This is a genomic window from Streptomyces sp. NPDC030143 (assembly GCF_055573695.1).
Genome location: NZ_JBVIAY010000006.1, coordinates 57,672 through 113,259 on the forward strand (window position 1 = coordinate 57,672; position 55,588 = coordinate 113,259).

The following is a 55,588-nucleotide window of genomic DNA, read 5'->3' on the forward strand; positions in this document are numbered from 1 at the left end:
ACGTGGCTGCTCCTGTCCGACACGGACCGTCGTCGGTGTGGCACAGCCCGGCGCGACCGGCCAGGCCCGGGCGGGCGCCGCGGCCACCGCCGGCAGGCTCGTCACGAGGGTTCCGGCGGTCGGATCCACCCCAGGGACCGCTCGACGGCGCGCTGCCAGCACTCGTACTCCCACTCCCGCCGGTCGGCTTCCATGTCCGGCAGCCACTGGGCGGCCCGGTGCCAGTTGCGGCGCAGGACCTCCAGATCCGGCCAGTAGCCGACCGCGAGACCGGCGGCGTAGGCCGCGCCCAGCGACACCGTCTCGGCGACCAGGGGCCGTACCACGGGCACGTCGAGCACGTCGGCCAGGATCTGCATGAGCAGGTGGTCGGACGTCATGCCTCCGTCCACCTTGAGTTGCTCGAGGACGAACGGGGAGTCGGCGTTCATGGCGTCGACGACCTCTCGGGTCTGCCAGCCGGTGGCCTCCAGCGCGGCCCGGGCCAGGTGGCCCTTCGTGATGTATGACGTGAGGCCGACGATGACGCCCCGGGCGTCGCTGCGCCAGTGCGGCGCGAACAGGCCGGAGAACGCGGGGACGATGTAGCAGCCGCCGTTGTCCTCGACGGTGCGCGCCAGCGTCTCGATCTCGGGTGCGCTGTTGATCAGGCCCAGACGATCGCGGAACCACTGCACCAGCGAGCCGGTGACGGCGATCGGGCCTTCCAGGGCGTAGACCGGCTGCTGGCCGTCGATCTTGTACGCGACGGTGGTGAGGAGCCCGTGGCGGGAGCGGACGACGTCGGTGCCGGTGTTCATCATGAGGAAGCTGCCGGTCCCGTAGGTGCACTTCGCCTCGCCGGGCGAGAAACAGGTCTGCCCGAACAGGGCCGCCTGCTGGTCGCCGAGAGCGGCCGTGAGGGGGACGCCCGGGAGCACGGAGCGGGCCTCGCCGTACCACGCCGCCGAGGGCCGGATCTCCGGCAGCATCGGGCGCGGCACACCGAAGAAGTCCATCAGCCCTTCGTCCCAGGTCAGCGTCCGGATGTCGATGAGCATGGTGCGGCTGGCGTTGGTGGCGTCGGTGATGTGCAGCCCGCCGTCCGTACCGCCGGTGAGGTTCCAGATCAGCCAGCTCTCCATGGTGCCGAACAGCACCTCGCCGTCCCGGGCGCGCCGCTCCAGTCCGTCGACGTGGTCGAACAGCCAGCGGATGCGGGGCGCGGAGAAGTAGGTCGACGGGGGCAGGCAGCAGCGTTCGAGGAAGAACTCGTCCCCGGGCTGTTTCCTCAGGTCCTCCACGAGCGGGGCGGTGCGGGTGTCCTGCCAGACGATCGCCCTGCCGAGCGGGACGCCCGTGTGCGCGTCCCAGACCACCGTCGTCTCGCGCTGGTTGGCGATCCCGATGGCGGAGATCTGCTGCGGGTCTATCCGGGCGTTCGACAGTGCCTCGGGTACGACGCGCTGGAGGTTGCGCCAGACCTCGACGGCGTCGTGCTCGACCCAGCCGGGACGGGGGAAGTACTGGTGGTGCTCCCGCTGGGCGACCGACCTCAGCCGCCCGGCATGGTCGAACAGGATGCATCGTGTGGAGGTCGTTCCCTGGTCGATGGACATCACATACCGTTCAACCATGATCGGACCTGCCTTCCGATGAGCCGCGGAGGCGCTGGGGCTTACCAGCGGGCCGCGCCCAGGTCTCTGGAGATCGCGCGTGCCGCCTCACGCAGTACGGTGATCAGGGCCGGCTGGAACCGGCCTTTGGTGTCGCAGATCCGCTCGACGGGGCCGGACACTCCGATCGCGCCCACCACAAGACCGCCGTGCCCCCGGATCGGCGCGGCGATCCCGGCTTCGCCCATGCTCATCTCCTGCACTTCGGCGCCCCAGCCGAGCTCCCGTATCTCGACGAGCGCCCGGTTGAGCTGCTGCGGCTCCACCAGGGTGTGACGGGTGTACGCCTCCGGTTCGGCCTCCAGCAGGGGGTCGACGGGCGTGGCGCCGAAGGCCAGCAGGACCTTGCCGAGCGAGGAGGCGTGCAGGGGCAGCAGCGCGCCTACGTCCAGGGTCTGGAAGGTGTCGTCCGGCCGGAAGACGTGGTGGATGACGAGCACCTTGCCTTCCAGGGGGGTACCCAGACGGACGGCCTCCCCGCTGCGGGCGGCCAGGGCGTCGGCCCAGTTGATGGAGCGCGAGCGCAGCTCGTTGACGTCGAGGTAACTGGTGCCGAGGTGCAGCAGAGCTGCGCCGAGCTGGTATTTTCCGGTCGCCGCGTCCTGCTCCACGAAGTCCACGTGCTGCAGGGTGCGCAGGATGCCGTGGGCGGTGCCCTTGGCCAGCCCCAGCGAGGACGCCACCTCCCCCAGCCCCAGCCGACGGGAGCCGCCGGCGAGCAGACGCAATATCGCCGCCGCCCGTTCGATGGACTGGACTGGACTGGCCACCACGAGGCGATAGTAATCCGAAAATTGTCAAATTTGGGCTGGCGTTCGGTAATGCCGACCGTCGTTCGTTGACCGGCTCCTCCTCCCTCCCTAGCGTGCATAACGCCCGGCCTGCATCCGACCGGCTTCCCTCAGGAGGAGGACACATGGCAACTGCGCAGCTCCACGCCGCGCCCTGCGGGGAAGCCGAACGCGTCTTCCCGCTCCCCCACACCCCGGGGGCTGTGCCGACGCTGCGCCGACGAGTGCGCGCGGCCCTCGCCGACTGGAACCTGGGCGCGGACACCGCCGAGGACGTGCTGCTGGTCGCCTCGGAGCTGCTCACCAACGCGATCGTCCACGCCCTGCCTCCGGCGACGCTGACGCTCTCGCGGAGTGAGGCCGGCCGGCGCGGAGCCGTACGCGTCGAAGTCACCGACACGGGGCCGGCGGCCCCACAGGTGCTGTCGGCTTCCGCTGTCGACCCGGACGAGCACGGCCGTGGCCTGGGCATCGTCACCGCCCTGTCCGTTCGGTGCGGCGTGCGAGTGACCGCCGACGGGACCAGCCGGTGGGCCGAGGTGCAGTTCGGACGGGGCTGAGGTCGGTCGTCCTCACTCGGCAGGCGCGGGACCTCGAAGCCATCGGCATCACCCCACCGGGCGTCGGTCGCGGCGACACTGAGGAGTGTGCCTGACACCGCTGACGCCGACGGCCAGACGGTCTGTCTCTGCCGCACGTATGAGGCCGATCCGGTATTCGCCGCCCACTACGACGGCATACGCGCCGGCCTCGCCCCGTGGTCCCGTCGCATCATCGACGCCGACGCGCGGGCCCAAGGCATCGACCCCGACACCGCGACCCGGCAGTAGAGCACGAGCCCGGAAGCCCGCACCACGAGGGCTTCCCACGCCTTCACCCACCCGAAGTTCTCCGGGCCCCCGCACAGCCCGCCCGGCCCCTCGCGGAAGGCGGCCGATCATCGAGCACCACCCGTCTGCGGGGACGCCCCCTTCGGAGCAACATCGGGCCCGGATGGGCGCCTGACCCGGGGCTCCACGTGCCGGCGGGCAGTCGCCCGCCTAGCGTGTGGGCTGAACGGAAGTGACCGCGCAGCCGGGCGTGCCACCGTCCCGGACGGGCTCCGGTCGGGTGGGCGCAGCCCGGGCCTCGGCGGACGGAGCCGCGGCCGCCCGGTGCGCGCCTTCGCCCTCACCCGCACCCTCCGGGAGTTCGGCATGTCCCGTATCACCATCAACGGCGTCACGGTGGACCCGCTGGTCCAGGCCGACGAGATGGCCACCCGCTCGCTGACGTCCGAGGACGCCTCCGAGTCCAACTACCTGCTCGTCCAGACCACGCACCCGCCCACGCCCGAGGAGAAGGAACAGCTCGCGGAAGCCGGCGTGGTGATTCAGGAGTACGTTCCGGACGACACCTACCTGTGCGGCTACCGGGACACGGATCTGGCCGCCGTGCGCGCACTGCCCTTCGTGGCCTGGGCGGATGTCTACCTCAAGGGCTTCAAGATCGCCCAGTCGCTTCGGTCGGCCCGGCTCCGCCCGGGTGTCGCCGTGCTGGCCGACCCCATGGAGACGGCGAGCCCCCGGACCCGTACCGTCGACATCGTCCTCCACGAGGACGTGGACGCGGGTACACACGGGGTGCGGGACCGGATCGCCGCGGCGGCCGGAGTCAGCCCCGGCGACGTCCGGCCCGGCCACGGCAAGCTGCGCATGACGGTCCGTGAGGAGGACCTGGCCGATCTGGCCGCACTCGACGAGGTGCGGACCATCGAGGAGGTCCCCGAGAGGACGCTGTACAACACCGTCGCGGGGACGTTGATGCACGCGGACGTGTCGCTCAACGGCACGAGGTTCCGCGGCGAGGGCCAGATCGTGTGCGTCGCCGACACCGGCTTCGACAAGGGGTCGACCACCAACGTGCACCCCGCCTTCAACGGCCGGGTCAAACGCCTGATCGCCCTGGGCCGCAAGAGTCCCGCGCGGACGGACGACCCTGACGGGCACGGCACCCACGTGGCGGGTTCCGTCCTCGGCGACGGGACGTCGGCGTCGATGGGCGGTGCCGTCACCGGCACGGCCCCCGAGGCGAGACTGGTCCTGCAGTCCCTGATGGACGGGGAGGGCTCCCTCACCGGCATCCCGGACAACCTGCTCGACCTGTTCATGCCACCCTTCCTGGAGGACGGGGCGCGGATCCACACCAACTCGTGGGGCCCGGTCACCCCGGGGCTCCCCTACAACCGGAGCGCGGCCGAAGCCGATCAGATGGTCTGGGACAACAAGGACTTCGTCATCTGCTTCGCCGCAGGAAACGACGGCACGGACCGCGACGGTGACGGCCGCGTCAACCTGAGGTCCGTGAGCGGGGAGACCGGAGCCAAGAACGTCATCACCGTCGGTGCCAGCGAAGGCAACCGCCCCGAGATCTCCCGCACCTACGACGAGCTGCGGCCGCTTTCGTTCCCCTCCCCGCCGATCAACGGCGACCGGATGGCGGACAACCCGGCGGGCCTGGCGGCCTTCAGCAGCCGCGGCCCGACCCAGGAAGGCCGGTTCAAGCCGGATGTCGTCGCCCCGGGCACGGCCATCCTGTCGACCCGCTCGCGCCTGGCTCCCGATCCCGGCCGGTTCGGTGTCTCCACGGATCCCGCGTACATGTTCGAAAGCGGCACCAGCATGGCCACCCCGCTGGTCGCCGGCTGCGTGGCGGTGCTGCGCGAGACACTGATGAAGAACGGCACGCCGAAGCCCAGCGCCGCGCTCATCAAGGCCATGCTGATCAACGGTGCCGACGAACTTCCCGGCCAGTACACCCCCACCGAGGCGGGCGCCTCCCCGAACAACAGCTCAGGTTTCGGCATCGTCAACCTCCAGCGTTCCGTCGTCCTGCCGACCGACGCCGGCCGGGCGGGCTTCACCGACGCCAAGGAACTGGACCAGGGGGAAGAGCGCGCGTTCGCCCTCACGATCCCGGCGGGGGCGCCCCACACCCTGAAGGTCACCCTCGTCTGGACGGACCCCCCTGGCGCGGCCCTGCAGAACGACCTCGACCTGATCGTCCGGGCTGACGGTCGGGAGCGCCACGGCAACATGGGCACCGACCCCGGATTCGACCGTGTCAACAACGTCGAGCAGGTGCTGTGGCGGGACATCCCCGCCGGGGAGGCCGAGGTCGTCGTCAGAGCCCACCGGATCACCCGGTTCACCCAGCCGTACGCCGTCGCCTGGCGCATTCTCTGACACTTGGGCGGCCGTGTCCCGGCCCGGTCGCACGGGCCGGGCCGGGGCCCGTGGTTCGACGCGGTGGCCGGTCGGGTTCGGCCCGCCGGAGCGGCCCGCCCGGCCGGACCCGCGCTGCGCGGCCCGGAGGCTGGGCGGCGTCCCACCGGTCGGCCGGGTGGGCGGTGAAGCAGGGCGGCACCTCCTCGTACACGGCCGTGCCGTGCGCCGCCGAGCCCACCCGTGCCGGCCCCAGTCCGGCACGCACGCCCACAGATCCGAGACCCCACGAGACGGCTCACCCGGGCACATCCACCGGAGCCCGGAAAACTTCGGATGACGATGTCGAGAACCCGTGGCCGGCTCCGTCCCCGGGGTGAACGCGACCACAATGGGGCGCACCAGCACCGAGGAGAAACACGATGGCCAAGTACCTGTTGCTCAAGCACTACCGCGGCGCTCCGGCAGCGGTCAACGACGTGCCCATGGACCAGTGGGCGCCGGAGGAGATCTCGGCGCACGTGCAGTACATGAACGACTTCGCGGCCCGGCTGGAGAACACCGGCGAGTTCGTCGACGGTCAGGCGCTCGCCCCCGAGGGAACCTGGGTCCGCTACGACGGTGAGGGGCGCCCGCCGGTCACCGACGGCCCGTTCGCCGAGACCAAGGACCTCATCGCCGGCTGGATGGTGATCGACGTCGACAGCTACGAGCGCGCCGTCGAGCTGGCCGGGGAACTGTCGGCCGCCCCCGGGGCGGGCGGGAAGCCCATCCACGAGTGGCTCGAGGTGCGCCCGTTCCTGACCGCCCCGCCCACCATCACGGAGTGACCTCATCGATGAACGAGGCCCTGCTCCGAAGCCTCACGCCGAGCGTGCTCGCCCTCCTCGTCCGCCGCGGAGCCGACTTCGCGGCGGCCGAGGACGCCGTGCAGGACGCGCTGGTCGAGGCGGTCCGCGTCTGGCCCGCCGACCAGCCGCGGGACCCGAAGGGCTGGCTGGTGACCGTGGCCTGGCGCAAGTTCCTCGACGCGGCCCGGTCGGACGCTTCCCGCCGTCGGCGTGAGGACCTCGTCGACGGGGAGCCGGCGCCCGGGCCCGCGCCCGCGGTGGACGACACGCTCCAGCTCTACTTCCTGTGCGCCCACCCGTCGCTGACGCCGGCGTCCGCGGTCGCGCTCACGCTGCGCGCCGTCGGCGGGCTCACCACCCGCCAGATCGCCCAGGCCTACCTGGTGCCCGAGGCGACCATGGCACAACGCATCAGCCGGGCCAAGCGCACGGTCTCCGGCGTGCGGTTCGACCAGCCCGGCGACGTCGCCACCGTACTGCGCGTCCTCTACCTGGTCTTCAACGAGGGCTACGCCGGCGACGTCGACCTCGCCGCCGAAGCCATCCGGCTTACCCGGCGGCTCGCGGCCGCCTTCGACCACCCCGAGGCGACGGGGCTGCTCGCCCTCATGCTGCTCCACCACGCCCGGCGTGCCACCCGGACCGCGCCCGACGGCAGCCTGGTGCCGCTCGCCGAGCAGGACCGCGGCCGGTGGGACACCGGGTCGATCGCCGAGGGAGTCGAGATCCTCCAGGCGGCCCTGGCCCGCGACCGGCTGGGCGAGTTCCAGGCCCAGGCCGCCATCGCGGCGCTCCACGCCGACGCGCCCAGCGCCGAGGAGACCGACTGGGTGCAGATCGTCGAGTGGTACGACGAGCTCACCCGCCTGACCGACAGCCCGGTCGTCCGGCTCAACCGCGCGGTCGCCGTCGGCGAGGCCGACGGACCTCGCGCCGGGCTGGCGGCGCTCGCGGCACTGAACGACTCGCTGCCTCGCCACGCCGCGGTGGCCGCGTACCTCCACGAGCGCGACGGCGACCTGACGACGGCGGCACGGCTGTACGCCGAGGCGGCCCACAAGGCACCCAACCTCGCCGAACACCGGCACCTGACGCGCCAGGCCGCCCGGCTCAACGCCCGCCGGCGTCGCTGACGGGATCAGGCTCGGATCTTCCGGCAGCTTTGACGCGGCCCGTGGTTCGGAGCGGTCGCCTCCCCCGCTTGCCACCGGCCGGCCCCTTCGCGGCAGTTCTGACAGGTGTTCAGTCCTGGCGGAGTGTCCGGCGGTGCTGCGGTCACACGCCACGAGGCCCGGAGTCCTCGCCGCTGCGGAACGACCTGGCTGCTCCGAGAACGGCGTCGATGATCGGTTGGGGCCGATCGGTTCTCAGCCACGCGAGCGCCGCGGTGGAGGGCGACAGATCGACGACGTCGACGTAGCGGACGCCGGGACGGGGGAAGAAGTCACGGGCGGCAGCCGGCAGGAAACACATTCCCTTGCCCTGGGCCACGAGATGCAGAAGCCCTTCCACGTCCGATGCGACGGGCCCGTAGCGAACGGGGGTGTTGTCGGGTCGCGGATCGACGGCCCAGAAGTCCCACCAGTTCCTCGGCACTTCCGGCGGCACGTCGATCACCGGGTGGTGGGCCAGCTGGGCCAGGGTGATCCGCTCCCGGTCCGCGAGAGGGTCGTCCGCGGGCAGGCAGGCCACCCGTGGCTCGGTGACGAGGTGCAGGAGGTCGATTCCTTCCGGCACGGGTGGCCGGAGGAAGACGACATCGACCTCCTGCCGGAACAGGGCATCCACGTGGTCGGCGAAGTTCAGGCTGCGCACCTCGACGTGTATCCGTGGGTGCCGCTCGTGCAACAGGCGCAGCACGGCGCGGGTGTGCGGCATCGCGGCCTCGGCGCCGATACTGCCGACGACAAGACGGCCGGAGGCCCGACGCACCTGGGTCTCCGCACTCCGGCGCAGCCGGTCCACGGCCGCGACCGCCTCACGCGCGTCCGCCAGCAGTACCTGACCGGGCGCGGTGAGGCCGACGGCCCGGCTGGTCCGGGTGAACAGCTTCAGGCCGAGGCGTCTCTCCAGGTCCCTGATCTGCTGGCTCAGTGCCGACTGCGTGATGAAGAGGCGCCCCGCGGCCCGCGAGAAGTGGAGTTCCTCGGCCAAGGCGACGAAGAGGCGTAGTTGGTGAAGGCTCGGGGCGCGGGGATCCGGGCCCGCCGGTAACGCGTCGTCGGCAGCTGTTCCGCCAGCAGTCATGGTGAGTTCCTCATCGATCGGCTGTGAAGTCGCATGGTTGCGTGTCGTGACAGGGCGGTTCCGTGATGTAAGGCTCGCAGACGGTGTCCTGGCGACCGCACCCCTTTTCGCGGGCTTTCGACCGGGGCGCACAGGACCGCGATGACCATCGACTTCTACGCATCGGAGCCGGAGCATGTCCGTGAGACAGACCGTGGCGGTGGTCGCCGCCCTCTTGGCCGTGGTGTTGAGCGGGGGTGCCGCCCAGGCATCGTCGCCACCGGGCGGCGGCACGTACGCCGTGACAGAGCAACGCACGGGCGCCGTCGGTCCTCTGAGCGCCCAGGCGTCGTGCACCCACCGCAACGTCAGTCACTACGACGCCTACACGGGACGCACCTGGACCAGCGACTGGGTGTGCGGCAACCGTTCCGGGGCTCCTCTGTACGGCTGCGCCAGCTTCATCTCCGCCTGTGGGGTGATCGGCTGGATCGACAGCTCGACCAGTTGGTTCGTGTGCTGGGGCAGGGGCGCGGCGCACGCCGGAGGCAACAACATCTGGTACTACACCCTGGGCGACCGTATCGCCCCTGGTGAGGAGAGGCAGCACGGCTGGGGGTTCATTCCGGCGGTGAACGTGTGGACCTCGACCGATCCCTGGCCAGGCATGACGGAATGCAACATTCCGTGAGCCGAGGGGAGTTGTTCCGCCGCAGCAGGCCCGGCGGAGCCCTCGCGCTCCCTGCATCAGCCATCCGGAGGACGAGTTGCCGGATGTTCCGCCGTGCTCGAGGCGGAGTGAGACGAAAGGACGTACGTGTGATGAGCACGAGAACAGTGACGGTACCTACCAGGCGTTCCCTCCTCGGCGTGATCGGCGTGCTCATGTCGGTGCTGCTCTCCGCCTTGGCCGCAGGGCCGGCCCAGGCGGCCACCGACTCGCCCCGCGCGAAGGACAGCCGCACGATGATCATGCCGCCGGCGCCGGAGGGCGCGGGCTCGCCCTCGGCCCGAGTGGCCGCGGCCTCTCCGACGGTCTCCCCGGCTGCCAACTACGTGCACACGGGTTCCGGCAGTCCCGTCGACTGCAACGAGGGCTATCTGTGCCCCGCCGTCTGGGACCCCTCGGTGGGGAAGTACAAGGTCTTCTTCCTCTACTACTGCAACCGGTACTCCCTGTCGAACTGGAACGGCTGGGGCGAGGTGGTCAACAACCAGATCGGCGAAGCCGCGTACTTCTACGACCAGAACGGCCGGGTGCTGACTGCCGTCCTGCCGGACAAGATCGCCTACGACTACGACTGGACGCCTGTGTGGTACATCCGGAACTGCTGAACCGGTGGTCACAGGGCGCCCCACCGCGCAGGGGCCCGGGAGTCCACACGGACCTTCCGGGCCCCTGCGCTGTCGCGTGACGGACAGCTGGTGGTCGTCGTTCTGATCGGGTTCGGTGCCCGACGCGATGACGGATCAGGGCCCGCCTGACGCCCGCACGAAACCGGCCACGAGGCAGCGCGTCAGAAGCTCGACCGACCGGATCCTTCGACAGCCTCGTCGCTGCTCGCCGGCGTCACGACCGCCCGGGGTCGTCAGTGCGTCCAGCGCCAGTCCGGCATGGAGGGCATGGGGGGCACATGCGGCATGGAGGGCATGTGCGGTGCCCTGCTCATGGCCCGCTGCCACATCCCGCGGGCTTGCTCCTCGGGGCGTTGCTGTTCTCCGTGCAGCGCGTTCAGGATGAGCAGGCCTCCGGTGAGGGCCGGGACGGCCCACTGCAGGAAGGCGAGTTGCCGCTGCGCCTTCTCCCTGTCGACGGGGTGCTCGCGGGCCTTTTCGGCGTCTTCCGGGTCGGTGGAGGAAGCCAGCTCGATCTTCTTGCCCAGCACCCGGCTGTAGGCGGTGGTCGCCAGGGCGGCTCCGGTCAGGATCGTCTTGGCCACGGTGGAGGCGGCCACTCCCTGCTGGGTGGCAACCCGTGCCGCGTTCGCGGCGAGCAGACCACTGCTGCCGACCAGGTGGGTGCCGATGGCGGTGGCGTTCACGGGCGCCCACTTCGCCCAACCCGAACTGATGACCCGTTCGGTGTTCGCCTGCGTGGCGCTTTCGGTACGCCCCGCGCCGTTGAGGCCTACCGCGCCCATCAAGGAGCCGCCGAACCATGCGGCCAGTCCCAGGTCGTGCAGGCTGCGCAGGACGGTGTTCCGTTGCGACATCTCGTCTTCCTTCCGTTGGGCAGCGGGGCCGGCAGCGCGTCGGCACTGCGACCCACTGTTCCCCACCCCTGGAGAGGACGCATCTCGGGCCGTTCTGAACGGACCACAAGGGGGAGCAGCCGTCATGAGGGGCGGCAGTGCGTCACAGAGGGGCGAGCGGCGAGGCCCGGCCGTCCCGCACCGCCGACAGCGGTGGCGAGGGGTCATCCGGGCCGCAACGGGCGGCAGACCGCGGCGAAACAGCTGCCCGCACAGCGTGCCTGCCGATCGGACGGAGCCAGCCCACCGCTCCTGACGGCCGGGTCGGTGCGGTGGGCTGCCGGGTGTCAGCTGCCGGCGGGGGTCACGCCGAACATGAGGGTGTGGCGCGGGACGTCGTACTGGACGGTCGTATTGTGCTCGAGGAGGTCCTTCAGGACGTCAGCGTCGTCGGCGTCCACGGTGAGGACCTCCTCCCCGGCGCCTTCGTCCAGGACCAGCTGAAGAGTGAAAGTGCCGCTCTGGCCCGGTTCTCCGGCCACCCAACTGAACTGGTAGTGGTTGACTTGGCGGACTTTGATGCCGGCTTCTGTGAGCGGCTGCTCGACCTGCGTCATGACGGCTGGTTCCTTTCTCTCGCGCGTGTGCCCGCCCGTCCCGGGCCGCCCGACCGTCGGCAGCTGTCCGAGGGCAGCGACTCGAGCAACGGTCCGGGGCGGCATGGCGCGGGCAAGCAAGGGCGGTTCACCTGTCGCGCCGGTCCTCCTCGACGGCATCGGTGTCGATCTGCTCCTTGCGGACGTGGCCGCGCACCGTTTCCTCGTCGGTGCGCTCCTCGACCGACATGCGCACCCGCTCCACCGGCACCGTCTCGGTCTCTGTCACGGGGCGTTCCTCGTGCAGGACGACCTCGTGCTCGGCCTCGGTGATGTCGGGCCCGGCCATGGCCGCATCCCGGTTCTCGTCCGTGATCGGCTCCCGTTCGACACGGGCCTCCTCGTGGCGCACCGGTACGGTCTGCCGCACGTCCTCGGTGACGACGTACTTGCGCAGCCGCGCCCGGCCGGCCTCGCGGCGCTCGGTGCCGACCTGCATGCGCTCCTCCGAACGCGTCATGGCGTCGTCGGACCCGGGCGTGGTGTCTGCGGTGCCGGTCCTGGTGTCTGCGGTGCCGGGCACGGCGGTGGTCTCACGGGTGCCGATGTCACGGGAGGTGCCGGTCGTGTCGCCGGCGTCCGTGGGGGCCCGGCCGGCCTCGCCGGGGCGGTCGGCCTGCTGCCAGGCGGCGTCCCAGTCGATGCCGTAGTGCTCGTACAGGCGGTGTTCCTCCTCCTCGGACAGGTGCCCGCCTGCATCGACGTCGACGTTGGGCGCGTCCTTCACCGTGTCCTTGGGGTAGGGGACCTCCAAGTGGTCTTCCACGACGGAGGCGTCCTGGATGGGCACGAAGGACTCATGGGTGCCGAACAGGCCGGTGTTGACGCTGACCCACTCGGGCTGACCGCTGACGTCGTCGAGGAAGACGTGTCTGGCATCGCCGATCCTGTTGCCGTCGGCGTCGTAGACGGGGTGGTCGAGCACGGTCGGAATCTGCTCGCGGGTGATCACCTGTCTCACCCTTCTCTCTCTTGTCGCGTTCACTCGCCCTGTCCGACTCACCACCCCATACGCTGCGAAACCGGAAACGGGCAGTGTTGCAGAACCGGATGAAACCATCTAAAAGGTCCTTGCGCTGTAAGCGCCTGATCAGGCCGCGTGGTCCGCGGTGATCCAGCGTCTTTCCGCTACGGGTACGGAAAGGGTCGGGCCCTCTCGGCCGCAGCTGTCCGAGTTCTCCTCCCACTCCCGGAAACGGTCACGAGCCCGCCGGCTCAGAGAACGGCGCGAGGGACGGGGCAGACGGGGGAGGGCGTTGGCTGACGCGGCACCGCAGAGCGGAGCGCCGCTCGTTTCCGTCACCGCCGTGACGTCTCCCTGTGATCGCAGCCCGGGCCCCTTCGCGTCGCCACTACCGCTCGACCCCTCCGTGCGCCCCGCGCAGTGGGGCTGCCGGCGTCGCCCTGGCGGAGCTGGAGGAAGACGCCCTGGTCGCAGCCTCCATCGGGTCCCTGCGGCCCGGTACCGCCAGGCCTGCTTCGTAGGCCGTGATCACCGCCTGGATGCGGTCACGGAGGCCGAGCTTGGCGAGAACGCTGCTCACGTGGGTCTTCACGGTGTGCTCGCTGATGACCATGGTCGCGGCGATCTCCGGATTGGTGAGGCCCCGGGCGAGCAGACGCAGGGTCTCGGTCTCGCGCGAGGTGAGGGAGTCGAGGCGCGGATCGGGGAGCAACGGCACGGAGGCGGGCGCGCCGGTGCAGTGGGCGATGAGCTTGCTGGTGACGGATGGCGAGAGGAGGGACTCGCCGCCCGCGACGACGCGGACCGCGTGAGCGAGATCGTCGCGCCGGACGTCCTTGAGGAGGAAGCCGCTCGCGCCCGCGCGCAGCGCCTCGAAGACGTACGCGTCGAGGTCGAAGGTGGTCAGGATGATCACGCGGGTGGAGGTGGTGGCGCAGATCTCGGCGGTGGCAGTGAGGCCGTCCGTGCCCGGCATACGGATGTCGAGCAGTGCGACGGTCGGGGCGTGATCCCGTACCGCCGCGATCGCCTCGGCTCCGTCGGCGGCTTCCGCGACGACCTCGATGTCGGGCTGGGCGTCCAGGATCATCGCGAAGCCGGCCCGGACCAGTTCCTGGTCGTCGGCGACGACGACGCGCAGCGGCCCGGCCGCCGTACCGCCGCTCATGACGGAGGGAGGAGCGGGAGGCGGGCGCGGACCCGGAAGCCGGGGCCGTCGGTACGGGGTCCGCAGTCGGCGGTCCCGCCGCACGAACGGGCACGTTCCCGGATGTTGATCAGGCCGTGGCCGCCGGAGGGGAGGGACCGGGCGGGCCGCTGTCCGCTGGCCGCGCCGTCGTCGGTGATGTCGAGCTGCACGATGCCTCGGTCTTCCTGCCACTGGAGGTGAAGCCGGGCACGGTCGGTGCCCGCATGCCTGACGATATTGGTCAACGCCTCCTGGACGATGCGGAACGCAGCGGTCTCCACGTGCGGGGCGAGCGGACGGTGGCAGGCTCCGTCGGCCCGCGGGAACCCGACGGTGGCTCCCGAGCCGTCGGTCTGCGTGCACTCGACCGTGAGGCCCGATCCTGCGGTCAGGACGGCCAGGTCGGCGAGGGTGGGCTGCGGGGTGCGCTCGGGCTGGGGCGTCCGGTCCGGGTCGAGCACTTCGAGGATCCCTCTGAGCTGCACCATCGCATCGCGCCCCGCACCGGCGATGGCATCGAAGGCACGCTCCGCGCGAGCCGGGTCCGTGGCCAGGACCACGGGTCCGGCCTCGGCCTGGACGACCATCAGGCTCACCGCGTGGGACAGGATGTCGTGCATGTCCCGCGCGATCCTGGCGCGTTCGGCGAGTGCGGCCTTCTCGGCTTCCGCCTGACGCTCGCGCTCCAGCCGTGCGGCGTGGGCGCGGCCGACGGCGGCCGCCCTGCCGAGCGCGTAGGCCGCGACGCACAGCACGCTCATCCGCAGTCCCGACTCGGAGGAGGCGAGGGCGAAGCAGCCGCATACGGTCGCGGCGACCACCGTGGTGCGGGCCCACCGCCCCGACCGCTCGGCGACCGAGTGGATCGCCACCAGGGCGGCGTACCAGACGGGTTGGGACGGCACCTCGCCGACGTAGTCGTAGCTGCTGGTCGCCGCGAGGCTCACCATCAGTACGGGTACCGGGTTGTTCCGCCGCCAGTACAGTGGCGCCGCCGAGCCCAGGACGACCAGGACGCCCCACCCGCTCCACGGTCCGCCGCCCCCGTCGGTCCTCGCGGCGAAGGGCCAGAGCTGGGCGGCGGCCACGAGAGCCGCGAGCCCGGCGTCGACGGCGCGCGGGGGCAAGGAGCGCAGCCGCCGCCGTATCCGGTCGGTCCGCGCGCCCACGTCCGGCCGGCTCACAGCTCCCCCGGTCACAACTCCCCCTCACGCGTCACCGCGCATCGGCCGCCGCCGGGCGCCCCGCGCCACGGCCGTCCGCCGTACCGGAGGCGGCCTGCCGCGACTCCATCACCCGCGCGATCTGCGCGAAGGAGACGGACAGTAGCAGCGCCCCGACCGGGATCAGGTCCTTGTCGGCCAGCGGCATCACCAGGTCGGCGAGGACGAGGAGCGCCGTCCACGGCTTGACCACCCGGACCACGGCCAGCCGCACGATGAGGGCGAGCATGCCCACGTAGAAGAGGTACGGGCCGACGTCGTAGACGACCGGTGCCACGCCGGGCACTTCGGAGACCCGCTCCGTGAACCGCGACATCTCCAGATGGTCCGCGGACACCGCCCCCGCCACCAGGTCGATCCCGAACTGCACCAGGAGTACGGCGGCTCCGGCCGTCGCCGTCCAGTGCGCCACCGCCGCGACGCGGTCGCCCGACGGGGCGAGCCCTCTCAGCCAGCGGAACACCACCACGAACAGCACCAGTGCCACGCAGAACACCAGATGGCCCAGGGTCCAGGCGGGCCCGGGCCCCCGCTCGCCGTCCACTCCGTCCGCGATCCGGAACAGGCCGTAGGCGAGGGTGAGCGCGGGCACCGCGAGCATGACCGTACGACGGTTCATCAGGAACTCCCCAACTCCAGGACGATCGCCGGTACTTCGTGCGCCCCGTACTGCGGTGCGCCCGGCGGGAACGTCACTCATCCTGGAACGTCCGGCCTCCTGGCGGATCACCGGAGCGAGGGGTCTTCGCCCTCCCCCGCGCGACGGATCCGCCCTCTCTCCGGCGACCACGACACCCACACGAGCAGCCCGCCGCGTGCTCGGTGCCGTCGCTCAGCGTCACCCGCACGGTGTCCGCGTCCCTGTTCGACTGTCTGCACCGTCGTGCCGAAGCGGATCGGATCTCCGCGTGGCCGCGCGCCGAGCAGCTACCGGTCGACGGCTCGCATCCCTGCCTCGTCATACCGCTCCCCCGCCGCCTCGGGCAGCTCTGCGTCGATGCGGGCCAGGTCGTCCTCGGTCAGCGCGATGTCGACCGCGGCGACGTTCTGCTCCAGGTAGGTGCGGCGCTTGGTGCCCGGGATCGGCACCAGGTCCTCGCCCTGGGCCAGTACCCAGGCGATGGCCAGTTGGGCCGGGGTCACGTCCTTCTCGGCGGCGATCTCCTTCACCTTTGCCGCCAGGCGCAGGTTCGCCTCCAGGTTGGCGTCCTGGAAGCGCGGGTTCTCGCGGCGCCAGTCGTTCGCGTCCAGCTCGTCCGGCGAGCTGAACCGTCCGGCGAGGAAGCCGCGCCCGAGCGGCGAGTACGGCACGAAGCCGACGCCCAGCTCCCGGCAGGCGGGCAGCACCTCGGCCTCCACGTCCCGTGACCACAGCGAGTACTCGCTCTGCACCGCGGTGATCGGGTGCACGGCGTGGGCGCGCCGGATGGTCTGCGCGCTCGCCTCGCTCAGGCCGATGTACCGCACCTTGCCCTCGGCGACCAGCTCACCCAGCGCGCCGACCGTCTCCTCGATGGGCACGTTCGGGTCGACCCGGTGCTGGTAGTACAGATCGATGTGGTCGGTCCCCAGACGCTTCAGGGAGCCGTGGACCGAGCTGCGGACGTGCTCGGCCGAGCCGTCCTGCGGGCCGACCGTGCTGATGTCGCCGGGTACGGCGTCGTCCATCCGGTAGTTGAACTTCGTCGCGATGACGTACTCGTCGCGGTGCCCCCGGATCGCCTCGCCGACGAGGGACTCGTTGGTGAGCGGCCCGTACATCTGCGCGGTGTCGAGGAAGTTCGTCCCGAGCTCGAGGGCGCGCCGGATGGTCGCGATCCCTTCCTCCTGGTCGGTGGATCCGTAGAAGGCGGACATGCCCATGCACCCCAGGCCGATGGCCGATACCTGGAGGTTCCTCAGACTGCGCTTCTGCATCGCGTGTCCCAGCCTTTCCGCACGCTCGTTCGTCGTTGGAGGCGCGAAGCCCTTCATCCGTCCGGCGACGCATTCCACCGCCGGCATCCCCTGAGGGGCACCGGGCGGGACGGGTTTCGCGCACCGCGATGTCTGTGACGCTACGGCCTGGAGTGCACTCCAGCGCAAGTCGACCGGTCCGGCGGAGCGGCAGCCCGAACGGACCGTTCGGCTGAGGCCCGGCCGGATCCGGCCCGCCGGGTCTCGTCGCAGCACTACCGCGCCGACCTACCTCCCAGGGCGGGTCGACCGCAAGGGGGCGAATACCGGCCATCGTTTGGCATGCCCCTTTCACAATGGTGGACGGAAGGGCACTCTGCTCCACGGTTCGCTCCACTCCGACTCGCACCGTCTGTCTGTCCGGGGGGCCGACTCGCCGCCCGGTCCCCCACCGCAGAAGGAGTACGTGTGAGAGGCATACCCCGCGTCACCCGCACCCCCGGCTCCCTCCTCGGCGCCGTGGTCGGCGTCACCGCGCTCCTCACGACCGGTGTCCTGGTCACACCGGCGGGCGCGGCCCCGACCGGGTCCGACACCGGCGTAAGCCCGGTCTCAGTCGACGCGCAGCGGCAGACCCGTGAGTTCTGGACGCCCGAACGGATGCGCGCGGCGACGCCGCTCGACCTGGTGAACGTCGACGACCGCGCCGACGGCCGCTCGGCTCCCGCCAAGGGCCCGAAGTCCACCGTCGCCCCCACCACCTCGGCCCAGGCACCCGCCGGTACGAGGGTCAAGGCCTTCCCGAACGGCGGCGGGGCGTGGACCGGCGGCGGTGCGGTCCTCTCCACGGCGGGGCGGGTGTTCTTCACCTACCAGGGCCGTACGGCGTCCTGTTCCGGCAACGCCGTCACCAGCGCCAACAAGAGCACGGTGATCACGGCGGGCCACTGCGTGAAGCTGGAGGGAGCCTGGCACACCAACTGGGTCTTCGTCCCCGGCTACCACGACGGCCAGGCGCCCCACGGTAAGTGGACCGCCTCGAAGACCCTGTCCACACCCCAGTGGACGGCGAGCGAGGACATCAACTACGACATCGGCGCGGCCGTCGTCGCCCCCCTGGACGGAAAGCGGCTGACGGACGTCGTCGGCGGGCAGGGCCTCGCCTTCAACACCGGCTACAACCTCGCCATGTACTCCTTCGGATTCCCCGCCGCATCGCCGTACGACGGGGAGAAGTTCATCTACTGCAGCGGCACCACCACGCGGGACTTCCTCCTGTCCAAGGACCACGGCATGAACTGCAACATGACCGGCGGCGCGAGCGGCGGGCCGTGGTTCACCCAGTTCAACGAGTCCACGGGCGCGGGTCTTCTGACGTCGGTGAACAGCTTCAAGTACAACTTCCTGCCGAACCGGATGTACGGCCCGTACTTCGGTGCCGACGCCCAGAACCTCTACCAGACGGCGCAGTCGTCCTGACGGCGACCCGGGCGCGCGGCCTCGCCGTCGCGTCCGGGCCCCCGAGACGCCCGCGTCCCGTCCTGCTGAACCAGCTCATGGACGTCTGACCCACGTCCGGCCGGCTTCCATGAACGGCGAGTCCGGGCGATGCCCCGCACCCTGCCGTTCCAGGCGCGCTGACCCGCCTGCCCCCAGGCAGGCCGCCGTTCGACGGGCCTTCGCGGCCCGGGGGCCGTCATCATCCCGCCGTCCTCACGGTCCGAGGGCGCGGCTGCCCGCGTCGACGCCGATGACTGATGACCACCTTGCCGAACGCAGAGCCTGACGCGTGGGAGCGGAACACCTCCGGGGTCTGGTCGAAGGGAGTGGCCCGGTCGATCACCGGACGGATCCGCTTCTGCGACCTCGCCTGCCTGTGCCGTCGGCAGGGCGAACACCCCGTCCCTGCCGCACCGTGGGCATGCCGCCGGCGGGAGTCGTCACGGCACGCTGTCGTTGAAGCACCGTGGCGCAAGGCTCGGGTGCCCCAACAACCGTTATGGCGTGCAGACCAGTCGGGGCCTGCGGAGGGCGGCGGGGCGGCACGTCCGGCACCGCCCCCGCACGCCCCGGGCAACACGGGTGCCCGTCCCATTGGTTCAGCACCTGGGCGCAGACCGCGTCGGGGCGCCGCCCGGTCGGCGGTCGCGATCGCCGTGGCCGTGGAGGACGCGGAGTCCTCCCGAGCCGACCTGGACCGGCGTCGTTTCGGGCAGCCACCGGAAGTGGATACTGGTCCCGAAGTCAGGCAAGGGCGAGGAGCATGACCAGTGAGCAGCGACCATCGCACAGGACCGCCCAACTTCGGCAGCGAACGCGACATGCTGCGGGCATTCCTCGACTACCACCGCGCAACTCTCGCCATGAAGTGCGAAGGCCTCACTGACGAGGAGTTGCGGCAGCAGTCGATGCCGCCATCGACGCTCTCGCTGCTCGGTCTGGTGCGGCACATGGCCGAAGTGGAGCGTGCTTGGTTCCGTCGAGTGTTCGAGGACAACGACGCGCCCATGGTCTGGTCCGACACGATCGATTTTCAGGCCGCGTACGACGCGAGCGCCTCGACCGGAAGGGAAGCGTTCGCGGCCTGGGAGGCCGAGGTGGAGACCTCTCGTCGTATCGAGCGGGAGGCCGTGTCCCTGGACCAGGCCGGCTACCAGCCGAGATGGGACGAAGACGTATCACTGCGCATGGTGATGATGCACGTGCTCCTGGAGTACGGCCGCCACAACGGGCACGCGGACCTTCTGCGGGAGGGTGTCGACGGAACCGTGGGCGCCTGAGGACCCGCCGCCCTCGCCAGCCGACGGACGCGACTGCGCCGCACGACCGGTCCCCGGCCGCTTCGCCGGTGGCACTGTCATCCTGAGGGGCCCGTCGTTGTCCCGGCAATCGGGGAGCGCCGGAGCGCAGGCGGCTCGCAGTCCCCTTGTGCGGGACGGGGCTCGTAGCACAGAGGTCGTCGCGCCTTCACCGCGTGTGGGAGGACGCCGACCGGCGTTCAACGGCCTCTGAAGTGGTTGCGGCCGGCGACCAGTTCGGCAGCGCGAGGACTGCTTGGCCGCCGCCGCGGGCCAGGCGCGCGGAACCGGCGATCACTCGCCGGACAGACGCGTCCGATCTGCCGACCGGCGCTCTGCAGTGCCGCGCTGGTCGGCACCTGCACAGGGCGATGAGCCACGGCAACGGCCTGACGGCCGCATCAGATGTGCAACTCTGAGGGAAAGCCCGTCCAGCGCAGCTCGGCCGGCAGATGCCGCATGTCGTTGGAGAGGAGGACCGAAGCGGGCAGACCGGGCGCGTAGCGGATGACCGTGAGCGCCGCGTTGCAGTGGCTGAGCCCGAGCCAACGCCACTGCGGTGCGTACATGGCATCCCGGACCAGCCAGGCGACCAGGAAGTTGTGGGTGACGACCAGTTCATGCCGGTCCTCGTCGCCGTCCACCGCGCCGGTGAACAGAGTCAGCGCCTGGCGGGCCAGGGCAGGCCCGTGCTTCCTGTCCTCGTCGGAGGCGCCGGCGAGGAAGCGGAGATGGAAGTCTGCGGATTCGGCCGGAAGCTCGTCCCTTTTCGGTAGGTAAGGCACGTAGTCACCGGCCACTTCCGAGGCGTACAGGGGGACACTCTTCAGTTGGTCGCCGATCAGGCGTGCGGTCTGCTCCGCCCGCGGCAGGGGGCCGTGGTGAACGGCCGTGAAGGGGACGTCCCGGAGGCGTTGGCCGAGGAGCGCGGCCTGCCGTCGACCCGCCTCCGTCAGCCCGCTCCCGTCCGGTGTCGCCTCGCCGTGCCGGGCAAGATAGAGGTAACGAGTGGCCGTGCCGGGCATCTCAAGCTCCTCTGCGTTTACGAGCGATCTTGTGCATCACAGGACACCGCCCCCCTGGGCGTCGGTTCCCTCCGTCCGTCAACGAGGCAGGCCCCCGGGTCCGTCGGGGGGTGATCTGCGGCCGAGGGCAGTCGGCTCAGCTCGAGCTCCGCCGCGAGCGTGCGTGCCAGGCGTCGCGGCGTGGGGGGCACGCTTTCAGCAACTCACCGAAGTGTGCACGGGAGTGACCACAGGGCAGGGTTGACGCAGCGCAAGCTCAGGCCGGCTTCACAACCCACTCGGCCGCTAGGCCCCTTCGCACGGGCATCGAACCTCCGTGCGGGCCCGTGCGAGGATCACGACGTGAACGATCTGCACTTCCGTCTCGCCGAGGACACTGACCTCGCCACTCTCGTTCGTTTGCGTGATGAGGCTGCCCGCTGGATGCTCGCCCGGGGCATCACTGGCCAGTGGCAACCCGGTCAGTTGGACCTGGACCACTTCCGCAGCGCCATGGAGCGCGGGGAGGTTTGGCTCGCCGAGGCCGATGGTCGCGTGGCCGGGGCTTGGGAGCTGTGGTGGGAGGACGAGGACGCCTGGGGACGGCAGCCGCCGGTGGCCGGCTATGTGCATCGGCTGATGGTGGACCGCAGCAGCGCCCGACCGGGGACGGGGCGTGCTCTGTTGCGAGCCGCGGAGCACCGCGTTGCCGCGGCGGGGAGGGCGTTCGTGCGCCTGGACTGCCTGGCCGGCAACGCGCGCTTGAACGCCTACTACCTGGACGCCGGTTACCGAGTCGTCGGCCACAGGGCGGGCAAGCCGCAGCCGGGCGGTGCACCCAAGTCGTTCACGCTCCTGGAGAAGCCCTGTCGGCCGGCAGAGGACCGGGCGCGTGCGGGCCAGGGGTACATGCCCGCTGAGGACGACGATGAGAGACGGCGGTGTTGAAGCCGACCCCGGCTTCAGCTTCTGTTCACGCAGCCGCATGCGGTCCTGTCGGCGCGCGGTGGACCAAGACGCCAACGGCTGACTCCGTAGCTCGCTTCCTGTCCGGAACAGCGGTTGGCGTCAGGTGCCGGGCACACATCTGAGCGCTGCGGGGCGAGGGCGGCTCGGTGGGACATCCGGTCGTGGGCCGTGTCGGCGGTCGGGCGGCACACAGCGACCTGCCCGGACCTGGTCGTGGACGTCGGCTGTCGCCCCGCGGCAGCGCCGGCCGGTGTCACCGCCCGTCGCGCGGCGTCGTCTCCGGCTGGATGTCTCCCGCGGCGAGTCCCCCAGTTCGGCCGTTGATCCGCCTGCACCTGGCCGTGGCACAGAGCCGCACACGAACACGAGCCGGCAGCCGCACACGAACACGAGCCGGGTCAGCCCTTGGAGGGTCGTAGGCCTACGCAGGAATGTTCGCGCCGGTTCGGGGTTAAAAGCTTGGCGAGCAAAGGGAGGTTACCGTGGCCGTTGAGTTCGCGTTGGGAGAGATCTTGGCGGCTGCCGAGGACGCCGCGCCGATGGAGTCGGTCGATGTCGTCGCCCGTTACCTCCAGAAGCGCTTCGGTGCGGACTCCGTCTCCCTGCTCTTCCTCGACTTCGTCGGACAGGAGCTGGTGCGGCTCAACGCGGCCGGGGATGCCGAACCCGGTAGAACCAGCGCGGAGCGCCTCCCCCTCAGAGGCAGTGTCTACGACCGCGTGCTCCGCACTCAGCTGCTGCACAACGAGGAGAACCAGGACGGCGGGCAGCGGATCGTCGCTCCCGTCACGAACCGCGGTGACTGCGTCGGTGTCCTGGAGATGACACTCCCCCACACGGACGAGGCGGTGCTGCGGCACGTTGCGGACGCCGCGCACGCACTGGCCTACATCATCGTCACCGACCGGCGTTTCACCGACCTCTACCAGTGGGGCCAGCGCACCACCCGCATGACCCTCGCCGCGGAGATCCAGCACCAACTGCTTCCCTCGGCGTCCTGCTGCGAGTCGCCGCAGTTCACCCTGGCCTGTGCTCTCGTCCCGGCCGATGACATCGGTGGTGACACCTATGACTACTCGCTCGACCACGACACCCTGCATCTTTCCCTGACCGACGCCATGGGCCACGACGTCGACTCCGCTCTCCTGGCCACTCTGCTGCTCGGCGCCCTGCGGGGTGCCCGCCGCGCCGGCTGCAATGTGGCCGAACAGGCCCGTCAGGCGCATCAGGCACTCCTGAAGCACGGGCGCGGTGCCATGGCCACAGGGCAGCTGCTCTGCATCAGGCTCGCGGAACAGCGCCTCCAACTGATCAACGCCGGTCATCCCTGGCCGCTGCGCCTGCGCGACGGCACCGTGGAGGAGGTCCGCCTCTCCGTCAACCTGCCCTTCGGGGTCCCCTCCCCCACCCCTTACCGTGTCCAGGAACTCGACCTGCGCCCCGGGGACCGGCTCATCCTGATCACCGACGGTATGCAAGAGCGTGCGGCAGCCGCCGTCGACCTGCCTGCCCTGCTGCGCGACACCAGTGACCTGCATGCCCGGCAGGCCGTCCAGGAACTCACCAACGCGGTGAAAGACGCCTGCCACGGCCACCCCGAGGACGACGCCACCGTCATGTGCCTGGACTGGCGCGGCCACACCGGCACCCGATAGTGCTCATGCACCGGCACGCCCCGCCCGGGGGGCCGGTACCGGCAGGTCGCTCCCGGGGCGGTCCGGTGCCCGTCCGTGGCACGCCGGCCCGAGCCCGCCGTCGGCGCAACGCCCTGGTCACCCGTCGGCCAACCCCCCGGAACACCCCCGGACGCCCGAACAGTCCCGCCGGTCCGCACCCCGCCGAGGCCGGCCTCCGCAGAGATCGCGTCGAGGATCTGCACGGCGACGCTTCCCTAACGGGGCGTTGCGGTCCACAGTGAAAGCAGCACTACTGCACAACCGGAGGCCGTCATGCTCCTCCTCGGCATCATCCTTCTGATCATCGGCTTCATCACCGGCATAGCGGTCCTGTGGACGATCGGAATCATCCTCGCGGTCATCGGCGCGGTCTTGTGGATCATGGGTTCCATGGGGCACGCGGTCGCCGGCCGCCGACACTACTGGTGACCTTTCCATCACGGAGCACCGGACGGACGGCAGGGCCGGTCGACCGTCTGCGCCCGCTGCTCCAGGGTCCTTGCGCTCTGAACGGCCGCGTGGTCCGGTGCCGTGCATCGCAAGGCGTGCCGGAGAGCCCTGGTAGCGGAGCCACCAGGGCTCTCCGCCAACGCGACGAGGTGCGGTACCGGGCCGCACGGCCCGGGCGGGCACAGTGCCGGAGCAGGCCCTGATCTGCGCGGCGCGGAGGACGGGCGGGCGGTGGGGCCGCGACCGGTCCCCGATCCGGTCGCGATCCCGTCGTTTCGGGTGTCGAGGTCGGTCACGAGCCGCAGCAGCCGCCCGTCGGAGCCTCTTCGGCGGCCACCTCTCCCGCAGCGCCGGCGGCGAACTGCACGAGCCGCGGTTCCGGCGCGGCGCAGCAGCCTGCGGCGGATGCCTGGTCGTCCGCGGGGGCGTCGAACAGACCCGCTCCACCGCAGACTCCCGTCTCGGGCAGGGTGAGTTCGACGCGGTCGGCGGATTCGAGGTCGCCGGCGATCGCGGCGACGACGGAGCGGACCTGCTCGTACCCGGTCATGGCCAGGAACGTCGGGGCACGACCGTAGGACTTCATACCGACCAGGTAGATGCCGTGCTCCGGGTGAGCGAGCTCGCGGTGACCGTGCGGGTAGACGGTGCCACAGGAGTGCTGGTTGGGGTCGATCAGCGGCGCGAGCGCGAGCGGGGCTTGGAGGCGCTCGTCGAGGCCGAGGCGGATCTCCGAGAGGAAGGACAGGTCGGGCCGGAAGCCGGTCAGCACGATGACCTGGTCCACCGGCTCCAGACGGCGACCGTCCTCGCCGACCAGGACCAGGCGCCCGCTGCCGTCACGCTCGATCGCCTCGGTGCGGAAGCCGGTCACCGCGTCCGCGTAGCCCTCGTCGACGGCGGCCTTCGCCGCGAGCCCCAGCGCGCCTCGGGCGGGCAGTTCGTCGGCCTCGCCGCCGCCGAAGGTGGAGCCGCTGAGGCCACGGCGAAGGATCCACACCGCGTGCGTGCCGGTGCCGTCATCGGACTTGGCGGCCAGGTCGGCCAGGGAGGCGAGGGCGGTGAAGGCGGAGGCCCCGGAGCCGATGACGGCGGTGCGCCGACCGGCGTAGCGGGCGCGGACGGCCGGGTCTTTCAGGTCGGGGACACGGTAGGTGACGCGGTCGGCCGCCGCCTTCTCGCCGAGCGCGGCGAGTCCGCCGGCACCGGCCGGGCCGGGGGTGGTCCAGGTGCCCGAGGCGTCGATCACCGCGCGGGCGAACAGCCGCTCCTCGCGCCCGTCGGCGTGGACGACGTGGACGACGAAGGGCTGAGTCTCCCGGTCGGCGTCGACGATCCGGTCACGACCGGCGCGGGTGACACCGGTGACGGTGGCGCCGAAACGCACCACGTCCCCGAGGACGTCGGCCAGCGGCTGGAGGTACCGCTCGACCCAGTCGCCGCCCGCGGGACAGGAGGCGGCGTCGGGCTTGGTCCATCCGGTCGGGGCCAGCAGCTTCTCGGCCGCCGGGTCGGTGACCTCGCCCCACGGGGAGAACAGCCGCACGTGCGACCACTCGCGCACCGCGGTGCCGGCGGACGGTCCGGCCTCCAGGACCAGCGGGGTGATGCCGCGTTCGGTCAGGCGGACGGCGCAGGCCAGACCGATCGGACCGGCTCCGATCACGACGACGGGCAGCTCGGTGGTGGGCGCGTTCACGGCGACTCCTTACGTGTTTCGACATATGTCGATGGCTTGGCGCAGCCAGCATGGCACCCTGATTCGATGAGCGTCAACATAGACATGCATCAAATCAGACGGACGGAATCCGGTGACGCGGCGATGACCGTGGCCCGCTCGGGACTGGAGCGGCCCGGCGCGCGCGTCCGGCACGATCGCGGCCTGAGGCATTGGCGGTGCCTGAGCGGGCAGGATTGCGGCCTGAGGCATTGGCGGTGCCTGAGCGGGCAGAGTCGGTTGCCGCCGATGACACTGGAGGCACCCGAGGCGGGCAGCCGGGCCGTGGGCGCGCTGCCACGACACCGTCGGCAGGAGCGGCGGACACTTCCCGTCGTCCACCTCTGTGCGCGATGACGGCCGGGACGCCACCGCCGGGGGCGCGACGCCCGGCGCCTCACCTCCCCACGGTCACACCACTCCCCCTCGCCTCCGTGGTTCGACGTGTGTCAACATAGATGCATGTCGAACATGAAGGTGCTGCCGCTGATCGAAGCTGCGGGATCAGAGGCCGTGGCAGCGTGCTGCCCGCCTCTCACCGAACGGCCGTTCACCGCGGAGGAGGCCGAGACGGCCGCGCGGATGTTCAAGGCCCTGGGTGATCCGGTCCGGCTGCGGCTGTTCTCCGCGGTCGCCTCGCACGAGGGCGGCGAGGCGTGCGTGTGCGACATCTCCGACGTCGGCGTCTCCCAGCCGACCGTCTCGCACCACCTGAAGAAGCTCAAAGAAGCCGGTCTGCTGACGTCCGAGCGGCGCGGAACGTGGGTGTACTACCGGGTCGAGCCCTCCGTGCTGGCCGCGATGGGCAAGCTGCTGACCATCGTCCCGGCCGCGGCCTGACCGGCGGCGGACACAGCGGGACGTCTTCGGGCCCGGCTCCGCCGCACCTTCGGGCGTGACGATCGCGCCGTCGATCGCTCGGCGCGCTGACTGGAGGCCGGCGATCCACCCGGCAGGCACGACACCACCGGTGTCCGTACCGCTTGCGTCGAGTGCACGCCGTGCCGTGCACTCGGCGCGCGGCCGTCGACCCCGCCGGCCGGGAACCAGGACGGGCGCCGGGTGACCCGGATCAGCGGGAGGTCGCGGGCGACGGGACGCCGGCGGTCCGCCGCGCTGATCACGGCAGGAGCGCGCCGTCGGTAGGCTCCCCCTGAGCAACCGGCCGCAGCGCGACCACCGCGGACATCGAGGCCCAGGCGGCGCGGGGGTTGTCCCGTGGTGAGCCCGGAGTGGCCGCCGCGCCGATCACCACCACCTGGCATGTTCAGGTCATTCAGCGGTGTCCCGGGCGGGCAGGAAGATGAGGGCCACCAGCGCCAGCCCCACCGCCGCGCCGACGAGCTGCATGGCGATGAAACCCACGACCGAGCCGGGCGCGATGCCCGCGAAGGTGTCGGTGAAGGCACGGCCGACGGTCACCGCCGGGTTGGCGAAGGACGTGGACGAAGTGAACCAGTACGCGGCCCCGATGTACGAGGCGACCGCGACCGGCGCGAACCGCAGCCGGTCGGTGCGGGCCAAGCCGAAGATCAGCAGGATCAGACCGGCTGTCGCGACCACCTCGCCGAGCAGCAGGTGCCCGGCCGACCGGTCGTGGGTGGACCATTTCACCAGCGGTTCGCCGAACATGGCGTCGGCCAGAATCGCGCCCGCGACGGCTCCGACGACCTGAGCGGGGACGTACACGGCAGCCTCCCGCAGGGTGACTCCGGCGCCGCCGCGCCGGACGGTGAACCACTCGGCCAGGGTGACGGCCGGGTTGAAGTGCGCGCCGGAGACAGGGCCCAGCAGTGTGATCAGCACACCCAGACCGAAGACGGTGGCCGTGGAGTTCGCCAGCAGTTGGAGGCCGACGTCCCTGGTCAGTTCGGTGGCCTGGATGCCGGAGCCGACCACCACCGCGACGAGCGCCGCAGTGCCGATCAGTTCGGCCGCGGCCCTGGCGATCAGCGGGGGCGTCTGCGGCGGGGTGGCGCCCGGGGCCGGCTGCGGCTCGGTGCCAGGAGCGCCGGCAGCCACGGCAGACCCTCCGGTTCTGTCGTGCTCGGTGGCCTCAGACGCGGACAACAGGACTCCTCGGTGCAGGTGGACGGCGACAGAAGACCATCAGGGGCAGGATCGCTTGACGTTGTTCTCAGCGGTGGCGCGCGCGGTCTGTGCGAGGTCGGCGAACTGACCGGCGAGCGAGGCGATGACGTCGGGCTTGAGCCGGTAGTAGGTGAACCGGCCGCACGGCTCCGTTTCCACGACCCCCGCCTCGCGCAGCACCTTCAGATGGTTGGAGAGGTTGGTCTGCTTGACCCCCGTCTCCTCGATCAGGTGCGTGCTGCAGAGCGTCTCCTTGGCGAGCAGGGTGACGATCCGGAACCGGAGAGGGTCCGCGAGAACCCGCATCAGATCAGCGTCGACTGACATCATCATGGACTGATACTGTCACATCACTTCCAGCTGATACCAGTCCGGTGTGATCCCTGGGGCCCGCGTCTCCCCATCCCGTGGGACCTGCGCCTCGAAGGGGGTTCCATGACCGCAGCGCCGCTCCCCGTCCCGCCCGACGAACGTCCGGCGGCCGGCACCGCCCGCCTCGGGCCGCGCTCCGGCGGACACTTCGGCCCGGAGACCATCCGACATCCGATCACCGACTCCCACGACCGCCTCGACACACGCGCGCCAACCGGCCCGGAGGGGGCCCTGCTCGCCGTCGTCCGCGGCATCCCCGACGAGAACGACGCCCCGATCACCGACTTGCTCGCCTCCCTGACGAGCGCTCGACTCCCCGCCCCCGCTTCCGCTCCACTTGCTTGATCCACTGACGAAGGAAGAACCGATGTCCTCCAGCCCTCTCGCTTCCGTGCTGTTCGTCTGCGTCCACAACGCCGGACGTTCGCAGATGGCCGCCGGATTCCTCAGCCACCTGGCGGGCGACCGGATCGAGGTCCGCTCCGCCGGCTCCGTCCCGGGTGACCAGGTCAATCCGGCCGCGGTCGAGGCCATGAGGGAGGCCGGCATCGACATCTCCGAAGCCAGGCCGAAGATCCTGACGACCGAGGCCGTCCAGGCGTCCGACTACGTCATCACCATGGGCTGCGGCGACGCCTGCCCGATCTTCCCCGGCAAGAAGTACCTCGACTGGGCCCTCGAAGACCCGGCGGGCAAGGGCGTCGAGGCCGTCCGCCCGATCCGTGACGAGATCAAGACCCGCATCGAGGCCCTGATCGCCGAGATCGACGCCGAGCAGAAAGCGTGACCTCCGTGACGGACGTCCCCCTTGCGTGAAGCCGCCGTCATCGGCTCCGGCCTGACCCCAGCGGAGACACCGCTGCGGTGGACACCACCGCCCGGCTGAAGCCGCTGCCGGCAGGTGAAGCCTGGTCAGTGGCCGACAGCGGCCCCCGGGCCACGCACGACAGCTTCTCGGGGTACTGCCCCGGTGCAGAGACCGGTGACGAGAGCGTGGTCGGTCAGCAACGTGACCACCACGTCGATCTCGGGCGGGCGCCCGGCGGCTGGACGGAGGACGACCGTTGGGAACCGCCGCCCAGGCGTCCCACTGCCACTGCCACTGCCACTCCCGCACCCGCACCCGCACCCGCAGACAGCCATGCCACCGTTCGCCGACGACTTGATCGCCCCCGGGGCGGTCTCCGTCGTCGGGTCGCGCGGCTTCCAGCCGTCCGTCGCCCGGGAGAACCCTGTCGGCAACTGCTCCTCCGCACCGTCTCTCCGCCTCCGGGACGGATACCCGCTTTTCATCCTTCATACGGCTGCATATACGGCTGACCGATACCTCAACTACGTGCTTGTCTGGCTATTCCTTCACTCTTTCGCCACGCATCCGCCAGGAGGAGTACGCGTTAGTGAGATCATGACGAAGGCAACCGCGGAACAAACGATCAAGCCCCTCCCGAAGCGCAGTACGTCGACCGGAGGACGATCCACGCGACTGGGTTCCTTTATTTATGTCCCGACGCCCGCCCGCGGCGGCGCGGCGAACGGGGTTCTGATGAAGGGGGGCCTTTCGGTCACGCTCGACGCGACCGAGGAGGCTCTGCAGAAATTCGTGGACGCTCTGCGCATCGTGGAAAGCGATCTTTCGAAACGCTGGTCGGAAATGGAACGATAAGCCCTTCGGCGCGAACAGGACGGGCACATCACGCCATGCACGACGAGCAAACAAGCCGCTATTGGGGTCTGCCCGCCGATTATTTCTACGGCTACGAAGGCGACAGCGGATATCAGGAACCGCTCGGAACCATCCACCCGCCTTTGACGCCTCCGGACTCCGGTTGGGATCCCGTAGAGGAAATGGCCTTCATGCTGCGGGACGCAGTCGAGGAGGCGCAGCCGAGGATTCCGGCCGCACGCAGCGGTGAACCCCTGAACCCCACCTCCCACCGGGAGGCCCTGGTTCAGATCACCGCGGAGCTGCCGCCCGTGAGGGCCGCGGCTCAGGGGCATCGCAAGATGCGACGACGGCGCCTCGACAAGCTCCCCACCGCCAGCTACTGCATCGCCGCGGTGGCCACCGTCATCGCGTCAACGGTCAGCGTGTTCGGTGGGTTGATCGCTTACGACCCGCTGCTGTTCATCGCGGCGGGTCGGACGCAGAGCGGCGTCGTCTCCTGGTGGCCCCTCCTGGTGTTCGGGCCGTGGCTGGTGGCGTCGCTTTCCATCCTGCGCGCCGCGCTGCACCAGCGCCGGGCCTTCCACTCCTGGTGCGTGGTCCTGCTCTTCTCCGTCATCGCGATGGCCATGTGCGTCGCCCAGGCCCCGGACGACATCCTGACCAGGACGGCTGCCGCACTGCCGGGCTTCGCGTCTTTGGCCTGCTTCCAGCAGCTGGTACGGCAGATCACCCTGACCAGGCCGCCCAAGCGCACACCGCCCCGGCACCGGTTGCAGCCCGCAGAGACAGACTTCGGCGAAGCGCCGTCGGACCGGAACGTGAAGCCGTCGGCAGACGGCGATTTTCCCCTGGGCAACCTACGCGATCTGCACAGGTGAGGCTCCCCGAGGTGGAGTGCGTCCTGGCCCGGGCGGGCGCGTATCGTCGAAGGAGATCGTCCCACAGATCCCTTTCGAAGGGGAGTGGACTCAATGATCGAGCGTCGAATTCTGGGCCCTGAGGAAGGCGAGCTCTATCAGCCGGAGCGGGCATGCGGCGACCGCTTCATGATCACCAGCCGGGAATGGGGAGACCGCTTCGCTCTCGTCGAGCACCGGCTACCTCCCAAAGTGCTTGCAGCGCCCGTTCACAAGCCTCGAGGGATCAGTCGGTGCGAGATTCGGGGACGAGGAGGTTGTCGCTCGGCCTGGCGATCTCGTCTTCAAACCGCGCGACGAGTGGCACACGTTCTGGAATGCGGGAGAATCCCCGGCGCGCTTGCTGGAGATCATCTCGCCCGGGGGGCTGGAGGAACTGTTCCGCCTGCTTGATCAACCGGGCGGGGCAGTGAGCCCGCCGGAACTGGAACAGAAGATCGTCTCGTATGGCTGCGAGGCCGACATGGAAGCGACGATGTCACTCATCGCGCAACATGGTCTGATCTTCTGACGGAGTGCCGCTGCGGTGTGTACGGGGCTGCGAACAACTTCCGGCGCCGGCCGCAGGCAGTGGAGCCGCCGCGCCCTCGCCAGTCTCCGACGCCCCTGAGTTCCAGATGGCGACCCCGGTGACCCCCTTGCGTTCCGCCGCTCCGGCCCTGCCGCGTCGCCGGCCGGCCGGGCCGGAGAGTGCGGCGTGGTCCGGCTCCGTCACCGCCGGACCACGCCGATCCTGGAAGGCACCTCAACGGCGGGGAAGGATCACTCGCCGGGCCTGATGCGCCCGCGCCAGGCTCCGGACTCGCCGCCACGGCTTTCGATGTACTCCTTGAAACGCCGCATGTCGCCCTTGACGCGCCGGTCGACCATTCCCAGCATGTCACCGGCCTTGTCGGCGGCCCCGGCCGGCTCGACGTCCATGACGAGCTCGACCCGCGTGTGCGTTTCGTCCAGGGGCTGGAAGTGAACTGTGCCCTTCTGCCTGGTGTCACCCGTCGTGGTACGCCACGTGATCCGCTCGTCGGCGAGCTGGTCGACGATCTCGGTGTCGAACTCGCGCTTCACCCCGCCGATCTTGGTGATCCAGTGGTTGTGGCGGTCGTCGAGCTGCCTGACTTCCTCGACCCCTTCCATGAACCGAGGGAACTCCTCGAACTGCGTCCACTGGTTGTAGGCGGTGTGGACAGGGACCTCGACGTCCACCGATTCCTTGACTGTGCTCACTCCGAGATCCTCTCTCTTCGTTGAATCTGCCGGGGCCGGAGCCGAACGACCTGCCCGCGGCCTCGGGACTCCGAGGCGAGTACCCGGGAATCGCATGTGAACCACTGCTGAGCCACGCGCTGCGTGGATCATGGAAGCGCCGGCGGGGACGGCGCCCCGCCAGGCCGTGTCCACGGCACCGCGCGGTCACGGCCGGCCCGCTCTACGGACGCGGAACGCCGGCTGCCGGGCGAGCTGCATCGCGGGCACCGGCTGCCAGGGGTGTCCCGGACGGACCCGCTGCCGCTGACCGGTCTCGCGCAGCTGTACCCGCGGGACGCCCCCGGCCTGCCGGCGGGACCGGACGGCTGCGAGCCGATCCAGGTGTTCTGATGTCCCTTCACCGCCCACGGCCCGGGCCGGTACGACCTGGAGCTGCACCTGCGGCGGCGACGCTCGTGTGAGGTCGGGGAGTGCTGGCCGAGCCGCCGCAGGCGTCGGTCGTCGGGCCGACGGGTTCGTGCCGGAGCCCTGTGTGTCGAATGCCGAGCAGGTGGTCACCTACCCGTTCGCGGGCCCCCTGCCCGAGGGGCTGCGCGCCCGGATCGACGCCTGGGACGAAGCCCTCGAGGAACTGAGCCGGTCGCGTACCAGTACGACCTCTCCATCCCGCCCGGCTGGCGTGGGCGGCTTCGCCTCCTGGCCCGCGACCGATGTGTACCCCGCGGAATGCTCTGTGAGCGGTGACGGCGGCTGCTGTCCCACAGCGGGGCACGACACCGGTGTGATGGGGTCGTGCACGGACGGGCGTTCGGTGAGGTGCCGGTACAACTCCTCGGGGTGGCGGCGGTTCCGCGAGCGAGCGAGGGGGCGGAACGTCAGGAGATTGCGGAAGCTCGCGCAGCCCCTGAGCCCGTCGCATAACCTCGTGCAGGGAGACGTCAGAAGCCGTGGGTATCCACTTCTGGGAGGCGATGGTGCTCGGAAAGGGCGTGTGGTTGCTCGTGGGCGCCATGGCCGTGGCGTGGATGGTGCTCGTCGGCCCCAGTACACCGAGCGGTGCCCTCTCCGCCACGTCCCTGCCGAACGTGGCCGTCAGGGATGCCGTGCCCAACCGGGTCATGACGTGGAACATCTGCAACCCCTGCGAGACGAGCAACGTCGACCGGGCGGCGGAGATTGCCTCGTTCGCGCCCCAGGTCATCGGTATGCAGGAAGCGTGCGTGGGTGACGTCGAACGGATCCGTGAGTATCTGGAGAGCCGTCACGGGCTCGTCTACCACGTCGAGTACGGGTCGGTTCTCCGGAACTGGGGCCGCTGCGGGGGAACTCCGTGGAGTCCGGGGGCCTACGGCCAGGCGCTCCTGTCTGCGGCGCCGATGACGGACCTCGTGACCGCGGAGTACCCCGACGGCGGGTCCGAGGACCGGGGGTACATGGCCGTCACCACCACGGTGGGCGGCCGGCCCCTCCGGGTCTTCAACACCCATCTCGCCGAACGACGTCAAGAGACCGTCCGAGCGGAGCAGAGCGGCGTACTCGCCGCCGAAGTCGCCCGGCACGACCGCGCGATCGTCATCGGCGACTTCAACGCCGTGCCGGACGCCCCGGAACTGACCGGGATGTGGGAACTGGCCACGGACACGGACCCCGGGTGCCGTCCCTCGCCCACCGGCCCCTGCGCGCCGACCACCGACTGGCAGAGCAAGTTCGACTACGTCTTCCTGCGGGGCGTCGCCCCGCTCGAGCACCATGTGCATCCGACCTCGGCCTCGGACCACCACATGGTGTACGCCGAGGTGGACCCGGCCTGAGGGGGCAACCATCCCGGCCGGTCATGCCGAGAAGCACGGCCTCGGGGGCACAGGCGTGACGTGGATGCTGTCGGAGCCGATGCCGGCCGCCGCCGTGCCCCCGCCGGAGGGAACGCCGTCCGAGGGCAGGATCGGCACCGGACCGGCCGGTGCCCCGGCTGCCGACCCCGGCGGTGCGGCGGACGGCCAGGGCTGAGTCCCGTTGCTCGGCGAGCAGCTACTGCCGTGCGCGGCTCCGGTCTGCGGGCGGTGGGCCCGCGCCCCGGATGCTCGTGTGACAGAAGCGTTGACTGAGCCTCGAGCAGAACTTATCGTCTGGCCGAATCAACGAACCGTGTTCGAAATACCGGCAGTGTGAACAGACGGTATCTCTGCACCTTCAGCGCCATAGGGAGAGGTCCGTGAGACCTGAGCTCACCCGTCGGACGGTTCTCGGCATGATCGCCGGGTCGGCCGCCGCCACCTTCACCGGTGTCTCAACCGGCACCGCCCACGCCGCCGTGCCCGCGTCACCCGGTGTGACCTACACGAACACCATCGCCGAGCAGCGGGCCGACCCGCACATCTTCAAGCACACCGACGGGTTCTACTACTTCACCGCCACCGTTCCGGCGTACGACCGGATCGTGCTGCGCCGGGCCACCACGATCCAGGGGCTCACGTCGGCCCCCGAGACCACCATCTGGACCAGGCCCGCCACCGGCACGATGGGCGGCTACATCTGGGCCCCGGAAATCCACTTCATCGACGGCAAGTGGTACATCTACTTCGCCGCCGGTGACGCCAACAACATCTGGCACATCCGCCCCTACGTCCTGGAGTGCGCGGACGCGAACCCGATCACGGGCACCTGGACGGTGAAGGGCCGTATCGCGCTGCCGCTGGACACCTTCTCCCTGGACGCGACGACCTTCGCCGTGAACGGCACCCGCTACCTGTCCTGGGCGCAGAACGACCCGGCCGTCGGTCGCGGAACCAATCTCTACATCGCCCAGATGTCCAACCCGTGGACCATCACCGGCACACCCGTCATGATCAGCCGGCCGACCGCCTCGTGGGAGACCGCCGGCGGCGAGACGGTCAACGAAGGTCCGGCCGTGATCCAGCGGAACGGCAAGGTCTTCATGACCTTCTCGGCCAGCGCCACCGACGCCAACTACTGCATGGGCCTGCTGACCGCGCCCGCGTCGGCCAACCTGCTCAGCGCCTCGTCGTGGGCCAAGAGCACCGGCCCGGTCTTCGCCAGCAACGCCGCCACCAGCCAGTACGGCCCCGGGCACAACCAGTTCACGGTCTCCGAGGACGGCAAGTCCGACATCCTCGTCTACCACGACCGCAGCTACAGGGACATCAGCGGCGCCCCGCTCAACGACCCCAACCGCCGCACCCGCGTCCAGAAGATCTACTGGAAGGCCGACGGCACCCCCGACTTCGGCATCCCCGTCGCCGACGGCCTCACCCCGATCCGGCTCTCCTCCTACAACTACCCCGACCGGTTCATCCGGCACTGGGAGTACCGCGCCAGGATCGAGGCGAACGTCGCGCCGCTGGCCGACTCGCAGTTCCGCGTCGTCACCGGACTCACCGGCACCGGCACCGTCTCCCTGGAGTCGGCCAACTTCCCCGGCTACTTCCTGCGCCACAAGAACAACGAGGTGTGGGTGGAGAAGAACGACGGGACGGCACAGTTCGCCGGCGACGCCTCCTTCACCGCCCGCGCCGGTCTCGCGGACTCCGCCGGGGTCTCGTACGAGTCGTTCAACCTGCCGGGCCGCTACATCCGCCACTACAACTACCTGCTGTACGTCCAGGCCGTCAGCACGACGACCGCCCGGGCAGACGCGACCTTCTACACGCAGTGACCCCAACCCCGTCCGCCACGTCCTGACCGCTCCGACCCGACGGGCCGGAGCGGTCAGGGCGAACCCGCCACCCATCCGCCGGCCGGGCGGGAGAAGCCGTCCGGCCGCGGTCGAGGCATGCCCTCGCGCGGTCCGCTCGCGGAGGCCGGTCCGCGCATCGAGCGGCTGCGGGCCGAGGCGCGCGGACACATGATCAGGCGCCGTCGACCTCGTCAGCCGTGCCCGGGACCGCGGGGCCGTACGCCTCGGGCAGCACCGCGTTGACGGTCTGCACCGCCCGGCGGGGCGAATCCACCGTGGCGATCGTCTCCATGGTTCCCGGCCGCATCACCGCGTGGCCACCGGACACCAGAGGCCGGACGCACGGGGCGTCCCGGGGGAACGGACAGCCGGTGCTCCGGCTCAGGAGCAGGTCTCCCCGGGGCCTCGCCGGTCGCGCCGGGCTGCCCGCCTGGGCCGCGCGGCCTGATCAGGCGCTCAAAGCGCAAGGCCCCCACAGCCCGCACGGTCCCGGGCGCTCGCCGGGGCCGTAAAGCGGGTGCGCACGGCCGGTGCGGTGGTGTGTGATCGAAGGCATGGCGATCACGAGGGGCAGTGACGCCCAGGCAGCTCGTCCGGAGCGGTCGGTCGTCGGTCCGGGGATGCCGCTGACCGCTTCCGCGCAGCGGTGATCCGACTGCGGGAGCCGTGATGACGGTGCGACGGGGAGCTGCGGGGCCGGTGGTCCGCCCGGGAGCCTGGTGGCCGGTTCGAGCCCGTGCGGCTGCGGCCCGGCGCTGCCCCTCTGGCCGATGTCTGGGGATTCGCCCCCCGGCATGAGGCGGCGGCCCGACACGGGGTGACCTGCCTCCCCGGAGGTTTCGCCCCCGACCGGCTCGGGAACCGCTGAACGTCGTCCCAGTCGAGGAGCGCCGGACGGCCAGTGCCTCCGGCACGCGAGTGGCGGGCGCGCGCTCGGGGCGCGCCAGGAAGCGAGGGCGTGTGACGGACGCCTCTGGCGTTTCCCCGGAGCGGCGACCGCCCCGCCGCGGAGTGCGTGCCCGATGGCAGGACTCCGTCGCCGGACGGTTGTGGCGGCACGGGAACGAGCTGGAACTGCTGCACCGGGCCATGGGCTTCTCGGCGCTGGGGCTGGTCACCCTGGTCCCGCTCCTGATCGTCGTCGCCGCGGCGCTCCCCTTCAGCGAGCGGGGCTTCGCCCTGTGGGTGATCGACGGGATGAGTCTTTCGGGGCGCCCGGCGGAAGCGGTGCGGGAACTGTTCGCCGCGCCGCGCAGGGTGCTGAGCACGACCAGCGCCCTGAGCGTCGTGCTCGTCGCCCTGTTCGGCGTCACCTTCGCGGCGAGTGTGCAGAACGGCTACGAGAGGATCTGGGAGGTGCCCTCGGGACCGTGGCACCACGTCTGGCGCCGCGTGGTGTGGCTCGCCGCGCTGACGGGTTATCTGTACTCCGAGACGCACAGCGGTGCGGCGTTTCGGGGCGGGACGGCGCTCTCGGTCCTGCGCATCGCCCTCACCTCGCTGCTGGGGGTGTTGTTCTTCTGGTGGGGGCAGCACTTCCTGCTCGGCGAGCGGGTGCGCTGGGGTGCGCTGCTGCCCGGTTCGGTCGCCACGATGGCGGGTCTCGGGGGGCTGCGCTGGTTCTCCGACCAGGTGTTCTCCCCGCTGATCGTGACCAATGCGGTCACCTACGGGGACGTCGGCACCATGCTCGTCGTGCAGTCCTGGCTCATCGGCGTCGGGTTCGTGGTCTTCGGCGGGCCACTCCTCGGCCGTCATGTGCACGACGCCTGGCAGCGCCGGGACGCGTGAGCCGTCCGGCGGTCCGTCCGAGTGATGTTCGCCGTCGACGCCATCGCGGCCGTGGTCGGCCCTGCGCACCACGGCACCGGGCCCTGCCCGCGCGCACAGCTCGTCCGGTCCGCTACCCGGACCCGCGGGGCGGGGACTACCGCTGTCCGACCGCCGATCGGCTCGGCGCGGCGGCACGGGGCCGGGCTGCCCTACGACCTGCTCGCCGCGCACCCGGGACCCGCGGGAGCTCGTCGACGCGGGGCTCTGCCCGTACGACCGGGACGGGGTCCGGACCCTGCAATGGGCACGTCACCTGTACGGCGGGCTCGTGCAGTTCTCCGGCGGGGCGGTTCGGAAGGGCCACACCGTGCTGGTCCGGCAGGTCCGACCGGGGCGAAACCGCTGGCGGACGGCGGTCCCTGACGCCCGTGCAGCCGTGCGGAGCCCGCCCGCCGTCGACGCCATATCCCCGCTGCACCCCCGAGGTCGGGTCCGGCCCGGGATGCGGCACGATGGGCGCGTGAACGCACAACGGGGAAGCATGGAAGAACAGTCCCTCGCGGATCTCGCCCGACGGCTCGTCGCGGCGGACACCGGCGACTGGACGCCGGACGGGGTGAGGGCCTTGGCGGCCGAGCTCGGCTGGGCCTGGAGCGGCACGCCGGACCATCCCGTCCTGATCACCGGCCGTTCCTCGGGCGACGCCCGTCTGCGCCCGGTCGGCACGTACGAGGAGCGTTACGTCGACGGCGAGTCGTACGTGGAGCTCGCGGTCCCCGTGGCGACCGTCGCACCGGACGCCGCGGCACAGGCCGCCGCGTTCCGCACCTCCCGGGAGGAACTGACCACGGCGCTGGGCGCGCCGTCCGTCATAGGGTCACACGGCGACATGGGCCCCTTCTACGACAGCGGGCCGCTCTGGGGCGCTCCCTTCGTGCGCTGGCGCGGCAGGCCGGACACCCTGGAGCTGCGCGCCGGAAAGTCGGGGCCGGAGCTGGTCCTGCAGCCCACCGACCCGGCGGAGAACTGGTTCTGGCGCCAGGGGATCGGCGAGGAACACTCGATCAGCGGCTTCTTCGGCAGCAACCGTGACCATGCCAACGCCGGCCTCGGCTTTCCCGGTGGCTGGACAGCCCGCAGCTGGGAGACCGTCACCCGGTCCCTGGGTGACTTCCTGGGGGCGCTGCCCGCCGAGGCCACCGCCCTGGGCATCGGCATCGGCATGCCGTTCTACGGGCGCGCCGACGGCAGCGCACCCATCCTCTTCGACGTGACGTGCGACAACCGGCTGTCGATCGGCTGCTTCGCCCCGGACAGCGTCGATCCGGCCGCGCTCGGCTGGGGCACGGTCGCCCAGCACCCCCACACGGCCTCGGTCTGGAGCGACGACGATCCGGTGTGGCGCGTGGACGCGGGCGGCCCCGGCGAACCGAAGGGCCGCGCACTCGCGGAGATGCTCGTGGCGACGGCCAGGGCGGCCGGGGTGAGCGAGCCGACCGACCTGATCATCGGCGGCGAGGCCGAGTACGTGGACGGGTACCACGTCAGGTACTACGGGCTGGGCCTTCCGACCGGCTGACCCGTTCCCTGGGCCTGCGCCGCCCGCGGCGCGCTCCCCGGCCGGCGTTCGACCGCATCGCGCGCCGGACGGCGTGCCCGCCCGCTTCCGGTACACGTCGGCGTTCCCCGCCGTGCTCCCGGGGCGGGTGGACGGGAGGCCGAGGCGCAGGGCAGGTGGTCCGGTGATCCGGCTGCGGGGCCGAAGCGGCACGGGGGCGCCCCCGTGCGAGGGGCGCCCCCGTGCCGAGGATCAACGGCTCACGGGTTCACGACGACCTTCGCCTTGTTGTTCCGCGGCTTCGGGTCGAAGGGGAACGTGGGGCCGCCCCAGTCGGGGTGCGCGACCACCTCGCTGGTCGCGCCCCGCACCACCCGGTCGACGGTCAGCTGGAACGGAAGGTCGGCCCTGGCGTTCTGCCCGACCCAGAGCGGCAGGTAGCAGTCGTAGCGCGGGGCGCCGAACCGCTCGCCGTACTCGCGCCCCTCCAGCGTGCGCGGCTCGCAGAGGTCCGGGACGCCCGTGGCCCTCGTACCCTCCGGCACGTGGAACGTGACGACGGCGGCCGGGTCGCCCGAGCCGACGTGGCCGACCCAGGCCGGACCCCGGTTGAGGAAGCGGACCGTGGCCGTGACCGTCGTGCCGGCCCGTGCCCGGACCGTGTCGCCGCGCATCGCGAAGTCGGCCGTGTTGACGACCTCGACGGGCCACATCGCGAAGTTGCCGTCGCTCTGGATGTCGGTGGCGCCCCCGCCCGGCTCGACGGAGTGGCTGAAAAGCTCGTACAGGGCGTGGTCGGCGACGGCGAGCCTCAGCGGCGCGGGCAGCTCGAAGGTCGCGCCCGGTGCGAGAACCGTGTCGAAGGCGCACGAGACGTGCGTCATCGGGGCGGCCTCGCCCTCGCCGCCCGTGCGCGTGTACGTGCACTGCGGGTACTGCGTCACGAACTCCAGGCCGTGCGTCGCCGACATGCGCACGCTGAGGCCGTTCGCGGGCTCGTTGCCGGTGTTGGTGACGGCGAACGGCGCGGTGAGCGAGCCGCCGGGCCGCACGCCCTCCAGCCTGTCGGGCTGGACGACGTTCAGATCGGGCCCCGAGGCGACCGTGACGGACGTGTCGAACGAGTCGTGCGGGGCGACGAGTTCGCCGTCGGGTCCTTCGGCCGTCGCCTCGTAGGTGATCTTCCCCTGGGTGCCGGGCGCGACGCCGGGCAGCGCGCGCACCTTGAGCCGGACCTGGGCACGGTAGTCGTCCAGCGCCGGAACCTCGGCAACGGAGCACACCGCGGTGTTCCCACTGGGCGCGCAGTTCTCCGGCCAGGCCACCTCGGCCACATCGGCCAGGCCCGAGACGTCGACGGTGAGGCGGCCGTCGGAGACGGTGACGGCGGCGTTGTCGTGGTGCAGGCCGACCGGGAGGTCGCGGTACTGCGCCGTGCCTCCGGCCGGGGCGACGGTGAGTGTCCGCTCGTACGGCACCTGGATCCACAGCTGGTCGGTGCGCTCGTCCTGGGCCGAGGCGGGCACGGCGGCCGGTCCCACGGCGGTCAGCACCGCGACCGCGGCGCCGGTGGCTCCGAGCCGCAGCGCGCGGCTGACGGAGACGGGTGTCATGACATCCCCCTGGGGTGACGGAAGTTGCGGTCCTGCCGGATGAGCCGGCGCATGTTGGACGGCCGCACCGCTTCGGGGGTTGTACCGAGAGGCGGAGGTGGTGATGTCGTCGGTGGACCGACGGTGTGCGACCTCAGGGGACAGCGACCCGGCCCGCATCCGCCGGAGGTCACAAGCGCGGCGAGCAGCGCCCACCGGGCCCCGCAACCCCTGACCACCCCCGAAAGGGGCCGGGTTCCCGACGCCTGGGTGGCATGCTGCGCGCATGGATGATCGTGCACATCACAAGTCGGTACGCCGCAGCTATGACACCGTCGCCGAAGAGTACGCGGCCCGGTTACACGACGAGCTCGCCGGCAAGCCGCTCGACCGGGCACTCCTCGTCTCCCTTCTTGACATGACGGAGTCGGGCACCCCGATCGCCGACCTCGGCTGTGGCCCCGGGCACGTGGCGGCCTGGCTCGCCGGGAAGGGTGCGCGCACGGTCGGGATCGATCTGTCCGCGGGCATGGTCGAGGCCGGTCGCCGCCGGTTCGCACAGGTGGAGTTCCGACAGGGCGACCTTCTGGAACTCCCCGCGCAGGACGGCGAGTTCGGCTCCGCCGTCGCCTTCTACACGATCATCCACCTCGACCCGGCCGACCTGCGCCGCGCCTTCGAGGAGGCAAGGCGGGTACTCCGCCCTGCGGGGCTCCTCCTCCTCTCCTTCCACATCGGTGAGGAGGTCCGGCACCTGGACGAGTGGTGGGGGCATGCCGTGGACGTCGACTTCCGCTTCCTCCGGCCCGCGCACATCACCGGACTGCTCGAAGAGGCCGGATTCACGGTGGAGATGCACATGGAACGCACCCACTACGCCCACGAGGTCGAGACCCGCAGAGCCTACCTACTGGCCCGCCGCACCTGACACTGCCGCCGCGGCCTCGCCGCGACGGCAGTGCGGTCCGGTGCCAGGTCGCTGTGCCGGGCGCAGGCCCGCCCATCCCGGACCTCTGCCGCCGGCCCGGGACGAGGTCCTTCCTCAGCCCGACGCTGATCCTGCCGGGACGCGGGGCGCAGTGCGCGCCCTCGTGCCCCGCCTGCCTCACGGGGGCGGGACCCGCTGTATGCGGGCGAAGACTCCCGCACCGATCGTGATCGGAGGGTGTCCGGCGTTGTTCAGCACGTTGTCACCCAGGTCGAGAGCCTGCTCCAGTGCGTCTCCAGGTTGACGTTCTCGGTGCCGATCTGGGCCACTCCGTGGTCGCGGATGTTGCCCCTGACGTTGTCGGTGGCGGGCCACCTTCGTTCCGACCGGTGGGCGATCGTGATCCGTTCTCCGCAAGTCAAACAGCCGCACGGAAGCCCACGTGTGCGCTGAGTGCACCGGCATCGAACCAGCGGTGCACGCGGCGCCACCGCGGCCGGTCCCGTCGCTCCGCGTCCCGTTTCACCCCTTGCCGATCAGATCCGCCGGAAAGGCCCCGGCAGCCATCGCGGCCTGGGCGAACGTCGTTCCGAGGGCCGTCAGGCGGGCCACACCCTGCGGGCCGAGGTGCTCGTACGGAGCCCCGTCCAGGCGGTCGGTCTCCTGCTCGATGTCCTCGCGGAGCGTCACGCCCCGCTCGGTGAGGTCGCCGGTGTCGTCCAGCAGCCCGCGGTCCCGCAGACGGGCCTTCGCCGCGTTCCAGTCGTCCCGGGTCCAGCCACGGGTGGCCGCCACCCACTTCGGAGCCATGCCCTTGCCCGTGGCGGTGTGGGTCACCATCGCCTCCAGTCCGTCGAGGCCCAAGGACATCAGCACGGCCAGGTGCCCGTCGCCCCGATGCTCGCGCAGCAGCGTCGCTCCGTGCCAGTACGCGAGGTGCGGCTCGTCGGGGACGGCAAGGTCGGCGTGCGCCGAGTACAGCGGCCGGGCGCTGCGCTGACAGGCCTCTGTGGCGCGCAGGGCGAGTTCTGCGGCCTCCGCCATCTCCGCTGACGCCACGACCTCGTCGCCCAGCAGCCGCCGCAGTGTCGCGTCGACGGCACGCGCGCGTGCCGCGAGCACGTCCGCGGGGGTGGCGACCGACCACACGGCGGGCACATGCCGGACCACGAGATCGTGCTTGTAGTTGTAGAAGGTCGCCGTCACCGCGCCGGCTCCGACCGGCCCCAGAGCCGCCGCCCGTACGGCGAAGTTCACGGCCCGGGGATGGGTGATCCCGAGAGCGGCCAGTTCGCGTCCCAGATCGGGCGAGAAGTAGTGGGTCGCGTGCAGGGAGTTGAGCACGGTGTGACAGCGTCGACCGGCGCGCGGCGCGAGAGCGGCAGTAGTCATGAACCGCATGTTACCGACCGGTCGTTATCTTCGGGATCCCCGCGGCGGCTCCTTCCCTCCGGCTGTCTGTCCCTTCCTCCGCCCGTCCGCCCCTCCCTCCGTTCCGAGCAGCCGCACGGCCTGCGCGGCCCGCGTCCTCACCCCTGGCGCAGGCCCGCGTCCTCACTCCTGGCGCAGGCCCGCGTCCTCACTCCTGGCGCAGGCTCGTGACCAGGTCCCGTGGCAGACCGTGGGTGTCGTGGAGGTGGCGGAAGTCCTCCTCCGTCAGGGGGCCCTGGAACCGGGGCCGGGCGAGCACCTGCCTGCCGCGCTCCAGGAGCCGTCGGAACCTGGCCTCCTCCTCATGCAGCGTCCGCAGCACGTCGCCCAGGCGCACGTCCTGCCGGAAGTGGTCCAGGGTGTGCCGGACCAGTTCGTCCGGCAGGTCCTCCACACTGCGCGAGGGATCGTCCCGCCACAGCACGGTGAGCACCCGTCGCACCAGACGTCGCAGCACGTAGCCCCGTCCGGTGTGGGCCGGGCGGACACCGTCGCCGAGCACCACGACGGCCGCGCGGAGGTGGTCGCAGACCAGGCGCAGCGGCGACTCGTCGAGGTTCCACAGGGGCGGCACGAGGCGGCGCCAGGGGTCGAAGACGTCGCACTCGAACACGGACGGCTTTCCCTGGAGCAGTGAGGCCAGCCGCTCCAGGCCCAGTCCGGTGTCGACGTTGCGCTGGGGAAGGGGCACGAGGGAACCGTCGTCGAGCCGACGGTGGCTCATCGTCACGTGGTTCCACACCTCCACCCAGCGGTCGTCGCGGGTGGGTGTCGACCGGGGCGGGCCGTCACCGCTCCACAGGAAGATCTCCGAGTCGGGGCCGCACGGTCCGGCAGGGCCGTTGGACCACCAGTTGTCCTCCACGGTGAGTTCGACGGGGACGCCGAGGTCCTGCCACACCTCGAGGGACGCGGTGTCCGGCCCGGTCCGGCCGTCGCCGGCGTAAACGGTGGCATGCAGCAGGCCCGGATCGACACCCAGCCCCTCGGTGAGCAGCCCGTATCCCCAGCCGAGGCTGACGGGGCCTTCGTAGTCGCCCAGTGACCAGGTGCCGAGCATCTCGAAGACCGTCAGATGAGTGGCGTCGCCCACCTCTTCGAGGTCCGTGGTGCGCAGGCAGCGTTGCACGTTGACCAGCCGTTTGCCCAGCGGATGGGGACGGCCCTCGAGGTACGGGGTGAGCGGGTGCATGCCGGAGGTGGTGAAGAGCACGGGGTCGTCGGGCGGCGGCAGAAGCGTCGAGCCGACGATGCGGCGGTGGTGACGCTCTTCGAAGTACTCGACGAACGTTGCAACCAACTGCTCCGAGTTCATGGGGGGTGGCTCCTTCGCGTCACAGCGGGGGGAGGCACCGGAGAACGGGACCGTTCGGTCTCCGGCCGGGGCGGGCGCCACGGCATCACCGACGGACCGTTTCCGGTCGCCGGGGAGAGGGGGGCGTCAGGCGGCGGCAACCGGCGAGCTGGTCGCTCGCGCGGTCGCGGTGGTGCTGGGGCCGGTGACGTTCATGCGGGTGACCCTAACGCGGCCGGCCGGCCGGAGCACCCGAATTTCCGTGCCGCACCCCCGCCGCCCTCCCTCCCTCGCGCGGATCCGCGGAGGGGGACCTGTTGGGCACACGGGGGGAGGCAACCGTGGTGAACCCGGCGAGATCCTGTCACCGGGCTGTGAAGAACGCGGGAGAAGCTGGGGCTCGGAGCAGAGCACTGACACACAGCAATCGGGGGAACAGCACCATGAGCACCGTTCGCAGAGCCGCCGCCGTCCTCGCCGCCGTCACCGCCTTCGCACTCACCGCGTGCGGGCCCACCGAGGACGACGCGGCGGGCGGGACGTCGACGACACCGGCCGCTGGCCCCTCCGGGTCGGCGAAGCCGGCCGCACCGTCCACGCCCTCGGCACCGTCGGCGTCCGCGCCTTCCGCTTCGGCGTCCGCGCCGGCCGGGTCCACCGGCGGGAGCTCCACCGGGGGGAGCTCCACCGGTAGCGGCGGCTCCTCGGCCGATTACGACGTCTTCCCGTGCAGCACGTTCGACGTGACCTTCACCGCGAGCCTGGCGGAGCCCACGACCAGCAGTTACCTCCTGAAGATCACCAACAAGGGCACCAAAGCGTGCAGGGCACTGGGCCACCCGGTCGTGACCTTCGGTGATCTGGACGGTTCGGCGACGGAGCGGGGCAAGGCCCCCGGTATCGAGGAAGCGCTGCGGCTCGAACCGGGCGATTCGGCCTACGCGGGGCTCATGGGCGGCGCCGACGACGGCAAGGGGCACACCGTCGACTCGATCGCGATGACCATGAACACGGAATCCGACCTGGAGCAGACACCGCTCACGGTCGGCACCCCCGGCCTGCACGTCTCGCCCGACACCACCTCCGTGACCCCGTGGGTGAACAACGCGGAGGACGCGCTCAGCCTGTAGGCACGACGAACCGGTCAGGAATCGAGAAGCGCACCGGGTCGAGCCGCACCTAGCGTGACGGGCATGTCATTCATCGAAACCGTCACCCTCGACGTCACCGACCCCGCTGCCGCCGACCGCTTCCACACCAGCGCCTTCGGCCTGGGCGGGCAGGTCCGCGTGCGCGCCTCGGAGGCACCCGGCACAGGTTTCCGCGGGTTCACGCTGTCGCTGGTGGTGTCCCAGCCGTCCACCGTCGACAGCCTTGTCGGCACCGCCCTCGACGCCGGCGCCAGGGCTCTGAAGCCCGCCGCCAAGTCGCTCTGGGGCTACGGGGGCGTCGTACAGGCCCCGGACGGGACGATCTGGAAGATCGCGACCTCGGCGAAGAAGGACACCGGTCCCGCCGACCGGCGCATCGACGAGGTCGTGCTGCTGCTCGGCGTCGCCGACGTGTCCGCGAGCAAGCGGTTCTACCTCGACCGGGGCTTCACCGCGGCCAGGAGCTTCGGAGGCATGTACGTCGAGTTCGCCTCGGAGGGGAGCCCCGTCAAGCTGGCTCTGTACCGGCGCCGGGCCCTCGCCAAGGACGCCGGTGTCTCCCCCGACGGCACCGGCTCCCACCGGATCCTGATCGGTGGCGGCGCCGGGCCCTTCACGGACCCGGACGGGTTCGCGTGGGCGTCCGTGACGCCTGCGACCACCTCGCCGTGACCCGCCACCGCGTTTCGAAGGCCGTGCCGCCCGATATGCCTTCCCACGCCCGGACAGCCTGACGGCCGATCACTTTCGGTCTCCTCTCCGCCTTCACCGGTCGACGGCGATCGGTCCCGGTGGCAGGTGTGAGTCCTGCTCTGTCGTCGCGGAACAGTGGCGCCCGTCCGCGCCGCCGCATCCTCCCGCCGGAAGCCTCCCTTCCCTCAGATGCCGCCAGTTCCCGACGCTGACCTGGCCTTTCACAGTGCTGAAGCCGGCGAGAGGCCGTTGGTGAAAGAGAGGGAGCCGCCTTGCGAAAGGTGCCGCAAAGCTTTTCATGCACTCTTCCTCACCTCCTACGCTGAGGGCACTTGTTCACCAAGTGAAGGGAAGCTGTGCGATGGTGCGGTTCATGCGTTCAACTTTCACCATCCTCGCGATGGCTCTGTGCGCAGCGACGACCGGCACGGTCGCGTACGCCGCACCTGGGGCGGCGGCAACCCGGGAGCCTTCGCCGTCGGCGCCGGGAGCGATCGGCGCGCCCGACTGCGTGCGCCTCGCAGTGGACTGGCGCTACACCTTCGCCACCAACGACTGCTCCAGGACCCACACCCTGACGGTCGTGTACCTGGACGGGACCGAGGTCCCGTGCCGGACGGTGGCTCCCGGCGCCCGGATCACCTTCCCGGGGCGCGGAACCCAGGGGAACGAGGTCCTGGGCGCCGTTCTGTGCGACACCGGCGACACCGCCTGACGGCGCCGTCCAAGCCCTCACTCGCCGTCGCCGCCCAGCTCCCCCTGGGCGGCGACGGTACGTGCGACCACCGGCGGCGAACCGGGCAGGAGGCCGGCGGAGCGACTTCTCCGGCACCGTCGCCGGGCCTCCTCCGCAGGTCGCACCCTGTGTGTCGACCGGACTCGGTTCAGGCCTCGTCGCGGTGGGTGAGGTGACCGTCGGTGAGCCGCCAGCAGTGCCGATGGGACGTCAGTTGCCAGGTCTCGTCGGCAGCGATCGCCTGCGTGATCCAGGCGTGGAGTTGCGGGAGGGCGTGCGCGCGCAGGACAGGGCGGATGACAGCACGTTCGGTGGCATCGACCGGGTGGACGTCTATACGGAAGCCGACGATGTCCGGGTGGATGCCGCTGCCGTGGTTGCGGGGGTTCGGAGCGATCCACTCTGCCTGCAGGACGATCGTCCCGCTGTCATGCCCCTTGAGGAACCGCAGGTCCGTGACGCGGCTCATGTGAGGGCCGAGGCACTGGTCGATGTCGATGGTGGTCAGGGGCCAGGACCGGTGGCGGGGCAGTCTTCGATTGCGTGCGGGCATGACAAGCACAATGACAGAACGTCAGTCCTCCGGGCACGGGCCCGGTGCGGCGCCGGGGCCGGTGCGTCCGGTGCGACTCGCTCCGTCGTCCGGCACCGATCACCTGTCCGCGGTGGCCTCTTCGCGCCGTCTCCTGCGGGAGTGGCTCGGCGCAGCAGGGCCCGTCACCGGCCGGCCGCGCCCGGTCGCGTTCCGCACCGCGTGCCGGGCGGGCCCCGGCCGGAGCGACGTCCGTGGTGGTGTCGGCCGTTCCCGAGGTCCAGCAAGGGCTGATTCCCGGGCAGCGGCCCGGAGGGCGTGCGGCACATGCCGGGTGCGGAGGTGCGCGGTGCGCTGCTTCGTGGATCCGGTCAGTGGGTGGGAGCTGGTCTGGCAACGCCCTGACAGGCGGCTACGTCCCGGGGTGATGCAGTACCAGGGATACAGGCTGGCGTTGGAGGAACCACGCAGACGGCTGGAGGTGCCCGACGGGACTGTGACGCTGATGTTGGGCTTTGCGAACCGGCTGTGCATCACAGATGTCGGCGAGGCCGCCGGACCGGGCGGCCCCACCGCCCGCAACGCTCCCGTCGCACACCACAGCCGTCTGCTGTCCGCGCTGCGCAGCGGGGCGACGCTCGGCGAGCACGGCGGTCATCTGTACGGGGTGGAGGTCACCCCCGCTCCCTGGGCGGCGTTCACGTTGTCCGGGGTCGCCATGCACGAGTGGGCGGAGCGCGTCGTCGACCCCGTCGATGTCGTCGGCCGGCGGGTGGAGGACCTCACCGAGGCGCTGGCCTGCCTGCCCGGCTGGGAGGAACGAGGGGGAAGACGAGGGAGGCCACCGCGACCGAGACGACCGGCCCACCGAGCCGGCCGTTACCGAGACGACCGGCCCACCGACCCCGCCCGACCGACCTGTGCGAGCCACCGAGCCGGCCGTCCGCGTGTGCACGCCCCTTTCGCCCGGGGCTCACCCGCACCCGGCGCCCCGCACGCCGGCACGCGAGCTGCCGTGCGGGTGCCGTCGGATCAGCTTCCGCGCTTGAACTGCTGATTGGCGCCGGTTCCGCAGGTCCACTGGATGAGTTTGGCGCCGTTGGCGGTGGAGGCGCCGTCGATGTCGAGACACTTGCCGCTCAGCCGGGAGACGAGGCGGACGTAGCCGTCGCCGGCGTCCTGCAGCTGCCACTGCTGGTTGGTGCCGGTGGAGCACGGCCACTGGATGATCTTGTTGCCGTTGGCGGTGGAGTTGTCGGCCACGTCCATGCACTTGCCGCTGTGCCTGGCCATGAGCTGGACGTATCCGCTGCCCATGTCCTTGAACCAGAACGCCTGGTTCATGCCGCCGTTGCAGGTGTACTGAGCGAACTGGGCACCGTCGTCGAGGGACTTGCCGGGCATGTCGACGCACTTGCCGCTGTGGCGTGCCGTGAGCGTCTCCCACGGGCCGCCGACCCCGTCGACCTTCCCGGCGGCGGTGTCGACGGTGATCTGCGGATACCAGTCCATGGTCATGGTGGTACTGGTGGGGAACTCCAGAGGAAGCCAGACGTACTTCGAGGCGTTGACGTTCTCGCCGAAGGAATTGCCCCAGCGGTCGCCCAGGTACAGGTACTCCGTGCCCGCGGTGCCCTGGACAGGCAGGACGAACGTGGTCTGGGAGCCGTACGCGGTGGAGTCACCCACGTTCTGCAGCGCGCTCCAGGTACCGGTGACGCTGGAGGCGGTGGCGTACATCTGCTGGTTGGGTCGCCAGCCGGTCGCGCCCGAGGTGAGCAGGAAGTACACCCCGTTGCGCTTGAACAGCGCGGGCGCCTCGCGCAACTGGCCCGGCCACAGCAGTTCCACGCGGCTGTCGACGGTGAGGTAGTCGGGGCTCAGGCGGTAGACGTGCAGGTCCCGGTTCTCGTTGGCGGCGGAGACCATGTAGCCGGTGCCGTCGTCGTCGACGTAGGCGGTGATGTCGCGGGACATGTAGCCCAGGGGGCGGAAGCTGCCCTGGTAGTCGTAGTCGCCGTCGACGGTGTCGGAGACGGCGACGGCGGCACGGGCCTGGGTGTAGTCGGTGGCCAGTTCCTTGTGCATCCACATGACGAACTTGCCGGTGGCCGCGTTGTAGATGACCTTGGGGCGCTCGATGTTGGCGGACGCCAGCTCGGGATCGGACGCCTGGGTCAGGACATGGCGTCTGAACTCCCAGGTCTTCAGGTCGGTCGACCGGTACGCGGACACGTAGCGGAAGGAGTTGTCCTCGCTGCGGTTCTCACCGAACCAGTAGTAGGAGGAGCCGACCTTGATCACTCCGCCGCCGTGAGCGTGCACGATGGCGCCGGTGGTGTCGGTGAACTGCGTCCCGTTGGGGATCGTGACGGTCGCCGCCTGGGCGGTACCCGTCAGGAGGGCCTGCGACAGCAGCGCCGCCAGTACGGCGAGAACAAGGAGCCGGGCGCGGCGCATGGGGTGTTACCTCCACTCCGAGCTGCCCGGCCGCACGGAAAAACAAACATGATGAACCATGACCGAGCAATATTTGGCTGAATCCAACACTGTCGCACATGAGACGGCCGATCGCCGGGCTGTGTCAATGGTGCGGACGTGGCTGATTTCCTGCGGTCGTTCCGATGTCGGGCTCCGTCCTGTCGGGCACCGTCCTTCACGCCACCCGCAGCCCGGGGGGGCCCTCCGCCGGTCCGACGGCTCAACCCGCTCGCCTCACCCGAGGACATCGAGGATCTGGACGGCTGGACGCTTCACCGGCTCCGGCACAGTGCCCTGACGCACGACGCCGAGGACGGCACCTCCACCCCGATGCTGTCGGCCCGCTCCCGCCACGCCTCCGTCCGCTCCCTGGAGCCGTAACGCCCGCCCCGGCGCCGACTCGGCCGCCCGGCACGTCGCCGAACGCGACCCCGCCGCCCGCCGGAAACGGCGTCGCAGCAGAGTGCCCCACCTCATGACCGGCCGCTGACTTCTCGACTGGCGCACGGCCCCGAGGGCGTGCTGTCCGCCCACGCCTCATCAGAGTGCCCCAGCGGATAGGGCCTGCGCCCGGACGTGAACCGCAACAGCCAGTAGGAGTTTCCCGAAAGGTGAATGAGAAACACGGAGATTCTGCGTGTGTGCGGCAGTCACGGTGGGGCAAACGGCGGGTCGGAGGTAGATAATCATGGTTCCTTTGCTGCTCGTTCTCCTGCTCGCCCTGCTGCTCTTCGGTGCCGGTTTCGCGCTCAAGGCGCTGTGGTGGATCGCCGTCATCGTGCTGGTGCTCTGGCTGCTCGGCTTCGTTGCCCGCTCCACCGGACCCAGCGGGAAGCGAGGCCGCTGGTACCGCTGGTAGACAGCTCAGCGCAACCGTCACACCCGCAGGGGGCCGCATCGTCTTCGGTGCGGCCCCCTGCGCCTCGGCTCACGGGAGCGCGGGGGACATGGCCCACCACGTCTCCCTGACCGCCTGTCGACGGTTCCCGTCCCGTCAGATGACGGGGCATTTGAGACTGCTGAGCGAGTTGTTCTGTGCGCAGCCGAGCGAGTCGGTCTCTGTGGGGCGACGGTGCGGACGATGCGCCGTCCGGAGCGGGTGCATAGGATCGCCGGCATGGCACTGCGACCCGTTCACGTGAACATGAAGGCCGTCGATCACTCGGCGGTCGGCCGGTTCTGGGCGGAGGCGCTCGGCTGGAGTGCCTACAGCCCCGGCGTGACCACCTACGTGGGACCCGTCGGCGGCCTCGTCTGGCCGGACCCGGTCGTCCTCGGCATCGACGTCGTTCCCGTCCCGGAACCCAAGACGACGACGAAGAACCGTGTGCACCTCGATCTCGCCACCACCTCTGCGGACCATCAGGCGGAGTTGGTGGCGCGCCTGCGGGCTCTCGGTGCGACGCCCGCCGACGTGGGCCAGGGCGAAGTGCCGTGGACGGTCCTCGCCGACCCCGAGGGCAACGAGTTCTGCGTGCTGGAGCCCCGGGAGATGTACCGGGACACCGGGCCGATCGCCGTGGTGGTGGTCGACTGTGCGGATCCGCGGGCCATGGCCCGGTTCTGGGGTGAGGCGACGGACTGGACCCTGCACGAGGTGACCGACGATCACGCGGTGTTGCGCTCCGCCAAGGGGGTCGGCCCGTACCTCGAGTTCCTCCGCACGTCCGATGCGAGGACCGTCCCGGACCGCATCCACCTGGACCTGCTGCCGTACGCCGGTGACGACAAAGCAGCGGAAGTGGCCCGGCTGCGTGCCCTCGGCGCCACCGACCTCGATCTCGGTCAGGGCGACGTCCCGTGGACGTGCCTGGCCGACCCGGAGGGCCACGAGTTCTGCGTCCTCGCCCCGTCCTGACGCGGAGTCCTACCTCGACGGCACGCGATCAGCCATGGGGCCGCGGGCCGTCGCGATCGAGTGCTGCGCGGATCCGGCCGAGCCACTCCGCGCCCAGCCGGCGCCCGTCCGGAAGCCGGTCACCTCGATCCCAGCGCCACGTCGTGATCATCGCCAGCACGAGGATCCGGCAGTCGCGCAGCAAGTCCTGATCGACGCCCGGACAATGCTCGCCGACTTCTTCGGGCGCATGGGCGAGGTCGAACTCGACGGGCCCGCGGCAGCACGTCTCGAGGTCGACGAACAGCAGCCCGTCCCTCGTGGTGAGCACGTTGCCCGGGTGCGGCTCGCCGTGAAGCAGTTGCTCGGGGCCGCCGCGCTCGCCGATCGCTCGTTCCAGGTGTCGCAACGTGTCGGCGAGCAGCTCCCGGTCCACGTCGGCGAGCGCCGGGGTGCGGTCGCGGTTCGCGACGAGCTGTCGGGCCTGTGCGACGCGATCCGTGAAGTGCGGCGTCGGGACGTCGAGCTTGCGCATGCCGGCATGCAGCCGTTCGAGCGCATCGGCGTAGTCGGCCGGCGGGATGTCCCGAGGTGTCACGGGTTCGTAGTAGGTCCACAGCGTGACCGCGAAGCCGTCACGCTCATGGACGCGTGGCTCCACTCGAGGATCGAGAGCAGCCACAGGGCAACCGGATGCGACGAGCCGCTGAGCGAGTTCGACTTCGAAGCGTGCGACCTGTTCCGCCACAGGTGCCACCCGGGCCAGGACGTCACAGGGCAGCAGGCGCAGAGTGAGTTTGTTCGAGTCGTGGAGGACGATCGCGTCGTCGGCTGTCAGGCCGAGTGACGAGGCGATCGACAGGGCCGCGGCCACCGCACGCCGTGCCTCCGACGCCTGCATCGTCGTCCGGCCCCTCTCCTCTGAGCGCTGTCATGACTCTCCGAGCGGTGCAACCTGCGCACCATACCAACAGGGCGTCCGCGGCTGGATCGCCTGTGCCAGGGCTCGTCCCGGACGGCCCGTGCACCACGCCGTTGGACCGCCGACAGCCGTATCGGCTCGCTCGTGCGCGACGGTGGATGCACCCACGACTGTCCGGCCCACCCGCAGGGCTCCGCAGCCGAGAGGGCCCCGTGCAGTGATCGGCCCCGCGGCCCGCCGCGAGCCGTCGGACGGGCGGGTGCTCTGGCGCACCACCGTGGGCACGGCCACCGTGCCCTGCTGCTTCAGGGGTCGTGCGGCCTTGTCGCGGCGGGTGGCGAAGACGTACAGGCGCAGGACGATGAAGCGGCAGACCCCGGCGAGCCCTGAGGCGCCGAGATAGACGACCTGCTCCGTCAGCACGCCGGGGGACGGGTGTGTCAGATGCAGGACGAGCACGGCGACGCTGGTCGCCAGATAAGCGGCGGTGGCCGAACATGCGGACTGCCAGTGCTCTCGCCGGCCGGCGCCGCGTCCCGTGCCGAACGTGTAGCGGGCGTGGAGTTCGGTGCACAGCAGGGTGGAGGCGACGGTGATGACCGCGTTGGAGACCGCCCAGGGTGTGATCACGGCCAGCAGCGGTACCGCGAAGCTGGAGAGGACGCCGGTGCCGCCCCCGAAGAGCACGAATCGGATGAAGGAAGCGAGGGGGCTCGGGGTGGCCGGAGTCGCCCTCTGGGGCTTCTCTGCGAGGGGCGACGTCACGAGTGCTCCTTCTGACAGGCTCCTGTGCGCAACTCTGTTTCTGACATAGGAAAAGCTACGTTGCATTCACACAACAGGCAACCTGTTCATTGCGTCCTACCATCATTGCCGCAGCTCAGTGAGCACATATCGTTGCAATGGTTTGATTTTCAATGCAACACTTACCTAACCGATCGTTGCAATGGACTGGGTGTGAACGACCCGCGAGCAAGGGGACACCAGGCGACACGAAGAGGGCGGCGACGCCGGTGGGTGTGCGCCGGCCGGTGCGGAGCACACCTCGCAGCTCATACGTCGCGGAGCGGCACCGTATCGGGCCGCCTCGACGCCCGACGTCCGCCTCCACACCGGCCCGGCCGACTTCTACGACGGGATGGGCGAGCGCCGCGACGCGAGTCGGGCGGGTCGGTCGATGCCCCCAGGATTCCGCCCGGCGATGGCCATACGAGAGACGACCGGACGCGCCCGGTGTCTCACAGGGCCCATGGCCGTCGTGGCGGTCCGGTCTCGGCTTCAGGGGTAGATCCATTATCGCGGTGCGCGGTGCCCCCTGTCACCGTTCTTCGGAACGATCTTGACACCCGATATGCCCCTTTAGGCTTGCGGGCAAGGAGCACAACACACCTATTCGGAAGAGGAGTTGGAAGTGGCGCACGACGTTGCCGCGCTGGCGGAGGAACTCACGGCCATGGCTGCGGCCGATCACCGGTCCTCAGTCCGCGCGAACAGCGACGACCCCGCCGAGCAGCTGGCATGGCGTCGGCTGACCGCACGGCACGGTGACCGATTGTCCGAGATCATGGACGAGTACGGCTGGCCGACGGCTGACATGGTCGGTGAGGACGCCGCACGCGCGGCATGGCTGATCGCCCAGCACGCCGACCGGCAACTCGACGTCCAGCGACGTGCCCTGCAACTGATGCGGCAGGCGGTTTCGGCCGGCGCGGCCGCACCACGTGACCTGGCCTTTCTGCGCGACCGCACACTGGTCAACGAGGGCCGCAAGCAGATCTACGGCACTCAGATCGCCGGCGTGAAGGACGGGGCGCCGGTTCCGTGGCCCTGTGAGGAGCCCGAGCGCGTGGACGAACTCCGCGCGGACGTCGGCATCGAACCCTTCGACGCGTACGTCGCCAGGTTCGCGACGACCTGACGCTCCGTTCCCGCTCGCGACCGGCGGACCAGCGGTGCCGATCACGCCCCGGGGGCGGCAACCCCGGCGATGAACTCCGTCGAAAAGCGCAGGACCGGCGCGGTGCGGCCCTCCTGTCGCTCCAAGGTCCCCCTCCTTCGGTCGGCAACCGCGGTGATGCCCCGACCGTGGGACTCACGGCGGGATGCGGGGCGTCCTTGACGGCTCTCAGCGCCCTGCGGAGGATGCCGGGCGCTTGGAGGTCGAAGCCGCGGCGGTGGTCGCGGCCGACAGCTCGGTGGTGGGCGACGCTTGCGCGGCAGCGGTGCCTGCGGGACGTCACGTGCGGCGGCTTCAGTGTCGTCCCGGGCCTCGGCCTCGTCGCCGGGTTCGGCCGGCGACCGCGGAACCGCGGACGACACCCCACAACCGCTCGGCCGGTGCGTCCATGGCAGTGACTCAGAGCTCGGAAGAAGGGGAGCCCGACCGGCTCGCGGCGTCCGGTGCGCGCGATCACACGGCGCCGGAAGCTCTCGCAGCGGAGCGATCAGGGGCTTTCGGCAACGCGGCGAGCGCGCGTGCCCGGCGTCGCGCCGGGGTCCTCGGCGCGCCCGCCGACCGGGAACCGCCACGCGCGGGGGCGCGTCGACCGACTTCTCGACCCGTCTTCCTGACGGTCGGAGGGCATCGGCCGGGCACGTCACCTCGATCCGCGCCCCCTTGCGGTCAGTCCGGCTGTCCCCAGTCCAGGCGGTCGGCCAGGCCCGCGGCGGTGAACGCGGCCAGGAGCTCGTCGCGGCCCTCGGTGAAATGGGCCCAGCTGTCGTAGTGGACGGGAACCACGCGACGGGCGCCGAGTATCCGGGCGGCTTCGGCGGCCTGAGCGCTGTCGAGGACGAGGGTCCCTCCGTCGAAGAGGCCCGCGAAGCGGGGCGCACCGGCGAAGAGGACTGCGGTGTCCACCGGCCCGAAGCGTTCGGCCGTCTCCCGTACGGCGTCGAGGGAGGCGTTGTCGCCGCTGACGTACACCGCGGGCAGCCCGTCTCCGGTCAGGACGAATCCGACGACCTCTCCGGTGATCGCCTCCGTCTCCTCGCGCGGGCCGGGGCCGTGGACGGCGGGGACGCCGGTCACCGTGACGGTGCCGCCGCCGGGGCGGTCGAGCTCGACCGACTCCCAGTCGGCCAGCCCCCGGGCCCGGTCGCCGAGGCGCTTGCCGCCGCCGGGTGTGGTGAGCGTGAGCGGCACGTCGGCGAGCAGGGCGCGGCCGGAACGGTCGAGGTTGTCGGCGTGCTCGTCGTGCGACAGCAGGACCACGTCGACGTGTCCGAGGTCGGCGGGTTCGACGGAGGAAGGA

At 70.8% G+C, this 55,588-nt stretch carries 54 protein-coding genes and 2 pseudogenes (2 of these 56 only partly in view); 32 read left to right on the forward strand and 24 right to left on the reverse strand.

The features are described 5' to 3' along the window. A protein-coding gene (locus tag ACZ4YY_RS12835; RefSeq protein WP_468287856.1) for an amidohydrolase family protein crosses the window boundary here: on the forward strand, position 1 shows a 1-nt sliver of it. It extends 815 nt beyond the left edge of the window; just 1 of its 816 coding nucleotides falls inside the window; its start codon lies beyond the left edge, outside the window; only part of the stop codon is in view: it crosses the left edge, with 1 base visible at position 1. Positions 2-101: 100 nt separating this feature from the next. Here ACZ4YY_RS12835 and glpK read toward each other — a convergent pair whose 3' ends face one another. Together glpK and ACZ4YY_RS12845 are read right to left on the reverse strand one after the other, a co-directional pair. Then, a complete protein-coding gene (glpK, locus tag ACZ4YY_RS12840) occupies positions 102-1,616 on the reverse strand; it encodes a glycerol kinase GlpK (protein WP_468287859.1) in 1,515 nt (504 codons plus the stop codon). Positions 1,617-1,657: 41 nt separating this feature from the next. Further along, on the reverse strand, positions 1,658-2,425 hold the full coding sequence (locus ACZ4YY_RS12845) for an IclR family transcriptional regulator (RefSeq protein WP_468288524.1): 768 nt from the start codon (positions 2,423-2,425) through the stop codon (positions 1,658-1,660). A gap of 146 nt (positions 2,426-2,571) precedes the next feature. Between ACZ4YY_RS12845 and ACZ4YY_RS12850 the strand changes: the two genes are divergently transcribed. From ACZ4YY_RS12850 to ACZ4YY_RS12870, 5 genes and pseudogenes are all read left to right on the forward strand, one after another. After that, positions 2,572-3,006: an ATP-binding protein gene (locus tag ACZ4YY_RS12850; protein WP_468287862.1), complete on the forward strand. Its 435-nt coding sequence runs from the start codon at positions 2,572-2,574 to the stop codon at positions 3,004-3,006. Positions 3,007-3,126: 120 nt separating this feature from the next. After that, positions 3,127-3,276: pseudogene (locus tag ACZ4YY_RS12855) on the forward strand (MerR family transcriptional regulator); the annotation flags it as partial. Between the two features lie 366 nt (positions 3,277-3,642). Continuing rightward, complete coding sequence (locus tag ACZ4YY_RS12860) at positions 3,643-5,670, forward strand: S8 family serine peptidase (RefSeq protein ID WP_468287864.1); 2,028 nt, start codon at positions 3,643-3,645, stop codon at positions 5,668-5,670. A 401-nt stretch (positions 5,671-6,071) separates the two neighbouring features. Further along, positions 6,072-6,479, forward strand: a complete 408-nt coding sequence (locus ACZ4YY_RS12865) for a YciI family protein (RefSeq protein WP_468287867.1) — start codon at positions 6,072-6,074, stop codon at positions 6,477-6,479. 8 nt (positions 6,480-6,487) lie between these two features. Next, the gene (locus ACZ4YY_RS12870; RefSeq protein ID WP_468288527.1) at positions 6,488-7,633 is read left to right on the forward strand and encodes an RNA polymerase sigma factor; all 1,146 of its coding nucleotides are present in this window, start codon (positions 6,488-6,490) and stop codon (positions 7,631-7,633) included. Positions 7,634-7,775: 142 nt separating this feature from the next. Here the strand turns inward: ACZ4YY_RS12870 and ACZ4YY_RS12875 are convergent, their stop codons facing one another. After that, positions 7,776-8,747, reverse strand: a complete 972-nt coding sequence (locus ACZ4YY_RS12875; RefSeq protein ID WP_468287870.1) for a LysR family transcriptional regulator — start codon at positions 8,745-8,747, stop codon at positions 7,776-7,778. Between the two features lie 175 nt (positions 8,748-8,922). Between ACZ4YY_RS12875 and ACZ4YY_RS12880 the strand changes: the two genes are divergently transcribed. Both ACZ4YY_RS12880 and ACZ4YY_RS12885 read left to right on the forward strand, forming a co-directional pair. Further along, entirely contained in the window at positions 8,923-9,417 is a 495-nt protein-coding gene (locus tag ACZ4YY_RS12880; RefSeq protein ID WP_468287873.1) for a hypothetical protein, read from the forward strand. A 131-nt stretch (positions 9,418-9,548) separates the two neighbouring features. Beyond that, positions 9,549-10,061, forward strand: coding sequence for a hypothetical protein (locus ACZ4YY_RS12885; protein WP_468287875.1), 513 nt, complete (start codon positions 9,549-9,551; stop codon positions 10,059-10,061). Between the two features lie 254 nt (positions 10,062-10,315). On the opposite strand, the gene ACZ4YY_RS12890 is transcribed toward ACZ4YY_RS12885, so the two are convergent. The 7 genes from ACZ4YY_RS12890 to ACZ4YY_RS12920 form a co-directional block, all read right to left on the reverse strand. After that, positions 10,316-10,939, reverse strand: coding sequence for a hypothetical protein (locus ACZ4YY_RS12890; RefSeq protein ID WP_468287878.1), 624 nt, complete (start codon positions 10,937-10,939; stop codon positions 10,316-10,318). A gap of 326 nt (positions 10,940-11,265) precedes the next feature. Continuing rightward, positions 11,266-11,535 (reverse strand): hypothetical protein, encoded by a 270-nt coding sequence (locus tag ACZ4YY_RS12895; protein ID WP_468287881.1) that lies wholly within the window; start codon positions 11,533-11,535, stop codon positions 11,266-11,268. Between the two features lie 127 nt (positions 11,536-11,662). Further along, positions 11,663-12,526 carry a PRC and DUF2382 domain-containing protein gene (locus ACZ4YY_RS12900; protein ID WP_468288530.1) on the reverse strand — a complete coding sequence of 288 codons (864 nt, stop codon included), beginning with the start codon at positions 12,524-12,526 and terminating at the stop codon, positions 11,663-11,665. A gap of 400 nt (positions 12,527-12,926) precedes the next feature. After that, on the reverse strand, positions 12,927-13,706 hold the full coding sequence (locus tag ACZ4YY_RS12905) for a response regulator (RefSeq protein ID WP_468287883.1): 780 nt from the start codon (positions 13,704-13,706) through the stop codon (positions 12,927-12,929). After that, positions 13,703-14,911 carry a sensor histidine kinase gene (locus ACZ4YY_RS12910; protein ID WP_468287886.1) on the reverse strand — a complete coding sequence of 403 codons (1,209 nt, stop codon included), beginning with the start codon at positions 14,909-14,911 and terminating at the stop codon, positions 13,703-13,705. The genes ACZ4YY_RS12905 and ACZ4YY_RS12910 overlap by 4 nt, the downstream gene beginning before the upstream one ends. 31 nt (positions 14,912-14,942) lie before the next feature. Then, positions 14,943-15,569 carry a hypothetical protein gene (locus tag ACZ4YY_RS12915; protein WP_468287888.1) on the reverse strand — a complete coding sequence of 209 codons (627 nt, stop codon included), beginning with the start codon at positions 15,567-15,569 and terminating at the stop codon, positions 14,943-14,945. 308 nt (positions 15,570-15,877) lie between these two features. Beyond that, the gene (locus ACZ4YY_RS12920; protein WP_468287891.1) at positions 15,878-16,867 is read right to left on the reverse strand and encodes an aldo/keto reductase; all 990 of its coding nucleotides are present in this window, start codon (positions 16,865-16,867) and stop codon (positions 15,878-15,880) included. A 447-nt stretch (positions 16,868-17,314) separates the two neighbouring features. Here ACZ4YY_RS12920 and ACZ4YY_RS12925 point away from each other — a divergent pair, with 447 nt between their 5' ends. Both ACZ4YY_RS12925 and ACZ4YY_RS12930 read left to right on the forward strand, forming a co-directional pair. Further along, positions 17,315-18,325: a trypsin-like serine peptidase gene (locus ACZ4YY_RS12925; protein ID WP_468287894.1), complete on the forward strand. Its 1,011-nt coding sequence runs from the start codon at positions 17,315-17,317 to the stop codon at positions 18,323-18,325. An 842-nt stretch (positions 18,326-19,167) separates the two neighbouring features. Continuing rightward, positions 19,168-19,626 (forward strand): DinB family protein, encoded by a 459-nt coding sequence (locus tag ACZ4YY_RS12930; protein ID WP_468288533.1) that lies wholly within the window; start codon positions 19,168-19,170, stop codon positions 19,624-19,626. Positions 19,627-20,045: 419 nt separating this feature from the next. Here ACZ4YY_RS12930 and ACZ4YY_RS12935 read toward each other — a convergent pair whose 3' ends face one another. Beyond that, a complete protein-coding gene (locus tag ACZ4YY_RS12935) occupies positions 20,046-20,669 on the reverse strand; it encodes a histidine phosphatase family protein (protein WP_468287897.1) in 624 nt (207 codons plus the stop codon). Positions 20,670-21,011: 342 nt separating this feature from the next. Here ACZ4YY_RS12935 and ACZ4YY_RS12940 point away from each other — a divergent pair, with 342 nt between their 5' ends. From ACZ4YY_RS12940 to ACZ4YY_RS12950, 3 genes are all read left to right on the forward strand, one after another. Then, positions 21,012-21,596: a GNAT family N-acetyltransferase gene (locus ACZ4YY_RS12940; RefSeq protein ID WP_468287899.1), complete on the forward strand. Its 585-nt coding sequence runs from the start codon at positions 21,012-21,014 to the stop codon at positions 21,594-21,596. A 560-nt stretch (positions 21,597-22,156) separates the two neighbouring features. Then, positions 22,157-23,272: a PP2C family protein-serine/threonine phosphatase gene (locus ACZ4YY_RS12945; protein WP_468288536.1), complete on the forward strand. Its 1,116-nt coding sequence runs from the start codon at positions 22,157-22,159 to the stop codon at positions 23,270-23,272. Between the two features lie 294 nt (positions 23,273-23,566). Continuing rightward, positions 23,567-23,722 carry a DUF6131 family protein gene (locus ACZ4YY_RS12950; RefSeq protein ID WP_468287902.1) on the forward strand — a complete coding sequence of 52 codons (156 nt, stop codon included), beginning with the start codon at positions 23,567-23,569 and terminating at the stop codon, positions 23,720-23,722. Between the two features lie 313 nt (positions 23,723-24,035). Here the strand turns inward: ACZ4YY_RS12950 and ACZ4YY_RS12955 are convergent, their stop codons facing one another. Next, a complete protein-coding gene (locus tag ACZ4YY_RS12955; protein ID WP_468287905.1) occupies positions 24,036-25,442 on the reverse strand; it encodes an NAD(P)-binding domain-containing protein in 1,407 nt (468 codons plus the stop codon). A 480-nt stretch (positions 25,443-25,922) separates the two neighbouring features. Between ACZ4YY_RS12955 and ACZ4YY_RS12960 the strand changes: the two genes are divergently transcribed. Then, positions 25,923-26,300: an ArsR/SmtB family transcription factor gene (locus ACZ4YY_RS12960; RefSeq protein ID WP_468287908.1), complete on the forward strand. Its 378-nt coding sequence runs from the start codon at positions 25,923-25,925 to the stop codon at positions 26,298-26,300. A gap of 432 nt (positions 26,301-26,732) precedes the next feature. Here ACZ4YY_RS12960 and ACZ4YY_RS12965 read toward each other — a convergent pair whose 3' ends face one another. Both ACZ4YY_RS12965 and ACZ4YY_RS12970 read right to left on the reverse strand, forming a co-directional pair. Continuing rightward, on the reverse strand, positions 26,733-27,530 hold the full coding sequence (locus tag ACZ4YY_RS12965) for an aquaporin (protein WP_468287911.1): 798 nt from the start codon (positions 27,528-27,530) through the stop codon (positions 26,733-26,735). A gap of 39 nt (positions 27,531-27,569) precedes the next feature. Continuing rightward, positions 27,570-27,884 carry an ArsR/SmtB family transcription factor gene (locus ACZ4YY_RS12970; RefSeq protein ID WP_468287914.1) on the reverse strand — a complete coding sequence of 105 codons (315 nt, stop codon included), beginning with the start codon at positions 27,882-27,884 and terminating at the stop codon, positions 27,570-27,572. A 102-nt stretch (positions 27,885-27,986) separates the two neighbouring features. On the opposite strand from ACZ4YY_RS12970, the gene ACZ4YY_RS12975 reads away from it, so the two are divergent. The 6 genes and pseudogenes from ACZ4YY_RS12975 (at position 27,987) to ACZ4YY_RS13000 (ending at position 31,017) form a co-directional block, all read left to right on the forward strand. Then, the gene (locus tag ACZ4YY_RS12975) at positions 27,987-28,268 is read left to right on the forward strand and encodes a hypothetical protein (protein ID WP_468287916.1); all 282 of its coding nucleotides are present in this window, start codon (positions 27,987-27,989) and stop codon (positions 28,266-28,268) included. Between the two features lie 22 nt (positions 28,269-28,290). After that, entirely contained in the window at positions 28,291-28,710 is a 420-nt protein-coding gene (locus tag ACZ4YY_RS12980) for an arsenate reductase ArsC (RefSeq protein ID WP_468287919.1), read from the forward strand. Positions 28,711-29,328: 618 nt separating this feature from the next. Next, positions 29,329-29,586, forward strand: a complete 258-nt coding sequence (locus tag ACZ4YY_RS12985; RefSeq protein WP_468287921.1) for a hypothetical protein — start codon at positions 29,329-29,331, stop codon at positions 29,584-29,586. 35 nt (positions 29,587-29,621) lie between these two features. After that, positions 29,622-30,467 (forward strand): DUF2637 domain-containing protein, encoded by an 846-nt coding sequence (locus ACZ4YY_RS12990; protein WP_468287924.1) that lies wholly within the window; start codon positions 29,622-29,624, stop codon positions 30,465-30,467. 235 nt (positions 30,468-30,702) lie between these two features. Beyond that, positions 30,703-30,798: pseudogene (locus ACZ4YY_RS12995) on the forward strand (hypothetical protein); the annotation flags it as partial. A gap of 48 nt (positions 30,799-30,846) precedes the next feature. Continuing rightward, the gene (locus ACZ4YY_RS13000; RefSeq protein WP_468288587.1) at positions 30,847-31,017 is read left to right on the forward strand and encodes a hypothetical protein; all 171 of its coding nucleotides are present in this window, start codon (positions 30,847-30,849) and stop codon (positions 31,015-31,017) included. Positions 31,018-31,268: 251 nt separating this feature from the next. On the opposite strand, the gene ACZ4YY_RS13005 is transcribed toward ACZ4YY_RS13000, so the two are convergent. Next, complete coding sequence (locus ACZ4YY_RS13005) at positions 31,269-31,730, reverse strand: SRPBCC family protein (protein WP_468287925.1); 462 nt, start codon at positions 31,728-31,730, stop codon at positions 31,269-31,271. A 953-nt stretch (positions 31,731-32,683) separates the two neighbouring features. On the opposite strand from ACZ4YY_RS13005, the gene ACZ4YY_RS13010 reads away from it, so the two are divergent. From ACZ4YY_RS13010 to ACZ4YY_RS13020, 3 genes are all read left to right on the forward strand, one after another. Continuing rightward, on the forward strand, positions 32,684-33,523 hold the full coding sequence (locus tag ACZ4YY_RS13010; RefSeq protein WP_468288539.1) for an endonuclease/exonuclease/phosphatase family protein: 840 nt from the start codon (positions 32,684-32,686) through the stop codon (positions 33,521-33,523). 55 nt (positions 33,524-33,578) lie between these two features. Then, complete coding sequence (locus ACZ4YY_RS13015; protein ID WP_468287928.1) at positions 33,579-33,719, forward strand: hypothetical protein; 141 nt, start codon at positions 33,579-33,581, stop codon at positions 33,717-33,719. Between the two features lie 241 nt (positions 33,720-33,960). Next, positions 33,961-35,385, forward strand: a complete 1,425-nt coding sequence (locus tag ACZ4YY_RS13020) for a family 43 glycosylhydrolase (protein WP_468288542.1) — start codon at positions 33,961-33,963, stop codon at positions 35,383-35,385. 193 nt (positions 35,386-35,578) lie between these two features. On the opposite strand, the gene ACZ4YY_RS13025 is transcribed toward ACZ4YY_RS13020, so the two are convergent. Next, positions 35,579-35,797, reverse strand: coding sequence for a DUF6193 family natural product biosynthesis protein (locus ACZ4YY_RS13025; protein ID WP_468288545.1), 219 nt, complete (start codon positions 35,795-35,797; stop codon positions 35,579-35,581). 569 nt (positions 35,798-36,366) lie between these two features. Here ACZ4YY_RS13025 and ACZ4YY_RS13030 point away from each other — a divergent pair. Both ACZ4YY_RS13030 and ACZ4YY_RS13035 read left to right on the forward strand, forming a co-directional pair. Then, on the forward strand, positions 36,367-37,197 hold the full coding sequence (locus ACZ4YY_RS13030; protein WP_468287930.1) for a ribonuclease BN: 831 nt from the start codon (positions 36,367-36,369) through the stop codon (positions 37,195-37,197). Positions 37,198-37,720: 523 nt separating this feature from the next. Beyond that, the gene (locus ACZ4YY_RS13035) at positions 37,721-38,758 is read left to right on the forward strand and encodes a hypothetical protein (protein WP_468287933.1); all 1,038 of its coding nucleotides are present in this window, start codon (positions 37,721-37,723) and stop codon (positions 38,756-38,758) included. Between the two features lie 239 nt (positions 38,759-38,997). On the opposite strand, the gene ACZ4YY_RS13040 is transcribed toward ACZ4YY_RS13035, so the two are convergent. Further along, on the reverse strand, positions 38,998-40,350 hold the full coding sequence (locus tag ACZ4YY_RS13040; RefSeq protein WP_468287936.1) for a COG1361 family protein: 1,353 nt from the start codon (positions 40,348-40,350) through the stop codon (positions 38,998-39,000). Positions 40,351-40,615: 265 nt separating this feature from the next. On the opposite strand from ACZ4YY_RS13040, the gene ACZ4YY_RS13045 reads away from it, so the two are divergent. After that, positions 40,616-41,257 (forward strand): class I SAM-dependent DNA methyltransferase, encoded by a 642-nt coding sequence (locus tag ACZ4YY_RS13045; RefSeq protein WP_468287938.1) that lies wholly within the window; start codon positions 40,616-40,618, stop codon positions 41,255-41,257. Positions 41,258-41,779: 522 nt separating this feature from the next. Here ACZ4YY_RS13045 and ACZ4YY_RS13050 read toward each other — a convergent pair. Further along, positions 41,780-42,649 carry an SCO6745 family protein gene (locus ACZ4YY_RS13050; RefSeq protein ID WP_468287941.1) on the reverse strand — a complete coding sequence of 290 codons (870 nt, stop codon included), beginning with the start codon at positions 42,647-42,649 and terminating at the stop codon, positions 41,780-41,782. Between the two features lie 187 nt (positions 42,650-42,836). Continuing rightward, positions 42,837-44,003, reverse strand: a complete 1,167-nt coding sequence (locus ACZ4YY_RS13055) for an alanine--tRNA ligase-related protein (RefSeq protein WP_468287944.1) — start codon at positions 44,001-44,003, stop codon at positions 42,837-42,839. A gap of 422 nt (positions 44,004-44,425) precedes the next feature. Here ACZ4YY_RS13055 and ACZ4YY_RS13060 point away from each other — a divergent pair, with 422 nt between their 5' ends. The 3 genes from ACZ4YY_RS13060 to ACZ4YY_RS13070 all read left to right on the forward strand — a co-directional run bounded on the left by ACZ4YY_RS13060 (position 44,426) and on the right by ACZ4YY_RS13070 (position 46,541). Beyond that, entirely contained in the window at positions 44,426-45,112 is a 687-nt protein-coding gene (locus tag ACZ4YY_RS13060) for a DUF4232 domain-containing protein (protein ID WP_468287947.1), read from the forward strand. Between the two features lie 63 nt (positions 45,113-45,175). Continuing rightward, entirely contained in the window at positions 45,176-45,805 is a 630-nt protein-coding gene (locus ACZ4YY_RS13065) for a VOC family protein (protein WP_468287949.1), read from the forward strand. A gap of 421 nt (positions 45,806-46,226) precedes the next feature. Further along, on the forward strand, positions 46,227-46,541 hold the full coding sequence (locus ACZ4YY_RS13070) for an alpha-amylase (protein WP_468287952.1): 315 nt from the start codon (positions 46,227-46,229) through the stop codon (positions 46,539-46,541). A 169-nt stretch (positions 46,542-46,710) separates the two neighbouring features. Here the strand turns inward: ACZ4YY_RS13070 and ACZ4YY_RS13075 are convergent, their stop codons facing one another. Both ACZ4YY_RS13075 and ACZ4YY_RS13080 read right to left on the reverse strand, forming a co-directional pair. After that, on the reverse strand, positions 46,711-47,115 hold the full coding sequence (locus ACZ4YY_RS13075) for a hypothetical protein (protein WP_468287954.1): 405 nt from the start codon (positions 47,113-47,115) through the stop codon (positions 46,711-46,713). Positions 47,116-48,126: 1,011 nt separating this feature from the next. Further along, positions 48,127-49,554, reverse strand: a complete 1,428-nt coding sequence (locus tag ACZ4YY_RS13080) for an RICIN domain-containing protein (protein ID WP_468287956.1) — start codon at positions 49,552-49,554, stop codon at positions 48,127-48,129. A gap of 709 nt (positions 49,555-50,263) precedes the next feature. On the opposite strand from ACZ4YY_RS13080, the gene ACZ4YY_RS13085 reads away from it, so the two are divergent. After that, positions 50,264-50,434, forward strand: coding sequence for a DUF5670 family protein (locus ACZ4YY_RS13085; protein ID WP_468287959.1), 171 nt, complete (start codon positions 50,264-50,266; stop codon positions 50,432-50,434). Between the two features lie 258 nt (positions 50,435-50,692). Beyond that, entirely contained in the window at positions 50,693-51,433 is a 741-nt protein-coding gene (locus ACZ4YY_RS13090) for a VOC family protein (protein WP_468287962.1), read from the forward strand. Between the two features lie 28 nt (positions 51,434-51,461). On the opposite strand, the gene ACZ4YY_RS13095 is transcribed toward ACZ4YY_RS13090, so the two are convergent. Then, entirely contained in the window at positions 51,462-52,313 is an 852-nt protein-coding gene (locus ACZ4YY_RS13095) for a phosphotransferase enzyme family protein (RefSeq protein WP_468287964.1), read from the reverse strand. A gap of 30 nt (positions 52,314-52,343) precedes the next feature. After that, the gene (locus ACZ4YY_RS13100; protein ID WP_468287967.1) at positions 52,344-53,099 is read right to left on the reverse strand and encodes a GtrA family protein; all 756 of its coding nucleotides are present in this window, start codon (positions 53,097-53,099) and stop codon (positions 52,344-52,346) included. A gap of 646 nt (positions 53,100-53,745) precedes the next feature. Here ACZ4YY_RS13100 and ACZ4YY_RS13105 point away from each other — a divergent pair. After that, entirely contained in the window at positions 53,746-54,252 is a 507-nt protein-coding gene (locus tag ACZ4YY_RS13105) for a DUF6624 domain-containing protein (protein ID WP_468287970.1), read from the forward strand. Between the two features lie 705 nt (positions 54,253-54,957). On the opposite strand, the gene ACZ4YY_RS13110 is transcribed toward ACZ4YY_RS13105, so the two are convergent. Beyond that, positions 54,958-55,588: the 3' portion of an MBL fold metallo-hydrolase gene (locus ACZ4YY_RS13110; RefSeq protein WP_468287973.1), read on the reverse strand. It continues 161 nt past the right edge of the window; only the last 631 of its 792 coding nucleotides appear in the window; the start codon falls outside the window, past its right edge; its stop codon occupies positions 54,958-54,960.

Bases quoted from the DNA above. Each gene is read 5' to 3' on its own strand.
- glpK (WP_468287859.1), bottom strand. From the start codon at position 1,616: ATGGTTGAACGGTATGTGATGTCCATCGACCAGGGAACGACCTCCACA.
- ACZ4YY_RS12850 (WP_468287862.1), top strand. From the start codon at position 2,572: ATGGCAACTGCGCAGCTCCACGCCGCGCCCTGCGGGGAAGCCGAACGC.
- ACZ4YY_RS12860 (WP_468287864.1), top strand. From the start codon at position 3,643: ATGTCCCGTATCACCATCAACGGCGTCACGGTGGACCCGCTGGTCCAG.
- ACZ4YY_RS12865 (WP_468287867.1), top strand. From the start codon at position 6,072: ATGGCCAAGTACCTGTTGCTCAAGCACTACCGCGGCGCTCCGGCAGCG.
- ACZ4YY_RS12870 (WP_468288527.1), top strand. From the start codon at position 6,488: ATGAACGAGGCCCTGCTCCGAAGCCTCACGCCGAGCGTGCTCGCCCTC.
- ACZ4YY_RS12875 (WP_468287870.1), bottom strand. From the start codon at position 8,747: ATGACTGCTGGCGGAACAGCTGCCGACGACGCGTTACCGGCGGGCCCG.
- ACZ4YY_RS12880 (WP_468287873.1), top strand. From the start codon at position 8,923: ATGTCCGTGAGACAGACCGTGGCGGTGGTCGCCGCCCTCTTGGCCGTG.
- ACZ4YY_RS12885 (WP_468287875.1), top strand. From the start codon at position 9,549: ATGAGCACGAGAACAGTGACGGTACCTACCAGGCGTTCCCTCCTCGGC.
- ACZ4YY_RS12890 (WP_468287878.1), bottom strand. From the start codon at position 10,939: ATGTCGCAACGGAACACCGTCCTGCGCAGCCTGCACGACCTGGGACTG.
- ACZ4YY_RS12895 (WP_468287881.1), bottom strand. From the start codon at position 11,535: ATGACGCAGGTCGAGCAGCCGCTCACAGAAGCCGGCATCAAAGTCCGC.
- ACZ4YY_RS12905 (WP_468287883.1), bottom strand. From the start codon at position 13,706: ATGAGCGGCGGTACGGCGGCCGGGCCGCTGCGCGTCGTCGTCGCCGAC.
- ACZ4YY_RS12915 (WP_468287888.1), bottom strand. From the start codon at position 15,569: ATGAACCGTCGTACGGTCATGCTCGCGGTGCCCGCGCTCACCCTCGCC.
- ACZ4YY_RS12920 (WP_468287891.1), bottom strand. From the start codon at position 16,867: ATGCAGAAGCGCAGTCTGAGGAACCTCCAGGTATCGGCCATCGGCCTG.
- ACZ4YY_RS12930 (WP_468288533.1), top strand. From the start codon at position 19,168: ATGCTGCGGGCATTCCTCGACTACCACCGCGCAACTCTCGCCATGAAG.
- ACZ4YY_RS12935 (WP_468287897.1), bottom strand. From the start codon at position 20,669: ATGCCCGGCACGGCCACTCGTTACCTCTATCTTGCCCGGCACGGCGAG.
- ACZ4YY_RS12945 (WP_468288536.1), top strand. From the start codon at position 22,157: ATGGAGTCGGTCGATGTCGTCGCCCGTTACCTCCAGAAGCGCTTCGGT.
- ACZ4YY_RS12950 (WP_468287902.1), top strand. From the start codon at position 23,567: ATGCTCCTCCTCGGCATCATCCTTCTGATCATCGGCTTCATCACCGGC.
- ACZ4YY_RS12960 (WP_468287908.1), top strand. From the start codon at position 25,923: ATGTCGAACATGAAGGTGCTGCCGCTGATCGAAGCTGCGGGATCAGAG.
- ACZ4YY_RS12970 (WP_468287914.1), bottom strand. From the start codon at position 27,884: ATGATGATGTCAGTCGACGCTGATCTGATGCGGGTTCTCGCGGACCCT.
- ACZ4YY_RS12975 (WP_468287916.1), top strand. From the start codon at position 27,987: ATGACCGCAGCGCCGCTCCCCGTCCCGCCCGACGAACGTCCGGCGGCC.
- ACZ4YY_RS12980 (WP_468287919.1), top strand. From the start codon at position 28,291: ATGTCCTCCAGCCCTCTCGCTTCCGTGCTGTTCGTCTGCGTCCACAAC.
- ACZ4YY_RS12985 (WP_468287921.1), top strand. From the start codon at position 29,329: ATGACGAAGGCAACCGCGGAACAAACGATCAAGCCCCTCCCGAAGCGC.
- ACZ4YY_RS12990 (WP_468287924.1), top strand. From the start codon at position 29,622: ATGCACGACGAGCAAACAAGCCGCTATTGGGGTCTGCCCGCCGATTAT.
- ACZ4YY_RS13010 (WP_468288539.1), top strand. From the start codon at position 32,684: ATGGTGCTCGGAAAGGGCGTGTGGTTGCTCGTGGGCGCCATGGCCGTG.
- ACZ4YY_RS13020 (WP_468288542.1), top strand. From the start codon at position 33,961: ATGATCGCCGGGTCGGCCGCCGCCACCTTCACCGGTGTCTCAACCGGC.
- ACZ4YY_RS13035 (WP_468287933.1), top strand. From the start codon at position 37,721: ATGGAAGAACAGTCCCTCGCGGATCTCGCCCGACGGCTCGTCGCGGCG.
- ACZ4YY_RS13040 (WP_468287936.1), bottom strand. From the start codon at position 40,350: ATGACACCCGTCTCCGTCAGCCGCGCGCTGCGGCTCGGAGCCACCGGC.
- ACZ4YY_RS13045 (WP_468287938.1), top strand. From the start codon at position 40,616: ATGGATGATCGTGCACATCACAAGTCGGTACGCCGCAGCTATGACACC.
- ACZ4YY_RS13050 (WP_468287941.1), bottom strand. From the start codon at position 42,649: ATGACTACTGCCGCTCTCGCGCCGCGCGCCGGTCGACGCTGTCACACC.
- ACZ4YY_RS13055 (WP_468287944.1), bottom strand. From the start codon at position 44,003: ATGAACTCGGAGCAGTTGGTTGCAACGTTCGTCGAGTACTTCGAAGAG.
- ACZ4YY_RS13060 (WP_468287947.1), top strand. From the start codon at position 44,426: ATGAGCACCGTTCGCAGAGCCGCCGCCGTCCTCGCCGCCGTCACCGCC.
- ACZ4YY_RS13065 (WP_468287949.1), top strand. From the start codon at position 45,176: ATGTCATTCATCGAAACCGTCACCCTCGACGTCACCGACCCCGCTGCC.
- ACZ4YY_RS13070 (WP_468287952.1), top strand. From the start codon at position 46,227: ATGGCTCTGTGCGCAGCGACGACCGGCACGGTCGCGTACGCCGCACCT.
- ACZ4YY_RS13075 (WP_468287954.1), bottom strand. From the start codon at position 47,115: ATGCCCGCACGCAATCGAAGACTGCCCCGCCACCGGTCCTGGCCCCTG.
- ACZ4YY_RS13080 (WP_468287956.1), bottom strand. From the start codon at position 49,554: ATGCGCCGCGCCCGGCTCCTTGTTCTCGCCGTACTGGCGGCGCTGCTG.
- ACZ4YY_RS13085 (WP_468287959.1), top strand. From the start codon at position 50,264: ATGGTTCCTTTGCTGCTCGTTCTCCTGCTCGCCCTGCTGCTCTTCGGT.
- ACZ4YY_RS13090 (WP_468287962.1), top strand. From the start codon at position 50,693: ATGGCACTGCGACCCGTTCACGTGAACATGAAGGCCGTCGATCACTCG.
- ACZ4YY_RS13095 (WP_468287964.1), bottom strand. From the start codon at position 52,313: ATGCAGGCGTCGGAGGCACGGCGTGCGGTGGCCGCGGCCCTGTCGATC.